Source organism: Kosmotoga sp. DU53 (genome assembly GCF_001639905.1).
Lineage (GTDB): Bacteria > Thermotogota > Thermotogae > Petrotogales > Kosmotogaceae > Kosmotoga > Kosmotoga olearia.
Map to the genome: position 1 here is coordinate 1 of NZ_JGCK01000073.1, position 57,671 is coordinate 57,671.

The 57,671-nt window shown below is 40.0% G+C and carries 51 protein-coding genes and 2 pseudogenes; 28 read left to right on the forward strand and 25 right to left on the reverse strand.

Going from position 1 to position 57,671, the window contains the following annotated elements; genetic code table 11:
• Positions 1-967, forward strand: a 967-nt coding sequence (istA, locus tag DU53_RS10265; RefSeq protein ID WP_082853917.1) for an IS21-like element ISKol1 family transposase, incomplete at its 5' end; no start/stop codon positions are given.
• 7 nt (positions 968-974) lie between these two features.
• Positions 975-1,697, forward strand: coding sequence for an IS21-like element ISKol1 family helper ATPase IstB (gene istB / locus DU53_RS10270; protein ID WP_012744574.1), 723 nt, complete (start codon positions 975-977; stop codon positions 1,695-1,697).
• Positions 1,698-1,734: 37 nt separating this feature from the next.
• On the opposite strand, the gene DU53_RS10275 is transcribed toward istB, so the two are convergent.
• The 5 genes from DU53_RS10275 to DU53_RS10290 form a co-directional block, all read right to left on the reverse strand.
• Positions 1,735-4,659 carry a P-loop NTPase fold protein gene (locus DU53_RS10275; protein ID WP_063728564.1) on the reverse strand — a complete coding sequence of 975 codons (2,925 nt, stop codon included), beginning with the start codon at positions 4,657-4,659 and terminating at the stop codon, positions 1,735-1,737.
• 135 nt (positions 4,660-4,794) lie between these two features.
• A complete protein-coding gene (locus DU53_RS10280) occupies positions 4,795-5,286 on the reverse strand; it encodes a TaqI-like C-terminal specificity domain-containing protein (protein WP_063728566.1) in 492 nt (163 codons plus the stop codon).
• A complete protein-coding gene (locus DU53_RS10285; RefSeq protein ID WP_063728568.1) occupies positions 5,252-8,104 on the reverse strand; it encodes an Eco57I restriction-modification methylase domain-containing protein in 2,853 nt (950 codons plus the stop codon). Before DU53_RS10285 ends, DU53_RS10280 begins: the two co-directional genes overlap by 35 nt.
• 13 nt (positions 8,105-8,117) lie before the next feature.
• Positions 8,118-8,411 (reverse strand): hypothetical protein, encoded by a 294-nt coding sequence (locus DU53_RS12025; protein ID WP_082853918.1) that lies wholly within the window; start codon positions 8,409-8,411, stop codon positions 8,118-8,120.
• Positions 8,392-11,349, reverse strand: coding sequence for a helicase-related protein (locus DU53_RS10290; protein WP_082853919.1), 2,958 nt, complete (start codon positions 11,347-11,349; stop codon positions 8,392-8,394). The genes DU53_RS12025 and DU53_RS10290 overlap by 20 nt, the downstream gene beginning before the upstream one ends.
• Before the next feature lie 544 nt (positions 11,350-11,893).
• Between DU53_RS10290 and DU53_RS13010 the strand changes: the two are divergent.
• From DU53_RS13010 to DU53_RS10325, 7 genes and pseudogenes are all read left to right on the forward strand, one after another.
• A pseudogene (locus DU53_RS13010) lies at positions 11,894-13,098 on the forward strand (ROK family protein).
• A complete protein-coding gene (locus DU53_RS10305; protein WP_015869298.1) occupies positions 13,095-13,976 on the forward strand; it encodes a carbohydrate ABC transporter permease in 882 nt (293 codons plus the stop codon). The pseudogene DU53_RS13010 and the gene DU53_RS10305 overlap by 4 nt, the downstream one beginning before the upstream one ends.
• Positions 13,973-14,788, forward strand: coding sequence for a carbohydrate ABC transporter permease (locus DU53_RS10310; RefSeq protein ID WP_015869299.1), 816 nt, complete (start codon positions 13,973-13,975; stop codon positions 14,786-14,788). Before DU53_RS10305 ends, DU53_RS10310 begins: the two co-directional genes overlap by 4 nt.
• A gap of 20 nt (positions 14,789-14,808) precedes the next feature.
• Positions 14,809-15,066, forward strand: a complete 258-nt coding sequence (locus DU53_RS12030) for an extracellular solute-binding protein (RefSeq protein WP_082853921.1) — start codon at positions 14,809-14,811, stop codon at positions 15,064-15,066.
• A complete protein-coding gene (locus tag DU53_RS10315; protein WP_082853922.1) occupies positions 15,023-16,036 on the forward strand; it encodes a sugar ABC transporter substrate-binding protein in 1,014 nt (337 codons plus the stop codon). Before DU53_RS12030 ends, DU53_RS10315 begins: the two co-directional genes overlap by 44 nt.
• Before the next feature lie 17 nt (positions 16,037-16,053).
• Positions 16,054-18,429: a TIM-barrel domain-containing protein gene (locus DU53_RS10320; protein WP_015869301.1), complete on the forward strand. Its 2,376-nt coding sequence runs from the start codon at positions 16,054-16,056 to the stop codon at positions 18,427-18,429.
• A 4-nt stretch (positions 18,430-18,433) separates the two neighbouring features.
• Positions 18,434-19,474, forward strand: coding sequence for a glycoside hydrolase family 15 protein (locus tag DU53_RS10325; RefSeq protein ID WP_015869302.1), 1,041 nt, complete (start codon positions 18,434-18,436; stop codon positions 19,472-19,474).
• A 726-nt stretch (positions 19,475-20,200) separates the two neighbouring features.
• On the opposite strand, the gene DU53_RS10330 is transcribed toward DU53_RS10325, so the two are convergent.
• Positions 20,201-20,572 carry a hypothetical protein gene (locus DU53_RS10330; RefSeq protein WP_201030069.1) on the reverse strand — a complete coding sequence of 124 codons (372 nt, stop codon included), beginning with the start codon at positions 20,570-20,572 and terminating at the stop codon, positions 20,201-20,203.
• A 508-nt stretch (positions 20,573-21,080) separates the two neighbouring features.
• On the opposite strand from DU53_RS10330, the gene DU53_RS12210 reads away from it, so the two are divergent.
• Positions 21,081-21,374: a hypothetical protein gene (locus DU53_RS12210; RefSeq protein WP_161484792.1), complete on the forward strand. Its 294-nt coding sequence runs from the start codon at positions 21,081-21,083 to the stop codon at positions 21,372-21,374.
• Entirely contained in the window at positions 21,338-21,976 is a 639-nt protein-coding gene (locus tag DU53_RS10340; RefSeq protein ID WP_063728574.1) for a nucleotidyl transferase AbiEii/AbiGii toxin family protein, read from the forward strand. The genes DU53_RS12210 and DU53_RS10340 overlap by 37 nt, the downstream gene beginning before the upstream one ends.
• A gap of 803 nt (positions 21,977-22,779) precedes the next feature.
• Here DU53_RS10340 and DU53_RS13015 read toward each other — a convergent pair.
• The 11 genes and pseudogenes from DU53_RS13015 to DU53_RS10385 all read right to left on the reverse strand — a co-directional run bounded on the left by DU53_RS13015 (position 22,780) and on the right by DU53_RS10385 (position 32,758).
• Positions 22,780-23,325 (reverse strand): ABC transporter ATP-binding protein, encoded by a 546-nt coding sequence (locus DU53_RS13015; protein WP_235599813.1) that lies wholly within the window; start codon positions 23,323-23,325, stop codon positions 22,780-22,782.
• Positions 23,322-23,858, reverse strand: a complete 537-nt coding sequence (locus DU53_RS13020) for an ABC transporter ATP-binding protein (RefSeq protein WP_235599814.1) — start codon at positions 23,856-23,858, stop codon at positions 23,322-23,324. Before DU53_RS13020 ends, DU53_RS13015 begins: the two co-directional genes overlap by 4 nt.
• A 5-nt stretch (positions 23,859-23,863) precedes the next feature.
• On the reverse strand, positions 23,864-26,059 hold the full coding sequence (locus tag DU53_RS10355; RefSeq protein WP_015869307.1) for an iron ABC transporter permease: 2,196 nt from the start codon (positions 26,057-26,059) through the stop codon (positions 23,864-23,866).
• Between the two features lie 98 nt (positions 26,060-26,157).
• Positions 26,158-27,141, reverse strand: a complete 984-nt coding sequence (locus DU53_RS10360; protein WP_063728576.1) for an ABC transporter substrate-binding protein — start codon at positions 27,139-27,141, stop codon at positions 26,158-26,160.
• An 87-nt stretch (positions 27,142-27,228) separates the two neighbouring features.
• Positions 27,229-27,408, reverse strand: a pseudogene (locus DU53_RS13025) (IS256 family transposase); the annotation flags it as partial.
• 192 nt (positions 27,409-27,600) lie between these two features.
• Positions 27,601-28,458 carry a BadF/BadG/BcrA/BcrD ATPase family protein gene (locus tag DU53_RS10365; RefSeq protein ID WP_015869309.1) on the reverse strand — a complete coding sequence of 286 codons (858 nt, stop codon included), beginning with the start codon at positions 28,456-28,458 and terminating at the stop codon, positions 27,601-27,603.
• Positions 28,455-29,183 carry a GntR family transcriptional regulator gene (locus DU53_RS10370; RefSeq protein ID WP_015869310.1) on the reverse strand — a complete coding sequence of 243 codons (729 nt, stop codon included), beginning with the start codon at positions 29,181-29,183 and terminating at the stop codon, positions 28,455-28,457. The genes DU53_RS10365 and DU53_RS10370 overlap by 4 nt, the downstream gene beginning before the upstream one ends.
• On the reverse strand, positions 29,180-30,085 hold the full coding sequence (gene murQ / locus DU53_RS10375; RefSeq protein ID WP_015869311.1) for an N-acetylmuramic acid 6-phosphate etherase: 906 nt from the start codon (positions 30,083-30,085) through the stop codon (positions 29,180-29,182). The genes DU53_RS10370 and murQ overlap by 4 nt, the downstream gene beginning before the upstream one ends.
• A 51-nt stretch (positions 30,086-30,136) precedes the next feature.
• On the reverse strand, positions 30,137-31,321 hold the full coding sequence (locus DU53_RS10380) for a glycoside hydrolase family 3 N-terminal domain-containing protein (RefSeq protein WP_255358910.1): 1,185 nt from the start codon (positions 31,319-31,321) through the stop codon (positions 30,137-30,139).
• Between the two features lie 23 nt (positions 31,322-31,344).
• Positions 31,345-31,650, reverse strand: coding sequence for a glycoside hydrolase family 3 N-terminal domain-containing protein (locus DU53_RS13240; RefSeq protein ID WP_255358911.1), 306 nt, complete (start codon positions 31,648-31,650; stop codon positions 31,345-31,347).
• Positions 31,640-32,758 (reverse strand): DUF1343 domain-containing protein, encoded by a 1,119-nt coding sequence (locus DU53_RS10385; RefSeq protein ID WP_015869313.1) that lies wholly within the window; start codon positions 32,756-32,758, stop codon positions 31,640-31,642. The genes DU53_RS13240 and DU53_RS10385 overlap by 11 nt, the downstream gene beginning before the upstream one ends.
• A 339-nt stretch (positions 32,759-33,097) precedes the next feature.
• Between DU53_RS10385 and DU53_RS10390 the strand changes: the two genes are divergently transcribed.
• The 13 genes from DU53_RS10390 (at position 33,098) to DU53_RS10445 (ending at position 43,897) form a co-directional block, all read left to right on the forward strand.
• Positions 33,098-33,949: a C40 family peptidase gene (locus DU53_RS10390; RefSeq protein WP_015869314.1), complete on the forward strand. Its 852-nt coding sequence runs from the start codon at positions 33,098-33,100 to the stop codon at positions 33,947-33,949.
• 21 nt (positions 33,950-33,970) lie between these two features.
• Positions 33,971-34,918, forward strand: coding sequence for a sugar ABC transporter substrate-binding protein (locus DU53_RS10395; protein ID WP_063728577.1), 948 nt, complete (start codon positions 33,971-33,973; stop codon positions 34,916-34,918).
• Positions 34,919-34,961: 43 nt separating this feature from the next.
• Positions 34,962-35,231, forward strand: coding sequence for a hypothetical protein (locus tag DU53_RS12570; protein WP_063728579.1), 270 nt, complete (start codon positions 34,962-34,964; stop codon positions 35,229-35,231).
• The gene (locus DU53_RS10405) at positions 35,232-36,095 is read left to right on the forward strand and encodes a carbohydrate ABC transporter permease (protein WP_015869316.1); all 864 of its coding nucleotides are present in this window, start codon (positions 35,232-35,234) and stop codon (positions 36,093-36,095) included.
• 24 nt (positions 36,096-36,119) lie between these two features.
• Positions 36,120-36,941, forward strand: a complete 822-nt coding sequence (locus DU53_RS10410) for a carbohydrate ABC transporter permease (RefSeq protein ID WP_015869317.1) — start codon at positions 36,120-36,122, stop codon at positions 36,939-36,941.
• A gap of 22 nt (positions 36,942-36,963) precedes the next feature.
• Positions 36,964-38,019, forward strand: coding sequence for a glycoside hydrolase family 10 protein (locus tag DU53_RS10415; protein WP_369816082.1), 1,056 nt, complete (start codon positions 36,964-36,966; stop codon positions 38,017-38,019).
• A gap of 29 nt (positions 38,020-38,048) precedes the next feature.
• Entirely contained in the window at positions 38,049-38,267 is a 219-nt protein-coding gene (locus DU53_RS12575; protein ID WP_063728581.1) for a hypothetical protein, read from the forward strand.
• The gene (locus DU53_RS10425; RefSeq protein WP_063728583.1) at positions 38,245-38,868 is read left to right on the forward strand and encodes a hypothetical protein; all 624 of its coding nucleotides are present in this window, start codon (positions 38,245-38,247) and stop codon (positions 38,866-38,868) included. Before DU53_RS12575 ends, DU53_RS10425 begins: the two co-directional genes overlap by 23 nt.
• Before the next feature lie 137 nt (positions 38,869-39,005).
• Entirely contained in the window at positions 39,006-40,592 is a 1,587-nt protein-coding gene (locus DU53_RS10430) for an N-acetylmuramoyl-L-alanine amidase (RefSeq protein ID WP_015869320.1), read from the forward strand.
• Positions 40,593-40,694: 102 nt separating this feature from the next.
• Entirely contained in the window at positions 40,695-41,489 is a 795-nt protein-coding gene (locus tag DU53_RS10435) for an electron transfer flavoprotein subunit beta/FixA family protein (protein ID WP_015869321.1), read from the forward strand.
• Positions 41,486-41,941, forward strand: a complete 456-nt coding sequence (locus DU53_RS13030; protein WP_235599815.1) for an electron transfer flavoprotein subunit alpha/FixB family protein — start codon at positions 41,486-41,488, stop codon at positions 41,939-41,941. Before DU53_RS10435 ends, DU53_RS13030 begins: the two co-directional genes overlap by 4 nt.
• Positions 41,942-42,068: 127 nt before the next feature.
• Positions 42,069-42,500 (forward strand): electron transfer flavoprotein subunit alpha/FixB family protein, encoded by a 432-nt coding sequence (locus tag DU53_RS13035; protein WP_235599816.1) that lies wholly within the window; start codon positions 42,069-42,071, stop codon positions 42,498-42,500.
• Complete coding sequence (locus DU53_RS10445; RefSeq protein WP_015869323.1) at positions 42,497-43,897, forward strand: FAD-binding oxidoreductase; 1,401 nt, start codon at positions 42,497-42,499, stop codon at positions 43,895-43,897. The genes DU53_RS13035 and DU53_RS10445 overlap by 4 nt, the downstream gene beginning before the upstream one ends.
• Positions 43,898-43,996: 99 nt before the next feature.
• Here the strand turns inward: DU53_RS10445 and DU53_RS10450 are convergent, their stop codons facing one another.
• The 5 genes from DU53_RS10450 to DU53_RS10470 all read right to left on the reverse strand — a co-directional run bounded on the left by DU53_RS10450 (position 43,997) and on the right by DU53_RS10470 (position 49,798).
• On the reverse strand, positions 43,997-44,815 hold the full coding sequence (locus tag DU53_RS10450) for a carbohydrate ABC transporter permease (RefSeq protein ID WP_015869324.1): 819 nt from the start codon (positions 44,813-44,815) through the stop codon (positions 43,997-43,999).
• The gene (locus DU53_RS10455) at positions 44,812-45,750 is read right to left on the reverse strand and encodes a carbohydrate ABC transporter permease (RefSeq protein ID WP_015869325.1); all 939 of its coding nucleotides are present in this window, start codon (positions 45,748-45,750) and stop codon (positions 44,812-44,814) included. The genes DU53_RS10450 and DU53_RS10455 overlap by 4 nt, the downstream gene beginning before the upstream one ends.
• Positions 45,751-45,798: 48 nt before the next feature.
• Positions 45,799-47,034 (reverse strand): ABC transporter substrate-binding protein, encoded by a 1,236-nt coding sequence (locus DU53_RS10460; protein WP_015869326.1) that lies wholly within the window; start codon positions 47,032-47,034, stop codon positions 45,799-45,801.
• A gap of 55 nt (positions 47,035-47,089) precedes the next feature.
• On the reverse strand, positions 47,090-48,250 hold the full coding sequence (locus DU53_RS10465) for an ROK family transcriptional regulator (RefSeq protein ID WP_015869327.1): 1,161 nt from the start codon (positions 48,248-48,250) through the stop codon (positions 47,090-47,092).
• A gap of 252 nt (positions 48,251-48,502) precedes the next feature.
• The gene (locus DU53_RS10470; RefSeq protein WP_015869328.1) at positions 48,503-49,798 is read right to left on the reverse strand and encodes a S41 family peptidase; all 1,296 of its coding nucleotides are present in this window, start codon (positions 49,796-49,798) and stop codon (positions 48,503-48,505) included.
• 261 nt (positions 49,799-50,059) lie between these two features.
• On the opposite strand from DU53_RS10470, the gene DU53_RS10475 reads away from it, so the two are divergent.
• Positions 50,060-51,373 (forward strand): ATP-binding protein, encoded by a 1,314-nt coding sequence (locus DU53_RS10475; RefSeq protein ID WP_015869329.1) that lies wholly within the window; start codon positions 50,060-50,062, stop codon positions 51,371-51,373.
• Between the two features lie 92 nt (positions 51,374-51,465).
• Here the strand turns inward: DU53_RS10475 and DU53_RS10480 are convergent, their stop codons facing one another.
• A complete protein-coding gene (locus DU53_RS10480; RefSeq protein WP_015869330.1) occupies positions 51,466-53,457 on the reverse strand; it encodes an alpha-amylase family glycosyl hydrolase in 1,992 nt (663 codons plus the stop codon).
• A gap of 249 nt (positions 53,458-53,706) precedes the next feature.
• Between DU53_RS10480 and DU53_RS10485 the strand changes: the two genes are divergently transcribed.
• Positions 53,707-55,080: an ATP-binding protein gene (locus tag DU53_RS10485; RefSeq protein WP_063728585.1), complete on the forward strand. Its 1,374-nt coding sequence runs from the start codon at positions 53,707-53,709 to the stop codon at positions 55,078-55,080.
• A 30-nt stretch (positions 55,081-55,110) separates the two neighbouring features.
• On the opposite strand, the gene DU53_RS13040 is transcribed toward DU53_RS10485, so the two are convergent.
• Positions 55,111-55,224, reverse strand: coding sequence for an aminoglycoside 6-adenylyltransferase (locus tag DU53_RS13040; RefSeq protein WP_235599818.1), 114 nt, complete (start codon positions 55,222-55,224; stop codon positions 55,111-55,113).
• Positions 55,225-55,226: 2 nt separating this feature from the next.
• Positions 55,227-55,430 carry an aminoglycoside 6-adenylyltransferase gene (locus DU53_RS13045; protein ID WP_235599819.1) on the reverse strand — a complete coding sequence of 68 codons (204 nt, stop codon included), beginning with the start codon at positions 55,428-55,430 and terminating at the stop codon, positions 55,227-55,229.
• A 681-nt stretch (positions 55,431-56,111) separates the two neighbouring features.
• Here DU53_RS13045 and DU53_RS12580 point away from each other — a divergent pair.
• The gene (locus DU53_RS12580; protein WP_201030072.1) at positions 56,112-56,474 is read left to right on the forward strand and encodes an ATP-binding protein; all 363 of its coding nucleotides are present in this window, start codon (positions 56,112-56,114) and stop codon (positions 56,472-56,474) included.
• Positions 56,475-56,537: 63 nt separating this feature from the next.
• A complete protein-coding gene (locus DU53_RS10490) occupies positions 56,538-57,479 on the forward strand; it encodes an ATP-binding protein (RefSeq protein WP_201030073.1) in 942 nt (313 codons plus the stop codon).
• Positions 57,480-57,671 lie beyond the last annotated feature (192 nt).

Consider the following 57,671-nt stretch of genomic DNA (forward strand, 5'->3'; position numbering starts at 1 on the left):
TTTTTCCAGGGTCTTTGAAAGAGAAACTGCCCAGGAGGTAATCCAGGCACACATAGACTTTTTCGAGGAGATTGGTGGTGTACCACAGGAGATATTCTACGACAACATGAAGGTGGTGAAAGACAGGAAGAACCTGAACAAGAACTTCGTCAAATTTGCCACCTTCTTTGGATTCACTCCCAGGTTGTGTAATCCTTATTCACCCCAGGAAAAGGGGACAGATGAGGAAAGTGTTGGTTTCGTTAGAAATTGGGTATTCAGTGAAAGGAATGAATTCGATTCCCTGGAAGAAGCGAATGAATATTTAAAAGAAAAACTGGCAGAACTAAATGCTTCTCCTGTATATGGAAGAGAGTTAGTTCCGGTAAAAGCTCTCAATGAAGAAAAACTAAATGCATTACCTACCGCCAGCTACAACAACTATCGTCTTGAAGAAAGGATCATATCCAGATATTCGTTAATAATGCTGGACGGTAATTACTATTCTGTTCCTGAGGATTGCCCCGGGAAGAGAGTGCAGCTGAAGATATATCCAGACCGTATAGAAATATTGAAAGAAGGCAAAGTCGTTGCGGTTCACAAACGCTTAAGAGGTAAAGGTAAATACGCCATACAGATAGCTCACTACCTGAACACCCTAAGAAAAAAGCCTGGAGCCCTTGCAGGATCAAGAGCCTTCCAGGCATTAAACGACACACTAAAAGTCCTGTTCGGCAAATATTATACCACTAAGCCAAGGGAATTCGTACAATTACTGGAATTATTGAACGATTATGACGAAAAAACCTTCTGCGAAAAAATAGAAGAGCTCTTTGAAAACGGGATTATCCCAACAGCAGACATAATGAGAAACCTATTACAACAAAAGCCCATACAATATGAAACCTTTGACTATCCTTTGAAGATACAGATAGACCACGGTGATCCTTCTGAGTTCGACAGATTGGTAGGTGTTCACCGTGGATGAAAAACTAATGAGATTGTGCAAAAGGCTGAAAACACCGGGAATATTCAACAGTTACGAGAGAATCACTAGACAAGCTCAACAAGAAGGCATGAGTTACATTGAATTCCTTCTGGAGATACTGGAATCGGAAGTACAATCCAGAGAAAGCAGAAACATAGTGAAAAAAATAAAACGGGCTGGATTTCCAACACCCAAAAGATTTGAAGAACTCAACGAAGCAGCCCTTCCAGAAGACGCCAGGAAACATCTTAAAGAACTGAAATCGTTGAAATTTTTAAGCGAGAATAGAAACCTAATACTGCTGGGTAACTCCGGTACAGGAAAAACACATCTGGCAACGGCAATAGGAATAAAAGCCTGTGAAGAAGGATATAACGTTCTATTCAAAACAGCGGCAGGCCTGATTAACGAACTGAAAGAAGCAAAAGACGAAAAACAACTTGTGAGATACGCAAAACAATTCAAAAAGCTCGATCTGGTGATAATAGACGAATTGGGATACATTTCCTTTGACATTGAAGGTGCAGAGCTGCTCTTCCAATACCTGGCAATGAGATACGAGACAAAGAGCACGTTAATTACAACGAATCTCGTGTTCTCGGAATGGATAAAGATCTTCCATGATAAAGCCCTAACCATGGCATTATTAGATAGAATCACACACAATGCCGTGATTCTCAATATGTCTGGAAGAAGTTACCGAAGAAGGGATATTTTAGAAGATACCTGAGGTGGGTAGCGGGTCATTTCCTTATGGCCCTCCCGGGTCAAAAACCTATTGACTTTATACAATAAATCTCAGGAATTTTCTCGCTTTTATAAAAATTGTCTAATTCATACGTTTTCATGAAACCGAGGATTGTTTGCCCGTCTGTAAGAGTGATAGCTTGATTATAAATATTGTTAAGGTTTCTTGGTATTCTATTGTCAATCAAGAGAATACCAAAAATTGCGGATGCAATTTTCTTTTTAGTTTCAGGCGGATTAGTTGTTATATTATTCCAAGTATTATTAATTGTTGTAAGTGCGTTCAAAACTTTAGCTCTTATTTCTTCAGAATCGTAGTAACTATAGAGCGTTAGGAGATACTTCACAAATAGGTCCCAGTTGGCGCTTTGATTTATAAATTTGGACGATAGCAATTTTTGAATATCATCTTTTGCATTACTATATTTCTCAAATTCAAGGACAATTCCAAGCCCTTTTAGGAAAAATAAAAATTCTTGATCAATACTATTCTGGTAAGCTGCTAACGCCTTTTCTGTCATATCCTTATCTATGGCCATTGTTCTGCTGATAATATTTTTGATTTTTTCTTTTACTTTGACTTCTTTTCGGCTGAACGTTTCACCAATGAACTGCAAAACCTTACTGACGTGGTTCGCATCATCTTCAGGAACATACAAATGCTCTTTCAAACTTCCAATGTCTAAATCTAAATTTTCATAGTTTCTGATTAGTTCAATTATATGTCTTCCTCTGTACTTTGAAAGTTCCAAGACTGAATCTAACAAGTCTAAACCTGACTCAATCCTGAGGAAAATTATGGATTTTAAAATATTTAATGTCTGATTATCAGCTTCAACCTCAAATAATTTGTCGACGTTGGAAGAAATGAATTTTTCTATTTGCTCATCATCTTCCTCCTTTTTGTTGCTGAAATTTTGTTTTAATATATTGAAAATACCTTCTTTTACCTCTTCAAATGCATCCGGAAGGATTTCTTTTAATTCTTTAAGGTAAATTCCCGATGCAATGATAATGTGTGGCTGTTTTTTATATATCCTTTCAATGACATTGTTGAATGCACTTTTTATCGAACTTATGACGTCCCTACTGGATTCAGGTATATTTGCAATAATTTCTTTGAATCTTTTCGTATAAGTTGGCTGAGATAATATTAATTCGAGCTCATCAGTGTTAAGTTCAAAATACGCCTTCCGATAATCTATGTTGTGATATATTGCAAATATTCTGTACTCTAGGTCATCTGGGATGAAGGTATAAGCACTGTATCCTTTTTCAGAAAGAAAATGCCCAAAAAGTGCACTATTATTATTATTTTTTGCATCTTTTTCGATAAAAATTTCTTTTAGCTCTTCCGAGCTATTTAACATTCCATACGTTTTAAATGCAGCAAAAAGGGCGTAAGAAAAGATAACAGTATCATCAGTTTCGCATGATCGTTCAGCAATACAAGATGGTTGTACAGTAATATAATTATTTATGAACTTTTTGATTTCGCGTGGTGTAGGTGGCAAAAGCTTATTTTCTATATTTCCTTTATTATTATAAGTATCTGTTTCTTTATCTTTCTCTTTCTGAGATTCGTGATTCTCCTCATTCTTTTTATTCTCTAAATTTTCATAATAAAGTTTAAATCCATTTGCGATTTGTATAGCAATACCTAACACATGTATAGACTCATTTATCTCAAGCTTGTTTAATATTTCCTCAAGGTAGGATTGCCATCCCCCATATACAGGTTCAGGAACATAAAATTCTTTTTTAAAAAGTTTATTAAAGTAATCATATCCACCTTTATCTTCGCCTATCTTTATTCCATTAGGATCAAAAGGAACAATATACCACACATTTTTAAAGCTTTCGTTTATTTTATCTGATACCATAAATGGTTTTAATGCCGAAAATATCTCGTCTACTTTTTCTCCAGGAATCCTATCAACATTGTCTATTACAATAATGAGTTTCTCATCATCATTGAAATTTTCTTTAAGTAAGTCACAGAACTCTTTTTCGAAATCAAGTGAGTTGGAAGTGATGGAGGATGTTGTTTCATTATCGGTATAATCACCGATGAGAAGCCCTGAATAAAGAGAAACTACCGACCATACGCTATCAATACGTTTTCTTGAAATTAGCAGCATTAGTATGGGTGTAGCAATATATACTACGGAAATAATAAAAACGGATAAACAAGGTATCTTAGAAATTTTGTTAGTAAACCAGAGAATAGCTATTGCCACCCACGCTAAATATTCCAAAATAAACAAACAATGAAGAAAATTTATCAAAGATGTTTTCTTGCTTTCTTTTTTCTCTTGTTCTTTATTATTCCTTTCTTCCGAGTTTTGTTTCGTTATAAGCTCTTTCAATGTGCTGTAATAGAACAGCTCGGCAATTGTTAAAGGTATGGTATAAAAAGCCAATAGACTGAATATTGTGTGCCATGGCAGTTCTTTCATTAAAAGATCTTTAAATGCACCAATAATCGATGGTATTAATGTCAATGTTATAACAAGAATAAATAGAAATAATACGGCTCCTCTATCTTTTGGTGCAACCTGTCTTTCGATAGTTCTATGTTTTCCGAGAATCTGATTTCGTTTGTCTTCGAAGTTTTCTATTTTTTCTTTTTTCTTTGTTTTTTCATTGTTGATCCAGTCCAAAAATCTCAAAAGGAAAACTTGCCTAAAATCATGGCCGAGTTCTGCCCAAACATCAAAAATAAATACTTCATATTTTCCCTCACCTTTTTGTTTAAGCATTTCTATAACACTCGATTTTCCGCTTCCCCACTTTCCTTTTAGAGCAATCGAAACTCCGTTACTTGTGTTTAAGATAAATTCAGCTATTTTTTCAGCTATTTTATCATGCACAAACCTATCCTCTGTTGTTGGTTCATCAGGAATAAACCTGCTTTTTGTTACTTGTTCATTTGAAATCAGCATCGTAGCTTTCACACTCCTATATTGTTTGTATTTATGCTAACTCAATTTTTCACTGTTTATTAGATAGAATACTTACTCCGTTGTTTGATTGATTTCAGGTCTTTTTTTATTTTTTACCTTGATATTTACCGTGTCCTAGATAATTCCTTCTATTAACTCTATTTCTTGAGGTGTGAGGCCATGGATCTGATAGATAAGTCTATCGATGTGTCTATCGAGCCTATCCGTTTTCTTATTATTTGCAGTCAATGAGTCGTTCTTTAATTTTATGAGCTCTTTCGTCATTTTTTCGATTTCTTTACTTGCTTTTTCATCGGGTCTCACGATTGGTACATTTTCAAGATAGTTCCAGATAAGCTGGTATCCATTTTGAATCTGAGTGCAGTATCTGGTTATAAGGAACCATCCAAGCTTACTGTTTAGAAATGCAAGTAGATAATAATCAGGAAGTCCTATATTCCAAACAGAGTTATTGGGGTAAAAATTGTGAACATCTATTGTAAATGTGGGCTTTACTTGAAAAACCTGATAAACAATCTTCGGCTTTTCGAATTCTTTGTAGTATTCAACAGTATCTTGGATTTCATACCACTCATATTTTCCGGGTTTTCGACCTTCTTTTATCACTTTTCTTTTTCTTCGGTATTAGATCTTCTTTATAATGCATTAAGTGATGTTCAATGGCTGGATATTTTGAAATATCAATCCCTCGACGAGTAAAAATCAAGTACTTTCCATTCCACTCAATTGAGTACCTCTTGATTTCTTTGCCGGTGAGGTAAGGCTTTATAATTTCCGCTGATTTAGGATCTTTCTGGATCAGCTCCTGACGTTTTGCTTCATCGATTATGAACGCTTTGTTGTAGCCAGTAACAATACCTCTGAAAATTTTTCCATTCACGTATTCTCCCAAAGGGATTCCAGCGGCCTGGATTTTTTCAAGAAGTTTCAGAGAAGCCTTATCTTCCAAAACCCAGCGATCGGAATCTTTTCGAATCACAACGTTGATGCTCTTTCTTTCGATTTCTTCTCTAAGACTTTTGTAATTAAGATCTTCGACTTTCAAATAACATAGGTGATTCTCTTCGCCGGGCTTGGCCTTTTTCACAGTCAATATGCACGGGTAGGTTGTGGCGTCAAATACCGGGAGATCTCCGAAATCGATGATTTTCGAGACAGTGTAGTTTTGCTGAAGGAATTTGGTAAGGGCTTTTCCGTATTTTGCTCTAAGAAACTTGTTTGAAGATATGTAAACAAGAATTCCACCCTCTCTGGTGAGTTCAAGACCTCTTTCATAGAAGGCAACGTAGATGTCTGAGGTTCCAGTCATAGTCTTGAAGTTTTTCCTGAGATATTCTTTCAGATCGGAATCAAGTGCTTCCTGCCTTATGTAGGGCGGATTGGCGATTACTATGTCAAAGCCATTCTTTATACCAAACATCCATTCCGGGTCAAACCAATCGGAAGGTTTATCAGCGAATGGATCCCATTGAGAGAGTTCATGACCAAGGCTTTTTATCATCTTGGTGTTTCCCTTTTCAAAGATTTCTTTATCTATTGCTTGGGCAATTTTTTTCTGTAACTTTCTAAATTCGTCCTTCAGTCTCTCTTTTTCATTACCGTAAGAGTTAAAGAAACGTTCCATGATAGCTTTTAGTTTGAGTATGTCTTTGTCGCTGGATGTATCACCAAGTCTCTGTTGTTTATTATCCTTGCTTTCGTGTAATTTTCCGAGAGTATTCGCGCAGACGAATTTGAACTCGAGGTTTGGTAAAGGTTTGACGCCACGGTTCTCATGGATATTGTCGTTGACGTTTGTATCAACAATAAGGGAAAGAAAGACTCTGAGCTTTGATAGCTCGACAGCGATCTCCTGAATATCCACACCGTAGATTGAATGCTCTATTATTCCCAGTTTTCTAATGTAACTTGCGCTTTCATTCCTGAATTTTTCTTCTATAAAGTTTCTGAAAACGGGATTCACGGCCTTAAGCTGGCGTTCTTTCCATTCCGTGGCATCTGGATCTAACTTATCCAGTGTGTACGCGATTTTCTGAAGTAAGCCCATCGGGAATGCGCCTGAACCACAGGCCGGGTCGATTATTTTCAGTTCGCTCAGTGCATCAAGGATCTTTTCTTTTTCATCTTCGTTCAGGTTCAGTTCTTCATCAGCGTACGACAGCAATTTTTCGGCTTGCTTTTCTGTGATCCCAGTGCTGGAAACCAAATAATGTTTTAGACTTTCATCGACCATGAACTCAACGATTGGTCTTGGGGTATAGTAACTTCCTGTTGCTTTTCGGGCACTTTCTCCGGTTTCCGGGTTGATTTCGGCAAGAAGGTTCTCAAAGATTCGCCCCAGCATTTCGGGATCGACCGAGAGCTCAACGTCAACAGGGGTATTTTCGTCTATTGTGAAGTTGTACGTTTCAAGGAGTTCAAGTAATTCTTTTAGCCATTCATTGGGAACTTTTAGGGTATTCAAGTATTTTGAAAACCCGGTGATTTCATCTATTTCATAGTAATCATGGTTGCGAGGAGCAAACAAGCCCCCGTTCAAGAAAGGTATCTGATCGAATTCAGGTTTTCTGAACCGTTCTTTCCTTTCATCGAGTTTTGTATTGAGAACTTCGAAGAAAAGCGGTTCTATCACTTCATGATAATAGTCCTGATTGTTTTCTATTGCTTCTTTAACGCTTTGAGATGAAAGCACTTCTTTAGGTACTAAAGGATTACCACTTTCTGAGTGCTTCTCCTTTAGAAACCAAACGAAGATAATCCTTCCTATAAGCCTTACGGCAAATTCCTGGAGAATTTTGTGATCATTATGGGGATCGGTCGAAGGCAGTGTGAGGATTGGTTCGAACTGTCTATCTTTGTTTCCAATTTTCCTCTTCCCGCCAACCAATTTGGTGAACAGCAGAGCGATCTTCTCGTAGAATTCTTTGTTTACAACCTCTACTGAGAATCTCTTTCTGAGATCTTCAAGGTCTATTACCCTTTTTGATAGGAATTTTTCTGGAGTATGTATCTTTGCGTCTGGACCCAGATAGAAGGAGTATCGTTTCGGATTTGAGTATCTGTTTTTGATCTTTCCATTTTCTTTGGTTAGTTCGATGGACATATAAGAAAATCGATAATTCTCGCTGTTCAATGATTTAAATATTGCCAATGCGTCTCGTATGCCATAGTCAGCCATTATCCTGAAGGCTTCCCTACTCAATGAAACCCTTGGATCTTTTTCGCTATCATGTTCAAATTCGAAGACAGTTATTCCCAACGCAGGGTCTTCACCGAGTTCAAAAGCTTTCTTGATTCTGCCGTTGTTCTTCAATGAAATCTCTTCAATATTTGATACAAAGCTATCAGTAAGAAACTCTCTTCTCAGAAATTCAAGAAATTTGCTTCTGTTATATGGCTCGTTGAATTTCACATATTTTGGCATATGCTTCCCCCTACTATATGAGTTCTTCGGAAATTATAATTGTTTCGGATTGCTCGCTTATTGAGTTTGCTCGTGAAATAATACTCTCCAGATATTCGTATGGAATTTCTTTTTTGAGGAATTCTATGGATTCAGTAATTTTGTTGTCATCGGTGACCAGATTTCTGATTAGTTTTTCGTAGGCTTCGGGCAATGCACGGTAATCGACTATCACTTTTCTCACGTCTTTAAGGTAATCTCTATGCGCTGGACACTTTTCTTCAAGATAATCGATGACTTTAACCGCTTCACGTTCGCCTTTGTTCATTGGGACTTTGCTTTTTCTCAAGAACAAGCTTTCTTTTATGCTCTGATAGACACTCTACGAAAATCTCTGAAACAAGCTGAGGTTCTTCAAATGGCTGCGCTTTAAACAACTCCAGCGCCTCTTCTCCGCTTAGCACAACTGAGTTTTCAGGTGAATCTGCAAATTTGAAGATATGGTTATTGCCTTTCTTTCCAAAGACTATTACGCCTTTTTTGCCTTTTGAAACTGTACGGCGTATTCTGGCGCGTTTGGGTATCTCTCTGGCTTTTTCAAGTAGCTCAGGTCTGGTAGCTTTAATTCTTTCAAGAAGGTCACGGTATTCGGTATCCCAGGATTTTTCTTCGCTTTCTTTGAAAGCCTCTATGTATTTTTCAACAAAATAGGATTTGAGTTTTTCATCTGAGGTTAGGATCTTGGTATCTTCTCCCAGGACAGCGTTTATCATAGCAAATTTCAGGGTAGAGATCCGCTTTATCCCTGTTTCAGCTTCCCCGGTTTCTGTGGGGAAGAAGTTATAGATATAAAGTTCGTCGAATACCTTCTTGTTTATGCGGTTGATTCGCCCAACTCTTTGAATGACTCTTGTGGGGTTGTATGGTATGTCGTAGTTGAATATAGTTCCAGCCCTGTTGAGGTTAAACCCTTCGGAGATGGCATCGGTGGCTATGAGGATATCGTAGTTGTTTGTTTGCTTTTTTGAGGAAGCGTCGAATTCTTCGCGTATGATCCTCTTATTTTCTTTCGTGGCGTCAGCCGCGGAATACTTGAAGACCCTAAGGCGATCTTTAAGTTCTTCGTAGAGATAGTTTGCAGTGTCAGCAAATTCAGAGAAGACAACGATTTTTCTTTTCGGATCTTTTTCCAATAGTTCTCTTACGATCTCCTCAAAATGCTTTAATTTTGGATCCTCGGGGAACCCATTTCCGAACCATTTGTCCTTAATCTCATTCAGTAGTTCTATGTCTTTTATGAGATCTTTTCTGAAGTGAATGCTGATTTCTTTTGCAGGGATAAAGACGTAGCCTTTTTGTCTGAGCTCCTCAAGTCGGGCTTCGTTGTATTCTCTAACTTCATCAGAGAGCAAGGAACCATTTTCCAGTATCTGATCAACGTCTGGAATGTTTCCTTTCTTAAAAATCGGGACCAATCCGGCATTATCGAACCATCCAAGTATTATTTTAGATGATTTAATCATAGTGTCAAGAGATATTTGAAAGGCTTTAATAGAGCTTTCGAAACGCCTAACGAGATGTCTGCGCATGAAACTGGCCATGTTTAACTGCGATTGTCTGAAGAGTCTTTCCTCACCAAATTGTTCCGTGATGAATTTCTTGTATTTGTCAATGTTTTTGAGATAGGCAACGGGTTTGTATCTGGCACCTATGAATCCCTTTTTCTCGTCTTCAGGTGCAATTTTGTTGAGAGTCCATTCATAGAGTTCAGTAAGGTCATCGAGTTCGTATTCAAGGAGCTCGGGATCTTTGACTTCCGGAAAGACTATTCCCTGTGCTTCGAGATCTTTCCTGTATGCTTCTATGCTCTGGAGATCAATTCGCGATCTTCTAATCATGAAGGGGGATATCAAATTTCTGATTTTGGTTGCAACGGCTTTGATTTCCCGATCTAAGGTTTCCTGATCTTTTTCGCCTTTCTTTCGACCTTTTTCGATCTCTTTATATTCTTTGATCAGCTCTTCAAATCTCAAAGAAAGGTTATCAACAGTCTGGAGCGTTGATCTTGTAGGAATCTGGAAGAGTTTTATGAGAGCAAATACATCTTGGGGCTTGTTGTTGTAGGGTGTTGCCGTTAGGAGTATGACTTTGTTTCCCTGACATAGTTTGTGTAAATTCGCATAATCTTGAGTTAGTTCGTTGCGGTATCTGTGGGCTTCATCGATTATAATTAATTTTTCTTCAGAACCAGAATGATTTTCCAGGGCGTCAGCGATCTTACCGGAGCTGTATACTCTGGCATTGAAATCGAATTCTAATCTATAATCTTCCCATTGATCTATAAGATGTGGTGGCGCTATAATCACCGTTTTCAATCTCAAAGCATGCGCAACCGAGGAAGCAACAATACTTTTTCCAAGACCGACAACATCCGATATGATTACACCGTTGTGTCTTTCGATTATTGATAGAGCCTGTGAGATTGCATCGATCTGGTATTTTAGGTTGTAGTACCTGTTGTTTGTTATTTCCGCTGGAAAGAAATAGCCATCCTGTCTTTGAACCGAGAAATACTCATCCAATACCCTCAGGTAAATAAGATAGGGCGAAGGAAGCTTGTCAAGCCAGATTTTTTGAACGACCTTTTTCTCAAAAAGATCCTTGCTTTCAATAGAAGCTATGTCAATTGATTTATCCCAGAGTTCATCAAATATGGCTTTTGCCTTTTCGTAGTTGGCATCGTCTCTCAGAATAACATCGAATTCATGGCGTCCTTTAAGGCCAGAGAATGTGAGGTTACTGGAGCCGGTTATGAGGGTCCCGGGAAAGGTGCCAGCCTGGTCATCTCTATGTTCGAAAAGATAAACTTTTGCGTGATTTGGCTTTTCAGTTTTTCTTATTTGAAGGGTTCCGTTTCTTATCTTTTCAAGGTAAATCCTGAAGGCTTCTTGTTTACGGGCGGTATCGAAGTAATCTGTTTCATTGAAGAATTCAACGAGGGTTTTGTAATAATTCTCGCGTTTTGTTTCTCTGGAACCTTCAATATCGGTTAGGAGTTCATACTCTTTAATTCTGTTCATGAAATCTCTTTCAATGTCCATTCCGACCAGTATCTTGATGTTCTTTTCTTTTATACCTTCAAAGATCTCCTCAAAGCCTGAAAAGAAGAAATACCCTACCAAGAAATAAACATTGTCACAGTAGGGAAGAACTGAATCCATAACCTCGGAAAGCAATTTTTCTTTGTTGGTTATCAGCGTTGCCAACTGTTGCCCCCCAATCCCAAAGAAATCTCACTGGTTCATTCAACAGTCTATTGTTCAATCTAATACTAACATATTCACAATTGCGCAGCAAAATTTTCAAATTAGTTTCTTTTTGTGTAAAATAAAGACAGACATGTGTGTCCAGAAGAGGCAAGCGCATTCAGTGGGAGACAACCCCACCAAGGCAAAAGCCAGAACCTTGTAGCTTGGTCAGCAAGGGGGGAGGAAAACTACTATCACGCTCTTGGGGTTGAAACAAACGATTATCTATCGAGACGAGGCGTGAGCCGGACTGTTATCTTTATTTAATCTCCAAAAGCACACTGCAGCAACTGGATGCTTAACTCCATAAAAGAAATTTCCCTTTCAATGAAAAACCTGAATTTTCTAGATAAAAGAAGAACAACGAAAAAGCAAGAAGACTAATCATAACCGTTCATATCTAGTCTTAACTGACAATATTTCCAATCCAGTGAGTTTTGGTATATGCAATTTGAGTTTTATAATGTAGATAGTTTATTCAGTGAAGAAAGAAAGTGATGGCGTGAAGAGAAGAGGTTCGAAGCATTTAATTAAGGAAATTAACGAAAAATTGATACTGAAGACTATTTATGAAAACAAAAAGATTGATAGAGCCTCCATAGCAAAATTTACCGGGCTCAGTCCCGCAGCAGTAACCAAGATAACAGCAGAACTAATAAACAGAGGTATGGTACTTGAAGCAGGTTCTGCAGAATCTTCCGGTGGGAGAAAACCTATATTGCTTTCTCTTAATCCCAAATTTGGCCAGTTTCTTGGTGTGAAAATCGGGGTCGGATATGTTGAATTGGTCATAACCGACTTTACTTGCACGATTGTTGAAAGCGCCAGATGTGACACAGAGAGTTCAGATCCTGGGACAATAGTTAACGTAATTAAAAATTGCTGGGAAAAGTGCAGACAAGAAAAACAGTCAATATTACTTGGCATAGGTATCGCTGTGTCCGGTGTTGTTGATTCAAAAGAAGGAATAGTACGGGATTCATTTTTGTTAGGCTGGAGAGATGTACCGATTGCTTCTTTATTGAAGGAAGTATTTAAATGTGAAGTTCTTGTGATGAACGATGTGGATTCATTCGCGATGAGTCATTTGTGGTTGGGAAAAGCGAAAGACCACTCTAACACCGTTGTGATTACGCTTGGTGTTGGAATCGGTGGTGCCTGATTATAGACGGGAAAATTCACAATGCAAAGGGCGGTGTCGGGGAGATTGGCCATATGACTGTCGTCAAAGACGGTGCAAAATGTACGTGCGGAAGCAATGGCTGCCTTGAAGCTGAGGCTTCGTTCGGGGCATTGGCAAAAAAAATAAGCTCCATTACCGAAAGCAAAAAACTTAAAGAGCTATACAAGTCAGTTAAACAGTCAGAAAGCTCCGAGATAGAGTATTTAAGGGAGGCGTTGAAAAGGGATAGAAAGGCGTTTAACCATGTTTTTGAAGAATATGCTGTGCTTGTTGGTATAGCCCTGAAGAACATTATAAATATGTTGGCTCCAGATTATCTGCTTATTGGTGGCGAAGCCCTCGAATTTCAGGAAAAATTTCTCAACAAAGCTATCCAATATGCCCAAAAAAATGCATTTGGGAAATTGGGGGAAAAGGTTATGTTTAATGTTGACGACCTGGGAGAAGTAGCATGGAACCTTGGGGTAATTTTTGTACTTATGGATAATCTTTTTCTCACTACTTCTCACAATGAAAGTCGGTGAACTCAGTGAAAAGAAAAGGAGATTTAAAATACCTTATCTTCTTTTTAACTCCAAGCTTGATATTCCTATTTCTTTTCCAGATTCTTCCTATAACCTATTCATTAATGCTGAGCTTTATGCGATGGAACATAAGAACTCCTGCCGTGTGGATAGGGCTGGGTAACTATACAAATCTGTTTCATGACAAAGAGTTTTGGTTATCTGTGTGGCATACATTCCAGTATATTTTGATGTATGTTCCATTAGTTATCATCGGCGGAATGATTTTAGCTTTGTTGGTTAATAAAAAGATTAAGTTTCAAAATTTCTTTAAAGTATCTTTCTTCATTCCGGTTATTTCTTCCTGGGTCGCAGTATCACTCATTTGGAAAGGCTTACTAAATCCGAAGTACGGTTTTATAAATCAAATTCTCTCATGGTTTGGTATTAAGGGCCCTGCATGGCTCTTTGATCCTGGATGGGCTATGACCGCCATTGTTTTTGCCAGTGTGTGGAAAGATGTTGGATTTATCATGGTAATCCTTCTTGGGGGTCTTAGCAACATACCAAAGCATTTATACGAAGCCTCAGTAATAGATGGAGCTACACCCTGGAAACAGTTCTGGAGAATCACTTTACCATTGCTTACCCCAACATTATTTTTTGCTTTGATGATCACGCTTATCAATTCGTTCCAGATTTTTGATCAGGTATGGATAATGACAAATGGAGGACCTGCGGGGGCTACTTCCGTTATTGTTGAGCGAATCTATAGAAATGCTTTCAGTTACTCAAAAATGGGATATGCTGCGGCGATGTCCTGGTTTCTTTTTGCGTTAATCTTTGGCATATCTTTTCTACAAAACAGATATCAAAAGAAATGGGTGTTTTATTCATGAAAGCAAAAAAGATTGTTCTGTATGTTTTGCTATTTGCTTTTGCGATAACCACATTACTCCCTTTAGTATGGACAATATCTACATCACTAAAGACCAGATATGCTACGCTTAAATATCCTCCCGAATTTCTACCAGATGAGGTATCTTTTTCAAACTACACAACGATTTTTAACAAATATCCCTTTGGGAGATTTCTGTTTAACAGTTTTCTCGTTACCCTTTCAACTGTATTTCTTCAGGTTGTTGTTGCGGCCATGGCAGCCTATGCTTTTGCGAGATTTGACTTTAAATATAAAGAATTACTGTTTATGTTCTATATAGCCACGTTGATGTTTCCTTTTCAGGTTAAAGCTATTCCCTTATACCTTATAGTTAGAAGTTTTGGTTGGATCAATACATATCAAGGTTTAATTCTTCCCAAGGTTTTTAGTGCTTTTGGAGTTTTTCTGCTTCGACAATCTATTTTATCCACTCCAAAAGATTATGATGAATCAGCAGCGATGGATGGCGCAAATCGCATCACGATTTTTTTGAAAATTATTCTTCCACTTAATAAAGGGGCATTAGCGACATTGACTATTTTTGCATTTATGGATTCCTGGAATGATTATCTCTGGCCACTGATTGTGACTACTACTCAAGAAATGATGACAATCCCACTTGGGTTAGCGAGCTTGCAAGGAAGATGGACAACACAATGGAATTTAGTCAGTGCCGGTACTGTTGTAAGCATTATTCCTATTTTGATTGTTTATATCGTTGCTCAGAAGTGGTTTATTGAGGGCATTTCAGCAACAGGATTAAAGGGTTAATCAAACAGGAGGTGTGAGGTATGAGAAAAGTTCTTCTTTTGGCGCTTGTAATGTCATTATTGGTTGTAGCTCTTGGGGCAATAAAGATTAGTTACATGACATTCTCAGCTGTCCCAAATCATGAAGAAACTTTGAGAGAAATCGCCAAGGCTTTCGAGGCTCAGAATCAAGGGATACGGGTGAATCTGATATTTGTACCATGGAGCGACTATTTTTTGAAGTTGTCCACGATGTTTGCAGGAGGAACCCCCCCTGATCGCGTTCGAGATCAACTATGAGAATTTTGTAGAATATGCAGCAGATGGACTTTTATTGCCCCTGGACGGACTAAACGAAAGCAACCAGTTCAAAGCAGTCGAAGTGTTTTCCGAAAAGGCTTATAACGCTTTTTCTTATCGAGGTAGACAGTACGGATTCCCTGAAAGTTTTTCCACAGTGGTTCTTTTCTACAACAAGGAACTCTTCGACAAAAAGGGTGTTGAGTATCCTTCACCTGATTGGAGTTGGATTGATGAATTCAATGCTGCTGTGAAATTAACGGACAAAGAAAAGGGAATATGGGGAGTCTATCAGCCAATACAATTCTGGGAATATTACAAAGTTATCGCTCAGAATGGAGGAGCAATATTCAACAGCGAAAATGAGGTCACAGTAAATAACATCGCTGGAGTAAACGCACTGAAATGGCTTATAGACAAACCAAAATACGGAATCATGCCGTCGGAAGAAGAAGCTGCCGGCCTGAGCTCAGAGGATCTTTTTGTCATGGGAAAGCTCGCAATGGTCCATACGGGAATATGGATGTTCAACAAATTTAGAGAAGAGACACGATTTGAATGGGATATAGAAGTTGAACCCGGAATGTCCACAAAGGCGACTCATTATTTCGCGAATGCAGTTGTTGCTTCTGCGAGTACTCCACACAAAGAAGCAGTGTGGAAATGGTTGAAATTCCTTACCACTGATGAATACAGCGTAAAAACAAGAATTGAAAAAGGCTGGGAATTGCCGGCAGTCAAGGATCCTGATCTCATAAGTGAGTTCCTTAAGAGTGATGTCGCACCGAGAAACAAAAAAGCCATTTTTGATTCTCTTGAATGGGCTATCGTACCACCTGTCGTTAAAGGTTGGAGTGCCCTCGCAGATGTTGTGAATAAAGAAATCGATGCAGCAAAATTCGGGATGAAGAGTCCTGAAGAAGCTTTAAATGACTTAGTAGTGTTGTTAAAGAACAAGATATCCGAATAAAGGGAGTTGAAGTTTTCATGCGGAAGATCCAGCACTTACCATTTGGAATAGATGATCCATATATAAATGCAGCATACACTGCCCAAAGGATTCCCAACGACCCTACTGATGGAGAAGATGTAATTATAAACTTCAAGACCATGCCTATGGAAGCTGGTCAGCGAGCTTGGCTTGAAGTTGTACGAAATGGCATGACTCATAGAATCAGGGCACAATATCAGTACAATGAGGGTAAATGGGCTTTGTGGAAAGCACGATTAATGCCATCATGTGCAGCATTCGAGAAAATTAAGTACAGAATCGCTTTTGGTCAGGGAAACGATTCAATGATCTTCTCCGAATGGTATTCGTTCACTGTAAAAAAATGGGTAGAAGATACATGCCTTGGATTTGATGGAAGGAACCTGTTTATCAGCCGCGAGAATGATCAAACCGAGATACCCAGGCTCATAATGTCAAGGTTTCTAACCGATGGTGAAAACATCTATGACATTGAACTTATTTTTGAAAGAAAAGAGGGCGAGAACTTGTATGGGCTTGGGGAACATTATGACTCATTGGGTCTTAGTGCTGGATCTCCGTATTATATTCATGTATTTGACCAATATAAAGTGCAGCAAAAAAGAGGATACGCGCCTATTCCATTTGTTTTCTCAAACATGGGATTTGGTTTGTTCTTAAATACCGGTTTCAGAACGAAGGTTCTCTTGAATAAAGGTGCAATAAACGTCGTTACAGAAACTCTTGGGACACCAATAAGTCCTGACAATTTCAGCGCTAAGTTATGGATTGATACAAAGCCTCTTGAGATTATTTCCGACATCTATAAAATAACATCCCCTCAGCTGCCACCAATTTGGGCGTTTGGTCCATGGGCTTCTGCAAACGAGTGGAACTCTCAAAATAAGGTAGAACAAACTCTCGAGAAGTTGAAAAAGTTCAACCTGCCAACAAGCGTGATTGTCATTGAAGCGTGGTCAGATGAACAGACATTTTATATTTTTAATGGAGCGAAATATAATCCGAAAAAAGGTAGCGATTCCTTTAGTTTTGAAGATTTTGTTTTTAAATTCCCATGGCCAGATCCAAAGGGAATGATTGATAAATTACATATGCAAGGAATTAAGTTAGTACTCTGGCAAATACCGGTTCTTAAAGATATTCCTAATCCTATTGCGCAATACAGGAATGATATCAAGTTTGCTGTCGATAATGGGTATGTCGTTTCAAAGAATGATCAACCATATAGAATTCCTGAGGGAAGATGGTTTGAAAATAGCTTTGTTGTTGATTTCTTCAATAAGGAAGCCAGAGACTGGTGGAAAAAGAAGAGAGAATACTTAGTTAATGAGCTTGGAATAGACGGATTTAAAACTGACGGCGGTGAACATCTTTGGGGGAGAAATACCTACGTATATCCAAATAAGTCCGCTGCAGAAGCCAGGAATATATATCCAGAGAAATACTTCGAATCCGCAAAGGAGATAGTGGGAGAGGATGGAGTTCTTTTCAGTCGTTCCGGGTATATAGATTCCCCGAAATTCACTCTATTCTGGGTAGGGGATGAAGATTCAGATTTTGAAGCGATGAAATCTAATCTAATTGCGGGACTTAATGTGTCTCTGTCAGGAAATCCTTTTTGGGGATGGGATATAGCAGGATTTAGTGGAGAACTCCCAGAACCGGAACTTTATAGAAGAGCGGTACAGTTGGCTACGTTTACGCCAATTTTTCAATTTCACTCAGAGGCACCTGGAGATCCTATACCAAGTGCTGAAAGATCTCCTTGGAATGTTTCCGAATATTGGGGAGCTCTAGAAATACTCAATGAGTATAGAGAACTTGTTTCTCTCAGGATGTGCCTTGTTCCATACATCTATATGGAAGCTAAGAATTCAGTGCTTAAAGGAGTTCCTTTGACGACACCGATTCAATTTAAATTCCTGGATTTAGAAATTTCTGAAGAGTCTCTTGCTTTCATGTTTGGGCAGGCATTTCTTGTAATCCCTGTGCTCGAAGCAGGGGTTAAAAACATGAAGGTTTTTTTACCAAAAGGCAGATGGGTAGATTTCTGGACAGGCAGGTGGTACGAAGGGAATACCACAATCGATATTGATGTTTCTGCTAATCGCATACCTGCCTTTGTAAAAGAAAATGCAATAATACCTTTGAGCCTTCCTGAATCTAAAAATATACTGGAACCGCATTGGGATTTCAACGTTAACGCTGTTTTGTGCATAACTGATGACATTCTCAAAGTAAGGAACAAGATTCTGAAGTTTTTGCATGAATTTTATGAAGTAAAGTGGTTTGGAATACCTGAAAGAGAGGATTCAAAAAACAAGAAGATCTTAAGTATAAAATGGCTGGATATTGAAGAAGTGCAGGGTTGAGATAATGAATAAGCTTAGCAGATCAATCAAGATTATTGAGAAGCATCAGTCTCCACAAGGAGCTTACATCGCATCACCCAATTTTTCCCAATATGGATATTGCTGGTTCCGTGATGGGTCTTTCGTTGCTGCCACAATGGCTAGAGCGGGGAAAGTAGAGTCGGCGGAAAAATTTTTTCGATGGGGATTTCAGGTAATCGCAGACCAAAAGCCGAGAATTGAAAAGCTCCTCACTACCCCAGGCGAACTAATTACCCACAAGGACTTACTACCAACTCGCTACAACCTCAACGGAACCTTGACCCAGGACGATTGGCCCAATGGACAAAGCGATGGATATGGCACATTTCTCTGGGCGCTTGGAAAATACGCGCCAAGTGAATTCATTAAAGAAAATCTAGAATTGATAGAGTTAGTCGTACGGTATCTCGAAAAGGTTTGGAAGATTCCCTGCTATGATGTCTGGGAAGAAAATCCCGATGGAATTCATACCTCCACTCTCCTTTCGATAGCAGCTGGCTTAAAGGCAGCTGAAAGGATTCTTCATAAGGAAACAGGATGGGTAGAAATCGTGAACTTCATTGAAAGAAAGCTCGTAAAGGATGGAAGGCTAAGAAAATCAACGCTCAGTGATGATGTTGACGCAAGCCTTATATGGGGTGCTGTTCCCTTCGAACTGTTTTCAATTGATGATCAGCTTGTAGTCAATACAGTAAAAGCAATTGATGAAAAGCTTTATATAAATGGTGGAGTTAAACGCTATTCTGCCGATACATATTTTGGTGGAGGCAGCTGGATTCTACTCGCGTCAAATCTTGGGCAATATTATGCTAAGACGGGTGAAAGGGAAAAAGCGGAATTTATAAAAGAGTGGGTGGAATTTCACTTCGATGCTGAAGGATTACCAGAGCAAGTGCCAGAGTTTCTCATAGACGAAAGGAAATACTCTGAATGGGTGAATCAGTGGGGAGAAATCGCTAAACCATTGTTGTGGTCGCATGCTAACTATATGGAATTGTTGCTTGACCTGAAGGGCAAAGCATGAAGAGCAGACAAGTTTTCAGCTTGATGTTTGTCGTATTACTCTCCTATTTCATACTATTTATTGAAGGGAACACATCCCTTGGGTGAAAATAGGGACATGGGTGAAAATAGGGACAGACTCTTTTTTTAACGCTCTTTTGAAAGAACGAGTAAATGACGTAGATTTGAGTAGTGGTCATATTTGAGATTTCAGGAAGTGAAAAAATATTGAGAGAGGGGTAAAAAGGGACATAATGGAGCAATAATGGGGACAACGGGGCATTAGTTGGTGTTTAATACGGAGATTAACAGAATGTAGGGGTTGGACTATGCCAAGAAAAGATAGGTGCATTCATTAATTCGAGAGCCGGTTACCGAGATTCGTAAAACCGCTTCGCGGGCGAGGCTCACGGGATTGTCAGCTGATGGAGAAATGAAATAAAACACGATACGAACCATTGCATGGTTGTTGCGAACTCTTTCAGAGTTGTCTCGAACTCCTTCTGAGTTGGAGCGAATTGCTTCGCAGTTGGCACGCGCTTTCGGTGGATAAAACTCGGAAATCGAGATCCGATGTAGGAGTAAGATAAAGGAGGCATAATGGGGACAAATGTTAGTTTATGCTGCGTTGATATGCATGCAGTTTTGTCAAAGGAAAAACGGATGCTAAAAATCATAGGTAAAACCTAGGTAATCGCACTTTAGTTGCACATCTATTGCACAGACGAATAATAGAAACAAACATGTTTCAATACATCATCCCGATCAAATACAGTGGAATAACCTGTGAATAACCACTTTCTACGCCGTCTTTCAATACAAAAGCATTCTCCTCATTTTTTATTTGCTGAAGCGTTTTTCCGGGACCACCTATTTCGAATACAATCCGTTTTCCATTAAACCTTATGGAAAAATCGCCAATGTCCGGCACAGCAATTGAATAGGAAGAAAACTGGCTGACAAAAAATGCTTCCCGTATTGTGCCAACGTTTGTTTCAAGACTCCAGATTGGCCTGCAATAAATATTTGGATTACTCAAGAACACTTTTGCTCCGCTTCTCAGGAATTTGTGCCCTATTTTCTCCGGTGGAACACGGGTGATGAGCCGAACACGCTCCATCAAATCGAGGTAGTTGTACAGAGTAGGTTTTGTTATACCTACTAAACTCCGTTGAAACCGCTTCTAACAAACGATCCTGAATCTCAAAATACACATCCAAGGAAATCATTCGATCAACTCCTAAAGTATAATACGTTTTACTACATTCCCGTTTATGGTATGCCAGACTTTACTATAATTTTGGTTATAGTATGTCATACTTTACTACTGTTATTATGATGTCTATAAAAAACAGTGAGAAACACCCTTTTTAAGTGCGAGATTTGTAGACCGTTTTGCGTATGAACCTTACGACGTTGTCAGCTGATGGAGCGATGCATGCGTGGCTGAATAAGCCCAAAAAGGTGGCGCGACCTGCTACGTTAGTGGGGAGCCAACAAAGCCGGCAAAAAATGTGGATCTTACCGATTTTATACTACACCCTTTGATTTCCGAACATCTGATTATTGGCTTTTTAGAGAGCGTATAAACCGCCTTCGTTTTCCAATTTTATGATATAATATGCTTGGTGATAAAAATGAAGAAAAATCTATCAAAAAGATGTTTTTGGGACGTTGATATCGAGAGTCTTGATATTAGAAAAAACAAAAGTTTTATTATATCAAGAATTCTGGAACATGGAACGATGGAGGATATTATTGCCCTGAAATCCATGTTTCCTATCGAAGAAATATCCGAAGTTGTTAAAAACTCGAGAAATATCTCGAGAAGTACAGCTATTTTCTGGGCAAATATTTTAGATATACCTCTCAAGGAGGTACGAGTTTGCTCAAAACTTCCACACTATCGCCGGATACCCTGAACCTTCTGAAAAGCCTCTCAAACGAGTTAGATAGTTTCTATTTAGCGGGTGATACAGCTCTTGCTATGTACTATCAGCATAGAACCAGTGTCGACCTTGATTTTTTCTCAGAAGACTACTTTGATAATTTTCAGCTTTCACACCAATTAAAAACAAAAGGATTCCTATTAGAAAATATCAGACTTTTTCGGGGTACTCTCGAATGCCAGATAAACAATGTCAAGGTGAGTTTTTTTGAGTATCCATATAAGATCATTACCAACTTCAGTTACTTTAACTCTTTGAAGATTGCCTCTGTGCTTGATATAGCTGCAATGAAACTTTCTGCTATAGCAGGAAGAGCAGAAAAAAAAGACTACTACGATATTGTTGAAATATTGAAAAGGAACGACTTTATTGTGATTATCGATGCTTTCCAGAAAAAATACGGAAAAGAGGTAGATCTCTACCACGTAATCAAGGCACTTTGCTATTTTGAAGATGTTGAAAATTCACCTGAACCGCTTAACGCAAAACTGACGTGGAACCAGGTAAAAGCTTATTTAATTAAAAACTGTAAAACCTTTTTCAAACTTCTCGAAGATTATTTCAAAGGCGAGTAAAGAGTCGTTGTTGCTGGGAGTTGCTTATTGCCAACATGAAAGGTACAGATTCGTGAGTCCAGAAAGGGTAGTGGGTAAGCTTGGCTTCACCAAAGGTAAGCCCAACTACGCTGGAGGTAGGTCTGACTATGTCAGGGGTGAGCACTACTTCGGGTAGTGAAGCGACTAGAACCGCTGCGCGGTTGTTACGAACTCCTGGTAAGAATCGAGAGTCCGAGAACCGAGAGGGCCGCTGTGCGGCTGGTGAGCACACTGCGCGTGGGTAAGCCCTGCTACGCTTTAGGTACGAATCCCTTCGGGATTGTAACGAACTCCTTCGGAGTTGTTCGGAACCACTACGTGGTTGCCTCGAACTGCTTTGCAGTTGAAAAAACTGTCATTCTGGAAATCTCTTATCCAGAATCTTTTTTGAAGAATGAGATCCTGAATCAAGTTCAGGATGACAGTCAAGCTCAGGATCAGGGACCCCGAGAATGCGAGAGCCGGTAGTTATGTTGTACGGTACGAAATAAAAGGAATTGACAGCTTTTTTCGAAAGTCCTGATGATCTTTTTTTACTTCAACAGTATTTTTATACTACATCGTTAACCTGTTGAACAACGTCCTCATATTTTGGAGAAAACCGACCAAACAGCAGTTCTCTCCAGTCCCAAGCAGCATATGAATACTTTTATGGATCCTTGTCGCCCGGGCTTTTGCAACTCCCGGATGATTTGAATTCTATCTTTGTAACGACTTGCAACAAGCATTTTAGATCATCTTTTTCAGAATTACCATTGATTGTACAATTAGTTGGCGTTCCATCAATCATCCGGAATGAGTTTCGCGAGTTCCTCTTTTATGACTACTGATACTGCTGCTCCCTCTTCAAAACCTCCGGAAGTTCCTGCCTCCGTTTTAACCATTATCTCGCCAAACTCCGTTTCTACATAAGATTCTACATAATTACCCAGATACACATTTGTAAGCACTCTTCCTTCGATATGTCCTTTTTTTGGAGCTGTTAGATAAAGGCCTTCGGGGCGGCATCCCAAAACGTATTTTACGTTCTCAGATATCTTTATTCCCTTTTTCAAGATCAGTTCTTTTCCTTTTATTGTTACCTTTATACTCCCCGGTTCAACAGCATTGATTTCCACAGGGAAAAACGCTATTTTTCCCATGAAACTGGCAACAAATTTGGAATTTGGTTTTTCATACACTTCATTAGGGGAACCAATCTGCATTATCTTGCCGTTATTCATAACAATAATCCGGTCAGAAAGAGTCATGGCTTCTGTTCTATCGTGAGTAACATATAAGGTGGTTATTCCAACCTTCTTCTGGATTCTTCTAATTTCGACTCTCATTTGTTCCCTAAGCAACACATCAAGATTGGAGAGAGGCTCATCGAAGAGAAGCACTGAGGCTCTACTACAAGCGCCCTTGCCAGAGCCACCCTTTGTTGTTGACCGCCGGAAAGGCTTGAGGGTGGTCTGTGTTCAAAGCCTTTTAATCCTACCAATTCAAGAATAGAGCTAACCTGTTCCTTTATCTTATTTTTATCCACTTTTCTCATTTTCAGACCGTAAGCGACATTGTTTCCAACGCTCATGTGAGGGAAAAGCCCGTAACTTTGAAAAACCATGGCTATGTCACGTTTCCATGGTGGAATAAAAGTGACGTCTTTTTCACCAATTAGTATTTTCCCCTTAGTGGGGGTCTCAAATCCGGCAATCATTCTTAAAGTAGTGGTTTTTCCACAGCCCGAAGGCCCTAAAAGGGTAACAAACTCGCCAGGGTTAACATTAAAGGATACATCGTCCACAGCCCTTATATCGTTCCCTTCAAAACCTTTAAAAACCTTTGAAATATTCTTTAACGTAACCGAAACCGACTTCATTCATATCACCCCGAAATTATGGTTTTTTCCATGTAAGAACTCTTTTTGACCAGCAATCTCATCAATCCAAACACCGCAAGGATAATTATGATAAGAGTCGTTGCAAGCACACTTGCAAGACCAAATCGCAAATTCTCTGAGAAGTTGTATATGAGAATGGTGATGTGATACCATTTTGCAGAAATAAGGAAAATCACAGCGCTCACGGCGGTCATGGATCTGACAAAAGTATATGAAAGGCTTGAGATAAATGCAGGTCTTATCAAAGGTAGCACAATTGTCCTGAAAACCGTTGGCGAATCCGCGCCCAGACTTTGAGCAGCTTCTTCGATAGCCGGATCGATCTGTTTCAAGGTTGCCACTCCGCTTTCCACCCCCACTGGCAGCTCCCTTATAACGTAATTTATTACTATTATCGCTCCGGTTCCGACCAGCAGCAGTGGTGGCCTGTTAAAAGCAATGATATAACTGATACCCACCAGTGTTCCCGGAATAGCAAAGGGCATCAAAACAAACATTTGTAAAAGCTTTTTCCCAGGGAATTTTTTCCTGACAATTATCATTGCTACTATCATGGCTAGAATTCCAGCAATAGGTGTGGCAATTGCTGCCAGCGTGGTGGTATCTATAAGGGCATCTCTGGCCCTGGACAAGGCTTCTGTGATATTCTCCAGGGTGAAGGAATAATCTATTCCCCAGTTTTTGACAAAGCATCCCGCCACTATTGTGGAGTACAGACCAATTAGAAAAGCTGAGATAAGACCCATCATGGTTGTCAGGAAGATCTTCACCGGCCTGTTGACTATTTCAATAATCCTGGCACTCGGCTTACCGGTGACTGTTACATAGGTCTTTCTGTTTACCCAGTACCTCTGAATCAAAAAGGCTGTAAGAGTTGGTATGAGCAGAAGAATGGAAAGGGCGGCACCATTTTGTAATCTGTGCATACCCGTAACTTCAAGATATGCCTCAACGGATAACACTTTGTACTTTCCAGAAAGGATTAAAGGATTTGCAAAATCCGCCATGGAGTTTGAAAAAACCAGCAACCAGGAACTGGCAATTCCCGGGATAGAAAGGGGTAAAGTTACAGTGGTAAATACCTTCCACCGATTCGCCCTCATGTTCATCGCTGCCTCTTCAAGCGTGGAGTCAATGGCTTCCAAAACTCCACTTAAAACAAGAAAAGCTATCGGAAACATACCCATTGTTTGAACAATCACTAGACCATCGAGTCCGTATATGTCAAAGGATGTCAACCCCAGCAGTCTCCGCGTGATTAGGCCGTTGTTTCCGAAAAGCAAAATGATAGACAACGTAAGCGAGAAAGGTGGGGAGATCACTGGAAGAGTGGCCATGGTTGCGAAGAATTTCTTTCCCTTTAACTTCATTCTCGTGAGGGAGAAGGCAAAGAGAAAGCCTACCAACGTTGATGTTGTGGCGGTAAGCATCCCCAACTTTATGCTTCCCCAGAGTGCCCGGGAATAATTCCTTGTGGTTAGAACTTTTTTCCAGACGTCTAGACTGAATTCTCCGTTTTGGAAAATCGTCAGCTTAAAGGCTTCATAGAGCGGATAAGCTATGAAGGTTCCTACAATAATGAATACAATGAGTATGGTAAAACCCAGCGTGGGGTCTCTCATGAAGCTTGTGATGAAAGATACCGCAAAGACGACTCCTATCAAGAGCAAGGCAAAACCCCAAATAGTTCGTATTGTGCCAAGGATTTTCGAAGCGTTGTGTAACAGAACCAACGAACCTGTCACCATGCCATATTCCGGCTCGAGAACCGGAACAAAAGTAACAAAATACTGATTGTTACCGAGTTTAAGTATGTTTTCATGGAAATAAATTTCCTCGTAAACGGTACTTTCTATGCCATAATCAAAAAAATCCATCGTTTTCAATTTTGCGAACAAATCAGCGCTTTCAGGATTCTGGTAAAAATATTCGGGTATTTCACCATATTCTTCAAGCCCTTTAATATAAATCGCTTGTATATCGGGATAATTAGCGTCTATTTCTTCCAGCCAACTCTGTATATCGTCTTCTGGAATCGAAGAGGAAATGAGGTTGGATATTTCTAGAATTCTTTCCTTTGCTGCATCAACAAACTCTCTTTCTATGCTATTGAATACCCAAAAAATCAAAACCGCAAAAAGCCCAACTGTGACTATCAGTTTTAGAATTTTGGCCTTCATAACTGATTACACCTCCGGAGATTGGCCGGTAAGTAAGCTAATAATACAAATCCCTGCACCGCTTTGCGGTGCAGGGGAGGTTTATAACCTAAAGGAAATCATCTACCTATTTCGGTGTTCCACCTATCAGTTAGCCTTTCTCTGTTTGCAGCGTCCCATACAAAGTCCTGATCAACGGTTCTAATTGCTTCAATAGGTACTTCCACTTTGTCTTTGGGAGCTTCAGGTGAAAGAGGTATTACATACCACTTTGCAATAATTTCCTGAGCTTCTTTTCCCAAAATCCAGTTGTAAAGCTTCTTTGCTTCCACGGGTTCCTTACCACCCTTAATGAGAGACATGGAAGCAATTTCAAATCCTGTTCCTTCCTCAGGAATGGTAATTGTTATAGGTGCGCCGTTCTTCTGAAGTCTTATTAAGTCGTGGAGATAACCAATAGCGATTGGAGTTTCACCAATTGCACAGTCTTTACCACCAGCAGACCCCGATTTAGTGTACATATTGACGTTCTTGTCCAAATGTTTGAGGTACATAAAAGTCAAATCTTCATTATCACCGAAAAGATGGTATATAGTGGTGATTACGTTGTACGCAGTACCTGAAGTATTAGGATTGGCCACCCTTATCATATTTCTGTACTGAGAGTCAATGATATCAAACCAACCCTTTGGTGGCTCTATTCCAAGTTCTTTAGCTCTGTTATTGTTGGTCGCAAAGGCTAGAGGGCCGATATAAAGACCAACCCAATAAAATTCAGGATCACGGTAACCGTCAGGAATTTTGAGCGCAAACGGCGATTTATAAGGAGTTGTAAGGCCTTTCAATTTTGCTTCAATATGTCCCAGACCCACTCCACCGACCCAAATGGACGCCTGCGGATTTTCCCTTTCTGCTTCAAGCCTAGCAACCCTTTCACCTGTTGAAAGTCTTACCCATTCGACCTTTATACCGGTCCGTGCTTCAAAAAGATCGAAGAGTTCCTTTGCTAAAGGTTCCTCAAGAGTTGTGTAGGCTTTGACAACATTTCCCGACAGAGCAAGAACTGAGATCACGAGTACGAGAATTAGAGCAATCTTTCTCACAAAAATCCCCCCTTATTATTGAAGTGGAAACTCATTTGGAAAGCATGTAAATAATCTATATTATATACTTAAATATGGGCAAATTTAAAGGAAATCGAAGAGTTTGTCTTCAACATCGGTAGTCTTTGCGTCAAGTCTTATATTAACTGTTCCAGGTGAAAGCTCTTCTGCTATCAGAGTAGGCTTTTATCCTGGAAAAGAAACACCCTGGAGATATGATTCGATAATAGCGTTCTTCAACGATTTCTCTACTCTTGAATATTTTTCGGTATTCAAGTTTCTTTTTCTACATAGTCGCTTTTGTTGTTCTTCCATACCGTTAGCTTGTTTATAAAACTTCGGAATTACGTGGATTCACGCTCCTCAAATTTCCGGAATTTTGTGGAGTACAACCCCTTATGTAGTTTCACAATGCAGATGTTTTAATCCAGAACCAAGTTGGCTGGAAATAGAAAGGAGTCACTGTTGTTCAAACTGTTTTTTTGCACGATACGCCATGGCAGTATCTATGTTTTCGACTTTATTTATCTCGATATTTTCAGGGAGATGTTTTTTGAACTGCTCAAGATACTGCGGCACATTGAACATTCCTCCATGCACAAATAAGCGATTTGAACCAACTGTTTTTAATACCAGGGTACATCTTTTTCCAAGAATGCTAACGCCCTCTTCTATTATGCTGCTGACAAGTGGGGAAGGAGTATTGAAAATTTCACGCGTGAAAGCAGAGATGTGTTCTTTGAAATCCGATCTGCTTTGAAGGTTTGTTAGATCCTCGAACCTCTGCACTTCATAAAAGTTCAGAATCCTGCTGAAGATAGGGTCATAATCCCTCAGGTTGTCATTGTATTTGAAGAACTCTTGCAAAATTCTCAAGGAAATCCAGAAAGCACTTCCTTCATCATCAAAAAGGTGGCCCCAGCCTCCGGAACGTTTTGTGTTCCCCTTTGCGTCTATTCCCAGAACCACAGAACCAGTACCAGCGATTACTACAACTGTGGGTTCCCCGTTATAACAGGTTAGAAGTGTCGCTTTTATATCAGTTAGAATTTCCAGGTTTTCGCAGCGGTACACTTCTTCCACAACAGATTTGAGAATGAAACGCCTTTCTTGCGTTTCTGCACCGGAGAACGAGAGTATCATCCCGTTCACTGGTCCGGTAAGTTTAAAAAGTTGTGAAAAGACATTCTTTATTTGTTCTTTTGGTTTGCTGGTTAGGTTCACGCCTTCTTTTATTAGAAATTTCTTTTCGGTATGGTTTTCAAGAAGAGTTGCTCGCAAATGCGTTCCACCACCGTCAACACCAAGAAATTTCACGTTCGGCGTACCACCTTGAATTTGTATTTGTCTCCTCTGTATATTGACAGAACATACTCGATACATTTACCGTCTGAGGTGTAGGTGTATCTTCTTCGTAATATAGCGCATTCTCCATCATCCTGGTTTAGATATCTTGCGTTTTCTCCATCGATTTTGATAAGTTCCATGATTTCTTCAGCATGCGAAAGGGAGATACCAAATTCATCTTTCAGAATTCCATACAGGGATTCTTTTTCCATGTTGTGTTCCAGAATGTTTAGCACCCTGATATCCGCATTTGGATTGAGGTAAGCCCATTCAATAGCATATGGTTCGTTATCTAGAAATCTGATTCTTTTTAACAGAACCACCATTCCTTCGCCCGGCATATCGAATACTTCTTTTGCTTCAAGAGGGATTCGAGTTAGTTTATTCGTGATTACTTTGGAGTGAGCTTTCATCCCCATTAGCTTTGCTTCTTCTGAAAAACCGGTAAGATTGCTAAGCTGTTCTTCCTTTTTGTCGAGAGTTATAAACGTTCCTTTGCCTTTGATCCTCTCGATAATTCCTTCCCTCTTGAGTTCCTCAAGCGCGCGTCTAACGGTTGTTCGACTTACATTGAACATTTCACAGATTTCTTTCTCTGTGGGGAGTTGATCCCCTCTTTTGTAGATACCGTTTTCGATGTTCTCTCTCAATTTAAGGTAAATTTGATAATGAAGAGGTACAGGTGCTTCCCTCATTTTTTATCACTCCTCAACAATTCCAGAGCTTCACTTAGAGTTTCTCTTTTTGAAAGTGCGTTCATACATTCTTCTTTGCTTTTGTTAGAAAGGATCATAAGAGCGGCCAATTTGGGACTGTTATCAGCCAATTTAAGATATTTCAGGCTCTCGTCCCGATCTATTCCCGTGATTTCCGAGATCATTCTTGCAGCTCTTGCCTTGAGCTTTTCGTTGAGTATTTTTACGTCAATCATATAGTTTTTATAGGTTTTTCCGAGTTTGATCATGGTTACTGTACTGATCATATTGAGGACCATCTTTTGTGCTGTTCCAGCTTTCATTCTGGTGCTTCCAGCGATTATTTCTGGACCGGTTCGAATGGTTACAGAGATGTCTGCTATATTCTCTAGTGCGGGATTGGCAACATTAGAAATCAACACGGTGTGACAGCCAATTCTTTTCGCTTCAAGAAGCATTCCCTTCACATAGGGGGTTCTACCACTTGCAGTTAAGCCAATCACCAGATCTTTTGAATATACGTCGTGCTTTTTGAGATCAATTTCACCTTGTTTTTCACTATCTTCAATAGCTTCGAGAGATCTGAGAAAGGCTTCTTCCCCACCAGCCATAATGGGTAAAAACAATCCTTCTGGAACACCAAAAGTGGGAACGGTTTCAACAGCATCTATTATAGCGATTCGGCCACTGGTTCCCGCGCCTCCATAGATTATTCGACCACCATTTTTAATAGCTTTAACGCACATTTCAATAACTACGGCAATCTTTTCGAGATTCTCAGCAATCGTCAGGGGAACAGTTGCATCTTCCTGATTTATGATCCTTAAAATCTCAACAATTGACATATTGTCGAAGTTTGAGGTTTTTGGGTTTGGTAATTCTGTTTCAACTTTTTCAAGCATTCGGTGCTCCTCCTCCACGAAAGCTTTTATATTTTACATGTATAAGGTTATTTACCGATTCACAACAGGTAATTTCCCTTTTGCTTTGATCTTACCGGTCAGAACTTTGAAAAGACTTTTTTGGAGCTCAGGAGTATAACCATATGAAGCTATCGCGTTTTCAACTCCTTCTATAAAGCAATCGTATGGATTTCGTAAAGCAACAATGAGTGTTTTCCCCACTTTCGATATCTCTTCTGCCAGGGCTCTCTGCCCTGGAAAGAGATGAGCGTTTTCAGTGAATATAACGTTTACCTTTCCTACGGCTTTTTTGATGTACTTGTTGATTTGATCAGGTTTTATTTTTAAGTCAAAGGTATAAAATTCTGCGTTTGTGTATTTAGCTATTTCCTGTGATATCCAGGGAATTCCCTCTTTTTCATCTTCAACTTGCACTAAACGTGAAAGAACGACCGTAAAAACATTGTCAACGTGCTGAAGAGGAATAAGATTGTCCTTGTTTTTTAAGAGCGTTATCGCTTCATCGCTTATGTGTTGCATCTCATTAATGTGCTCATCGCTACCAACCAGTTTAATTTCAATTTTTGGGGCTTTGTTGATTAGTTTTTTCATCGCTTCAATTTTGCTCAACGACTCTTCAAGGCGTTTTTGGAGTTTAGGCTCTTTTTCGATCTGCTTGACCAGGTAGTTTTTAACGGCTATTTGTATGTCATCGTTATGACATACAGTAAGTATATCCATGCCAGCGGCAAAGGCTTTCAAAGTAGCTTCTTCGACGGGAAAATAATTTGTTATTCCACCCATGAGCAGATCATCGGCAATCAAAACTCCTTTGTAATGCAGTTTTTTTCTCACAAGCTCCGTTAAGATCTCTTCGGAAAGGGTTGCGGGTATTTTCGTATGCTGCAAAGCAGGAATATATATGTGGCTCGGCATCCAGCTAAGTGCTTCAATTTTTTTAAAAGGAATAAGTTCGAATTTTTTTAGTTCATCATAAGACACATCTAAAACCGGCATATCTATATGGGCATCAACGGAAACGCGCCCTTTACCCGGAAAATGTTTCAGACATGCTATTATCCCATTTTCTTGAAGCCCTTTGGTGAATTTTCTGCCGAATTCAACAACAGTATTTACATCGCTTGAAAAACTTCGTACTCCTATGCCCGGATTGTTAGGATTGTTGTTTATATCTACTACAGGAGCAAGATCCCAATCAATTCCTACCGCGCGCATTTCTTTTGCAAGTATGCTTGCTGCTATAAAGCATTCTCAGAATTACCCGTTGCTGCTATCGCCATGGCACCCGGTGATATGGCGAACCCCTTTGTGAGGCGTGTAACTATTCCGCCTTCCTGATCTATCGCTATCAGAGGTTTGTATCCTAAAACTCGTTTACATTCATCGATGAAGTCTTTAACCTGTGAAGGGTTTTCAATGTTGCGGGAAAAAAGGATAATCGAGCCTGGGTTCACTCTTTCGAGTATTTTCACCGTTTCAGCGTCCATACTTTTACCCGGGAGTCCAATCATAAATAGTTTGCCTACTTTTTCTTCAAGAGTCATAATATAAATTCCCTCCGTATATCAATAGATCGGAAACGGTATCTATAAACTCTTCAGCTGATTTACGCCAGACGTTGACATCAGTTTTTCCCGTAGCTATTTCTAATGCCAATTCGTCTCCCATTAATCGTGAGATATGCTTATCGATTTTCATTTCAGGGTATTTTGAGAGGTAGTGTAAAAGTGAAATCGAAACTTCAAAGAAATTATCTTCAAATTTTGGGAAAAACTCAACGCCAAAACACAATTGTTGGGCGTACTTACCAAATCTCGGGATGAACTCACGCTTTCTTAGGATAAGATTCGGGAACATATCCTTGAGAAATTCATACAGTTCGTCGTTATCAACCCAGGGGGCTCCGATATACTGAAAAGGTTTTGGTGTTCCTCGCCCTTCGCTAACGTTTGTTGCTTCAAGAAAGCAAATTCCGGCATAACATAAGGTAGCCTCGTATGTTGGAAGGGCAGGAGATGGTACATTCCATAATAAATCGGTTTGATTAAACCCTTCACCGCCCCAACCTTCAAGAGGTATTACTTTTAATTCAAGATCGAGTTTTTTCAGCCTTAAAAAGTATTGTGCAAGTTCTCCTGGAGTTAAACCATACCTCGTTGGGAGTAAATAATCACCGACGAAACTGGAAAGTTTGTCGGGGATTCTTGGACCATAGACTTTTCTCCCCAGTGGATTTATCCTGTCAAGAACAAGATAATCAATACCATTTTCGCTTGCTGCTTCCAGCGTATATGCTAGGGTATAGATAAACGTATAATATCTGAGTCCAACATCCTGTATGTCATAAACAAGTATATCGATGTCTTCCAGATCATTGGACTCAGGTTTTTTCTTCTTTCCATAAAGACTTATAACCGGGATTTTGTATTTAGGATGAAGTGTATCATTGAACGTTTCACCGTCAGGAAGCCCATATAATCCATGTTCCGGCGTGAATATCTTAACCACATTTATGTTATTTTGGATTAAAACATCCAGTCCCTGACGCATATCTTTGGTAACAAAGGAATAATTAGTGATCAGTCCAACCTTCCTTCTTCTTAAAGGCCTAAATTCGTTCTTCTCTAATACATCAATACCCTGAAGGATCATGAGCAATTCTCCTTTTAGTTTTTATCGTTCTTTATCTAGCTATACTTATTTTGCCATAATGTAATTACAATATAACCAATATAGTTTTGATTTTATTCCTGAATATCCCACGTAATATCCAAATATTAGGTGATTACTCCAGTGTATTAACTTACTTTAGTATGTTCTTCTTTTTTCGGCATAATGTTGTATTTGTTATTACAACATACAAACTTGTATAATGTTATGGGCTAGCAAATAGTGAGATTATTGAAGTTCCAGAATTGAATTTTACTTAAGGTTAGCTTTGCTGAACGTGTTTTTCCTGACAGGGTGATATTTGGAGGTGAAAATATAAATATGAAAAAATACATTATGTTACTTCTGATGCTCGCAATGTTCACGCTTTCCTTTCCTATGGCACTACCGGAGATCCCCATGACAGAACTTGAAAGAGACATTATAAATACAGCGTTGAGTATGCTTGGTGGAACCTATGGATGGGGAGAAATGGATCCGGAGAAAAGAACGTTTGATTGCTGGAATTTCGTAACATGGGTTTTCCATGAAGTGCTCGATAAAAAAGAAGGCGGCGTGAAACACATGCTTATTGGTCATCCGGATCCTTTGTGGGTGTATTTTGACGATATTAATGATTTACGTACAGCCGATGTGCTTATGAATGGTGGGGGTCACACTGTCGGTTTTCATTCGGGAATTTACTATGGCAGAGGATTTACTATAGAGGCCCGTGGGGGACAGTATGGTATTGGGATCTTCAGGTTGGAAGGATTTAATAAGCACGCACCATTTGGTGAAACCGGGTACAGGTTTTGTTATTATTCTTTGCTCGCCAGGTTGTGGTTGAATCCTCATCCGAGTTTTCCATATGTATATATGGATAGTCCGGATTCATTCGTGTATTACGAAGATGGAGCAAATCTAAAGATACATTATTTAGCTTTTCCTTTTAACGCAGGTTCCAGAATAAAAGTTTCTGTTGTGGACTATATTACCCATGAAACGTTGAAGGAAGTTTATATTGATGATATTGCTATTTTTTCATACAAGGAACAGGTTATAGATGTTCACGTTGACTTGGAAGGCATAACAAGCAGTTACGTTTATTTCAAAGTTACTTTGCTCTCACCGTCCGGTGAGCCGGTTTTCAAGTACGATACATTTATTTTGTATCCAACAGAAATTGTCTGATATCTTTGGGAGGTGTTCGTTATGAGAAGAACTCTTGTGAAGGGGTTTTTGTTGGTACTTTTATTTATTACTAGCGTTTCAATAGCAGGCGGTATAACCGTATATGTATGGGATTTTCCAGCCTGGAGTGTAGATGGTGATAATTATGCCTGGATAAAATCGATGATGAGAGAATATTCTGCGAATCATCCCGGGGTTTCGTTTAAACTTACGGAGATACCGTGGGCAGGTGGAGACAAGAAATTGGATCTTGCAGTAGCTTCGAGAAATTGGCCTGACATAACAAGAGGTCCGTTGAAGGCTCACTACGTTGTTCAGGGTGTACTGGTATCGACCGATGAGTACATAAATAAGGACGATTATTATGAACCCGCCCTAAAAGGTGCCACTTTTAATGGAAGAATCTATGGTTTTCCTTTTTATATGACTACCAAAGTTGTGATGATAAATAGAGAGATATTTGAAGAGCGCGGTGTTCGCATCCCAACTTTTGAAGATCCCTGGACTTTCGAAGAATTCGCTCAGGCTCTGGAAAAATTGACTTATGATAAAGATGGTGATGGAAGAATAGATGTTTACGGTTTTGCTGCAAGCGCTATGCCTCCCGACAACTCACATCTTTGGCCCTTCCTTCTTGCCAACGGCGGTAAGATCATAGAAGAAGAAAAGGGAAATCTTCGCTGCGTTATCAACACTCCTGAAAACGCCGAAATACTTGGATACCTTGCAGGTATTTTCAAAAAATATGCGCCCCCCTATATGGCTGCATACGGTGATGCTGACGCATATAACTTATTCAAAAGCGGCAGAGCGGCAGTTTATATGTCAGGTACATGGGCGATTCCACCGATTAGAAGAGCTGGTATAGATATAGATGTTGTTCCTTTCCCTGTTAAGAAGAAAGGTGATTCGTTTTTGGAGCTTTGGAGATGTATCAAGTTATCAGATATTCATACAAAAAGATCCTAAAAAGCTCTCGATTCTCATAGATTTTGCTAAAACGATTACTTCAGTGGAACAACAGAAGAAACTTGTTGAGTATGGTCAATTCCCCACCCTTAAATCTGTTGGGAACATCTATGAGGGTGATGATGCTATGACAAAGGCCGCTATTATATCCCAGTACAATTTTATTTTCCCGCCACATCCCGCTAAAGATAAAGCCATCGAAAAGATATCCCAACAGATACAATTAGCATTACTCGAGAGAATTTCACCGGAGGATGCGTTGAAGAATGCTGAAAAAGCGGCAAATAGAATACTGTTAAGAGGAGGCAAATAGGTGAAAAAACGGCAGCTTTACGGATACCTTTTCATATTACCTGCCATGTCATTATTTGTTGTTTTTCTGTTTATACCGGTTGTAATGGCCCTTGTAATGGCCTTTCAAGAAGTTGGCGTATGGGGGTCAGAATGGGTTGGTTTTGAGAATTTCAAAGAGATTATCCATTGGGAAGATTTTTGGGTAGCATTGAGAAATACTGCATTATACACTTCGATAGTAGTTTTCAAAAACATATCTGTTGCCCTCGTAATCGCTAGTTTGTTGCTATCGTTGAAAAACAAATGGCAGAGTTTTTTTAGGGCGGCGTATTATCTTCCAACCGTTACTTCTGCCGTCGTTATATCCCTGATTTGGGGCTGGCTTTTGAATGCATCATTTGGGCCGATAAATATGTTTTTACAAAAGCTCGGGCTTCAACCTGTTCCCTGGCTGGTGGATCCGGATATTGCAATGTGGTCGATTATCTTAACAGATATGGTGATTGCGCCGGGTTCAGGGATCATTCTCTTTCTTGCAGCGATGAATAATATCCCGAAGACGTACTATGAAGCTGCCGATATCGATGGGGCTAACTGGTTTGTTAAATGGTGGAGGATCACAGTACCGCTTGTGAAACCAACCATGTTGTATCTGACCATCAGCTACACTATCGTTGCGATGAGTGTGTTCGATAAAATATACATTCTGACACATGGTGGCCCCGGGAACGCAACCATTACTTTTGTGTATTTGATATATAACACGGCCTTTAGAGATTTCAATTATGGTCTCGCTTCGGCACTTTCTGTTATATTCTTTGGAATTGCTGTGGTTATATCGTTCTTCCAATTCCGTATGATGTCACAATCATACGAATTTTAATGAGATTCGGGGAGTTGGTAGCTGGTGAACAAGAAAGCGTTGTGGATCTTTGTTATGGTTTTCCTCTTTCTATGGGCATTCATGACCTTGTTTCCAATGTATTGGATGTTTCAGACATCTTTGACACCAGAAGATGACATAAGTACTTTTCCGCCCCGACTGTTTCCAAGCCGTTTGACGTTGGAAAACTTCAAGCAATTGTTTATGGAATCCAACATCTGGACATGGACCAAGAACAGTCTGATCATCACTGTGAGTATAACCCTGTTATCACTTTTTGTTTGTTCATTAGCAGCGTATGCCTTCGCAAAAATTCCTTTCAAGGGAAGGAGTCCTATATTCACAATGGTGGTTGCCACCATCATGGTTCCAGCGCAGGTGACGCTCCTTCCAACATTTATACTTGTCAACAAGTTCGGAATAGTGGATACACTCTGGGCTGTAATCCTGACATCGATTGCAAGTCCTTACACGATCTTCATGATGAGGCAGTACATGATATCGATACCAATCGATTATATCGATGCAGCTAGAATAGATGGTGCCTCAGAATTCAAGATATATTCGAGCATAATTCTCCCGATGAGCAAACCAGTATTGGGGGCCAGCGCAATATTCACTTTTATCAGCACATGGAATGGATTTTTATGGCCTTTGATTGTTTTGAACTCTCCAGAGAAATATCCTCTTACCGTTGGGTTGGCAACGCTTCAAAATCAGAACCTGAACCAATATGGTTTACAGATGGCTGGAGCTGCTATATCTGCTATACCAATGATTGTGGTGTTTTTCGCTTTCCAGAGGTATTTTATGAAGGGACTGATGACCGGTGGTACGAAGGGTTAGCGTTGTCATTATCCTAATTTTTGTGACTGTATTGATAGCTTACCCTGTCGGGATTTGGGTGGTTAGAGATCAAATTGTTTCACCTGAGAAGATAGAGAATGTTATTAAAATAGCCAAAGAGGTTGGAGCAACAAGACTGTATGTACAGGTAGTTTGGCGAGCAGATGCTTATTATGAATCCGATATTCTTCCACGAGCAGAAGCGCTTGAAGGTCAACCAAAGGACTTCGATCCTCTTGCTTATGTATTGAAATTAGCCAGGTCTGAAAACTTAAAAATATCCGCATGGATAAACGCATGTTATGCATGGAATTTTGTCACGAGGCCAAAATCTCCAGAACATGTTATTAATAAACATCCTGAATGGGTAACCTACGATCAAAACGGTGTTTCAATGCTTAATTATACCGGTTCAGAGTCGTTAGATGTCCCTGGCATTTTTCTTGAGCCGGGTCTTCCGGAAGTTAGAGATTTCATCGCGAGCATTGCTGAAGAAATTGCAAGCAAATACGATGTTGACGAGATTCATCTGGATTATATAAGGTATCCATTTAGAACCTTCGGTTACCATCCAGAGGTTCAGAAAGCTTACAGAAAATGGCTTATACGTGCATTAAAAGAAAAGAGAGTAAAAAATCTTGCCAGTGCTTTTGATGACTACCGTCGAGAGCAAGTTTCTTTGCTGGTGAAAGAGATTTATGACAGGGTAACCAGCCATGGGAAACGCCTTTCTGCTGCCGTGCTTGCGTATTATGAGCAAGATGCTTATGAACAACGATTTCAGGCTTGGCTTGAATGGTTAAAAGGTGGTTATCTCGATTATGCTGTGATGATGGCATATGATCCGTATCCGGAAACAGTTAAGCATTATGTACTCTATGCCCTCGATAGACTGGGAAATCTTGAAAATGTACGAATCGGTCTTGGTGCGTACAAAGTTGTGGAAGAACCGCAAAAATTAAGGGATTTGGTGGATAGTGTTTTATATCTGAATCCAGATGAAATTGTTATTTTTTCGATCGCAAGTCTTATGGAAAGTAAGGAGATGCAAAAAATTGTGCGGGGTATCTCCCGTTAAAATTTGGGTTCAAAAAGGAGGGGTACATCATGAGAAAGCTGCTTGTTAGTGTTGTTATGGTCATGTTGCTTGTAGTGAGCGTTGTGGCTTTTGCCGATGACGCAAAGGTTGAAAGAACAGTGGTTGGGGTTGTTATGAGCGATTATTCTGCACGCTGGTTTGCTGAACTGGGCTTTTCAGGGGATCACTGGGATTATCTAGCGTTGATGAAGAATATATTCGATTTTGTTAAATGGTCTCGGTTATAAAGCTGTTCCGATATTTGATAGAGATCTCGAACTTTACGCCAATCCAGAAAGTGATCCCGTCGTCAAATTCACAAGAACATATAATCTTGACCAGGTAAAACTTCTCATACTGTGTGATACCAGAAGACTCTCACCACTTGAAGTTGAGGCGGTTAAAAAGTTCATCTCTGAGGGTGGAAAGGTCCTTGCGCTTAGTCAGGTATCTTTCAGAGATCATAACAATAGTAAGTTTGATAATCCAGATGTATTCGGGCTTTCTAATGAGCTAAAGATATCCTATAGCTCCTTTGCCTGGAAACCGCCAGCGCACGGTTACATTAAAAAAGCAGCTGACCATCCAATCTGGGAAGGTTTGGACGAATTTATACCAACAACAAGACATTGGGTTATGGTTGTTAAGACACTCGAAGGCGGAAAAGTTCTTGGTGAATGGTTCAACGATGATAAGATTCTGCCAAGCCATATGCCGGATCTCAATGGTGCGATTATCGAAGCGCATAATACAATTTACATTGGTGAAGATCTCTTCCTTCCTATCAATTTTAAAGAACCGATGGTTCAGATGCTTCTCGCAAATATCATTTTATACCTGATGCAGTAATAAGCATACCGGGCGCCCGTTACAGGGCGTCCTTTATCTATCCCTTGGTCATCTTTGACAGTTCGATTTGGAGTTATTGCTGACTCAATCGAGTTGTGAAAGATGTCCTTAGGGGAATTTCCTTGGGAGGTGTGTTTATGAAGAAACTCAGTGTTTTAGTTTTTTTGCTGGTTTCAGTTATGTATTTGTCCGGAGTTCTTGATGATAAGATCATTGTAATTGATCCGGGGCATGGCGGTACCGAGAGAGGGGCCATAGCGACTCATATAGATGAAGCTACCATAAATCTAAAGGTTGGCTTGATGCTTCGAGAAATGTTGGAAGAAGAAGGAGCAATTGTTGTTATGACACGTACAAGAGATACTACCGTTTCTTTGAAGAGAAGGGCTGAAATTGCAAACATTGTTCAGGGGGATCTTTTTGTAAGCATTCATCACAACTACATGGAAACTTCTCCGGAGGCTGACTTTTCTATAGTTTATTACTCTACCCTTTCCGGTGATTATGCAAGAAATCTTGCAGATTATTTGATAGATAGCTTTGAAAAATACGTTGGCACAAAAGGCAATCCGGGACCGGGTGATGTTTACCTTATGAGAACAGTGAAAATTCCTGCAGTCCTTGGAGAACCGTGTCTAATGTCTAATGCGGAACGGGAAAAATGGTTGATGAATGAAGAAAATCTTCGAAAAGAGGCGCTGGCGTACAGAGATGCGATAATAAAGCTCTTCAGTCAAAAGATCCCGAAACTAACAATCGATACAGCAGAAGAAATCAGCAATGAATTTGCTGTTGCCTCTGATATACCACTTACTGAAATATCAGGTTTTTTGAATTCTACACCCCTTGAAAGAGTTATTGACGAAAATGGATTATCGGTGAAGTTTATAGTTCCAGAAAACATTGCGCCAGGTAGATACGAACTTGTCGTTTATGCTGTTTCAAAGGAAGGTATCAGGAGTAAAATGTATCGAAAATCCATAATTTATTCCCCAAGGGCTTCAGAAATATGGGTTCGCGTCCTTCCAACTGTTGCACCAGCAGTAGTGGGAAGCTATTTTCGTGTAGAGTATGCTGTTTACGCGGGGAAACACAGATTAGAAAGCATTCCAAAAATTATTTCCAGCAATGATTTTATCTCGGTGAGGAACGGTTATATTTTCGTTCCTTACATGGGAAAAGATAAAGTAACGTTGACACTCAGCAGTGGTTCAATCACGAAGGAACTAACTGTGACTTTTTCAGGAAAACAAAATGTCGAGGTTATTCAGGTATATTCTGAAGATGGGAAACTTCTTGATTTAATCCAGAGTTCGGGGAAAGTGATCATAGAAAAACCTGGATATGAACCGCTCGAATACATTCCACAACTAAAAGATCCTGTAAATTTTGCTACGGTTACGCTGAAAAGAACAAAGTATGGAGTGCTAAATGATCAATATGTGGGAATCGCTTATTCCGAGGAGTTTGAACAGGTTGCAAAAGATTTTGCCCAAAAAGTAGAAATGCTTGGAGGCAAACCAATTGTTTATCGTGCTTCGACAATGGGAGAAGAATTCAAAGCTGCTCGAGATTTCAATAAACACAACTGCATTGTTGTCGCGGTTTTCACCTTTAATACCAGCAGTAGGATTTCTATGCTATCGAGGGCACCGGTCGTAATTACCTCTGAAAAAGAAATTGATAAAGTGCTTGATATTTTGATTCAGCGAATCAGTAATTGAAATCGTGATATGTGTAAACGTATCGTTTGAAAATGTACTACAGCGATTTCATAAGAATATCTTGATAAAGCAATCTGATTAAATTCCAAGGAGGAGAAACAGGTGAATATAGCCGTACTCATAAAACAGGTACCCGATACAGATGAAGTGAAACTCGATCCTGAGACGGGAACCATGATAAGAGAAGGGTTGGAAAATATCATAAATCCCCTGGATTTGCACGCATTAGAAGCAGCTCTCAGAATAAAGGAAACTAACGGTGCTAAAGTAACGGTGGTCACAATGGGACCTCCGGTGGCTGAGGAAGCTTTAAGGGAAGCCATAGCGATGGGAGCAGATACCGCTGTGCTTGTTAGCGATAGGCGTTTTGCCGGAGCGGATACATATGCTACTGCCAGAACCCTGGTGGCCACCCTATGGAAACTCGGTAATTTCGATTTAATACTCGCGGGAGAAAAATCTATCGATGGAGAAACCGGACAGGTTGGTCCTGAAGTGGGAGCTCTCATGGGGATACCTGTATTATCCTATGTGTCTGATATATGTGACGTTTCTGAGTCTGGTATTGTGGCAGAACGAGAGGTGGAAGAAGGAAAAGAAAAGTGGAAGGTCAGTTTTCCCTGTTTGCTTACAGTTACAAAGGATGTAAACGAACCGAGATTGCCGACACTTTCAGGGAAGAAAAAGGCCAAAAAAGCGAAGATAGAGGTGCTCAATTGCGACATGACAGGGATAGATCCCGCTATGGTAGGGTTGAAAGGTTCGCCGACCAGAGTGGTGAAGATCAGCACGCCGAAGATTTCAAGAACGGTTGAGATGTACGAGGGGAAGAATTTGAATAAAGGTATAGACAAAGTGATAGAACTGCTCAAGCCGTTTTTGGAGGTAGAAAAATGAGTAAGGATATATGGGTTATAGCGGAGAGAAGAAACGACGAAATTCATTCCAGTACCTACGAATTACTGGGCAAAGCGAGGGAAATTGCTAAAAAAGCTGGAGACTTCATGGTTTGGGTGATCGTATTAAGTGAAAGAACGATGACTGAAACCGAGAAAGGGTTGTTGTACCGTTACGGTGCCGATGGGATTATAGCGGCTGTCCATGAAGTTTTTCAGAGGTTTAATTTTTTGGCTTACCTTGAAACCCTTGAGAAGCTTGCCAAAGAAGCTGAGCCAGAGATAATCCTGGCACCAGCCACCACTACCGGGAGAACGATTATGCCAGCGCTTGCAGGTGTTCTTGGTACAGGGTTGACGGCAGATTGTACCGGTCTGGATATCGAAGTTGAAACAGGAAACCTCCTTCAAACTAGGCCGGCGATCGGTGGAAATATCATGGCTATGAATTAAAACACCAGCCCATAGGCCACAGATGGCTACCGTAAGACCAAAAACCTTTTCGGTACTGGAAGAAAAATATGATGGGCCGCGCGAATATCGCGAGATCCATCCCATTTTTTTCTCGAAGATCGATCGGATGGAACTGGTTGAATTTAAGGGCACCCCTTCAGAGATGAAAAGCATACAGGATTCAGAAATAGTCATATCCGGCGGTAGAGGGCTGCGAAAGCCCGAGAACCTGGAGCTGTTGAAAAGAATAGCGAAGCTTGTCAACGGTTCAGTGGGTGCTTCTAGACCTATCGTTGATTCTAAATGGATAGGGCACGAATGTCAGGTTGGACTCAGCGGGCATACCGTGAAACCAAGGGTTTATCTCGCTGCCGGAATATCCGGGGCTGTACAGCACATAGCTGGAATGCAGACATCAGATGTGATAGTGGCGATAAACAAAGACAGAAACGCACCGATATTCGATTTCTCTGATATTGGTCTTGTGGGTGATGCGTCTGAAATCCTTGAGACCATTCTAAAGCGGTTGGAAGCACTGAAAGGAGAGAAAGTAAGATGATTGAGATACAAGAAGAGTTGCTTAACAGTCTAAAAGAGATCTTTGGAGATAGAATGAAACTCGAAAGAGATTTCCTCGAGAAATACTCCCGGGATGAAACGGCTGAACTCGAAGGTTCGATGCCCGGGATAGTTCTGTTTCCCCTGACTCCAGAAGAAATTTCCAGTGTCATGAAACTGGCGAATCAATACAAAGTACCCGTAACGCCAAGAGGGGCAGGAACGGGGCTTTCGGGAGGAGCTATCCCGCCAAGTGGCGGAATTGTACTCTCGCTGGAAAAGATGAACAGGATAATCGAGTTCGATGAAGAAAACATGATGATAACCGTTGAACCGGGTGTTATAACCAATGAAATTCAGAAACTCGCTGACAGGCACGGCCTTATTTATGGGGGAGATCCATGCAGTAGCGATAGTTCCACAATAGGTGGGAATGTGGCTGAAAATGCCGGAGGAAACAAGGTCCTAAAATATGGCCCGACCGGTTATCATGTGTACGCCCTTGAGGTTGTACTTCCTACCGGTGAGATAGTCCAGTTTGGCGGAAAAAGGATAAAAGATGTTACCGGGTTCGATATGATTCATCTATTGATAGGTTCTGAGGGAACGTTGGGTATAGTTACAAAGATCACTCTCAGACTGCTTCCAAAACCAAAATATTCTGTTGCCCTGTTGGCACCCTTCGAATCTGTTGAGAAAGCCATAGACGCTGTTCCGAAACTCATGGTTAAATCCGGTACTATGCCTTCTTCACTGGAATTCATGGATCGATCTTCGATACAGTCTACATGTAAGTTTTTGAATATAGAATTTCCGTACAGTGATGCGGGAGCACACCTCATAATAGAAGTGGAGGGCAACAACAAAACAGCTGTTTCTGACGATTACGAAAGGATAGGAGATATCTGCCTGGAAGAGGGAGCGCTGGAGGTATTTGTAGCGGATAACAGAAACACTCGCGAAAAGCTCTGGAAGGTGAGAAAGTCGATAGCAGAAGCCCTTTCGGTGTACAGTCCGGTTCATTGTATGGAAGATGTTTCTGTTCCCATGGCAAGAATTCCGGAACTCATAAAAGGTGCGGAAAAGATTGCTGAGAAACACGGCCTTGAGATGTTGAGTTTCGGTCATGCCGGCGACGGGAATGTTCACGTGACATTTGTCAAAGGTGATAGAACGGAAGAGTACTGGAAAGCACATCTGGAACCTGCACTGATTGAATTATATGAGCTCGCCAGAGATCTGGGGGGATGTATCAGCGGTGAACACGGTATTGGTCTGAAGAGAAAGAAATACCTTCCTATAATCCTTGACGAGTCCCAGATCAGGTTGATAAAAGGAATAAAACGGATATTTGACCCGAACAACATACTCAATCCTGGTAAGATCGTGGATCTTTAATCGAAACACAACAACCCTATTTCACCATTGGTGAAACAAAAAAACATCCTTTGAATCGGTGATAATCCGCTTTTGGATGAAGTTTTTTATGATTTCTCCTTACCCTTTTACAGAACCGGCAAGGAGACCCCTAAGGAAATATTTACCTAATAAGGTGTACACCAAAAGAGTTGGGAGTGCTGCTAAAAGTGCCCCTGACATTTGAACATTCCATTCCACGACTTTACTTCCTGCGAGATTTACCAGGGCAACTGTAATTGGTTGTTTAGTGGGATCGCTGGTAACCGTAACCGCAAATAAGAATTCGTTCCAGATGTTGGTGAATTGCCAGATAATTACCACAACGAATCCGGGTATAGAAATCGGGAAAAGGACTTTCCAGTATGCTTTGAAAATTCCCGCACCATCTATGTGAGCAGCTTCTATGAGTTCTGAAGGAACTTCAGCATAATAATTTCTGAAAATCAACGTTGTTATTGGAAGACCATATATGATGTGTACCAGGACCAATCCCCAGATGGAACCATAGAGATTTATCCTTTGAAGGAATCTGATTAGGGGAAATAGAACACTTTGATATGGAATAAACATTCCAAAGAGTATCAAAGTAAATAACAGGTCAGATCCTTTGAATTTAATTTTTGACAGTACGTATCCATTTATTGATCCCACCATAGCCGAAATTATCGTTGCGGGTATCACGAGAATAAAACTGTTCTTTAGATTAGGAGAAAGCTTCTGAAAAGCCTTTATAAAACCGTAAAGAGAAGGTTTGGTAGGAAGGAACCACAGTCTTTCCAGACTCACTTCTGTCAGTGACTTAAAACTGGTTGAGAATAGAACATATATTGGCATTAAGAAAAAAGCTGCGAAGATGAGTAAAAGAATATATGTTAAGGTCGCATTTATTTTTTTCATCTGCTCACTTCCCTTTTCATGGATGAAATAAGGTACGGTACTATCACTACTGCTACCATTACAAGCATTATAATGGCGATGGCAGAGCCGGTAGCATATCTATTTGCCCGGAATGTAGTTTCAAACATATAAATTGCAGGTACATCAGTAACATTATTTGGGCCACTTCCGGTCATAGCATAAACAAGATCAAAGATCTTCAAGGAAATATGGCCGAGGATTATCATTGCGCTTAGGGTTATTGGACGCAAAATCGGAAATTTAATTTTCCAGAAAATTTGCTTGTCAGAAGCACCGTCAACTTTGGCTGCTTCAATCAGTGATTGTGGGATTCCTCTCAATCCTGCCAGATACATAGCCATTGTATAACCTGATAATTGCCAGATGGCGGCTATTATTACTGGAATTAGGGCAACGTTAAAATGTAGAAATGAGGTGGTGCTGGTGTACCATTTCCACTGCAAAGCTTCAAGTCCGAGCATTTTGAAAAGCAGGTTTATCCCCTGCGGGTATTTAGGCGGAATTCCCGGCGCAAAAATCCAGCTCCAAACAGTACCGGTAACAACAAAGGAAATGGCCATTGGAAATAAGAAGATGTTTTGAAATACCCTTGAACCTTTTAACCCTTTGTCCACAAGAACAGCGAGGATTATTCCCAACGATAGACAACCGATTATGAAAAAGAGAGTAAAGTAGAGCGTATTCCATAAGTCTGTCTGAAAACGTGGGTCTTCAAAAAGCCTCAGATAATTTCTTAAGCCGACGAATCTATATTCACCCCTTAGGAGTCTGGAAAAGCTGTTCCAATTCGAGAAAGAAACTCTTACAGTCCAGCCTATAAATATGTATACAAAAATGGTCAGTGACACAATCGTTGGCAGCAGAATCAGAAATCCTGTTAACTTCCGTCGAGTTGATCCTTTGATAGGCTTCACCCCCTAATGTGAAGTGAACAAAGAGGCCCCAGAGGGGCCTCCTTATTTTTATTCTAGATAGTCTTCAGCGGCGTAAATAATCTCTTTAAGCGCTTTTTTAACGTCTTTTCTGGTTATAAACATGTTGATAGTATCGTTGAGGGCAGTGACGAAGGCTTCAGGAGCGGCGGAACCATGAATGATCGACGGACAGAGGGCATTTGTTGCGAAATCGTCCATGGACCAGATCAAATAGTCATCGTAAAGGCTTCTGTCAGCATCGATTCTAGCAGGAATCGATCCTTTGATTGGGTTGAAAGTATCCTGACCTTCGACGGAAGATATAATCTTTAGCCATTTGATGGCATTCTCTCTGTGAGGAGCATTTTTCGGGAGCCCAAAGGTGTCTGTAACGACCATGAAAGAACCCTTCGTTCCGGGAACTACCATCCAGCCGAATTCTTTACCCGGTGTCCAACCCAATGTCTTCAGATATCCTTCAGCCCAGTCTCCCATCACATTAAAAGCAGCTTTGCCCTCAAACACGAGCAATGTGGCATCCTGCCATGTGAGAGAAGCATGGTTGGGGTTCACGTAATTCATAAGTTCCTTGAATATTTCCAGAGCTTCCTTTACTCCTTGATGCTCAAAGGAGGTTCTTCCATTCCAGAGACCGTTGTAGTTGTACGGGCCAAGAGTTGAAAGAAGTATGTCTTCGAATAAATGTGTTGCAGTCCATTTGTTCTTGTCACCTAATGCCAGAGGGATATAACCTGCTTTTTTAATTTTTTTCAGGACTTCTATAAATTCCGGCCACGTAGAAGGAACTTTTTCAATACCTACCTCTTCGAGAATCGCTTTGTTGTAGAAAACAACGTTTCCTCTGTGAACATTGACAGGGATAGAGTAAACTTCACCTTTGTAACTACAGATTTTGAGAATATCTTCCGGGAACTTATCGATTATTCCCCATTCTTCAAGTAAATCAGTTATCGGTTCCATCATTCCTGTAACCACATAGGTATCGATAAGTTCCATACCACCGTGGACCTGGAAAGAATCAGGTGGGTTCCCACCGAGCATTCTTGTTTTCAATACGGCTTTAGCGTTTGTACCAGCACCCCCGGCGACTGTAGCATTGATGATTTCTACATCGGGATAGTATTTGTGAAAGACATCAAAGAGCGCCAGCAAGCCTTCTTCTTCTCCACCGCCTGTCCACCAGCTAAATATTTCTAGTTGATTTGCTGAGAATGCGACAAAGGCCATTGAAAGAATCATCAAAAGAACAAAGAACTTTCTCATAACACTACCTCCCCTTTAAGATTTCCCCTTATGGGGTATTAAAAAAAGATTGTCCCTAATGATGTACATGTTCGATACTTTTGGCCTCTAACCATTTTGCAGTAGCGTAAATTCCGGCTCCGATTGCCACGGCATTGTCTGAAATTTCCGAAAGTTTCACGTCGGTTTCCTGATCGCCAAATAAATATTGAGAGACTATTTCTTTTACCGGTTGGATTAGATAATTACCCAATGCTGCCATTGTCCCACCAATAAAGACGGCCTGAGGATTTAATAAATGTATGACATTAAGAACGACAATAGAAAGCCACTTGGCACTATCGCGTACAATGGAATATACAATTTTGTTGTCAGCTTTGAGAAGATTCGCGACATCTTCAATACTGTGTGCATTCAATCCACATGACTTTATTTGGCTTGTCAATACATCTACTCCGTACAGATCTTCGAGATATTTAAATTGCCCATGAACATAAAATAAGCTGTGGCCTATTTCTCCAACATAGTCATGGGTTCCCTGATAAAGTTCATCATTAATTACAACTCCGGCTCCAATTCCTTCATTCACAAGTATGTATACGAAATTCTTTAGATACTTTGCGCCACCGTGCCACTTTTCCGCAAGTGCAGCTACATTCGCATCATTTTCTATCCAAACAGGCAGTTTGTATTTTTTTTGTATGATCTCTCCAAGCGGAATATTTATCCATCCCTCAAATTTCGGTGGACACTTTATAACACCAGTTTCGGGATCAAGAGGACCAGGGATTCCAATTCCTATAACTCCAACCTTAATCCCATGCTTTTCTGCTTTCTCCATAATATGATTAATATCCAGATAGAGCTTTTCAAGAACACTGTCTGGATCATTTTTTTTATAAGATAATCCATTGCTTTCCATCAGTACTTTCATACTGGCATCCATTAATACCGTTTTTATGTTGTGTCTTCCAAGATGGACTCCCAATGTGTACACAGCGTTCTTTTTGATATGCAAAGAGATAGGTGTTTTACCGACATTTCCGTTTGGCTTTGTCGGGGATTCTTCAACTATTCCAGCGGCTAAAAATTCCTTTATGATAGATGATACAGTCGTCTTAGTTAACCCTGTAATCCTCGAAAGCTCAACTCTGGAAATGCCGTCCTGTTTCAATAAAATATGAAGTAAAGTAATAGCGTTTTTAATTCGTGTATCTTTGGGTTTCAGTATAAGCATAGACTCCTCCAATGAATCAGTTTCAAGTTAACGAATAAATTAGTAAACTGGACTAACTAATTGGATTATATCAACAAAACACGGGGTCCTTTTAACACCTGGACCCCTTTGAATAGCATATAATACTTAACTACAATCAAATATATGGATTTATATCCGAATTCTGTAATTTTCTATAATTTACCATTTGTTTTTTCTTTTCATTGAAAACCGGATGTCTTATTTTTTGAGGATATACGTAGCCATTCAGGATTATTCGGAAGTAGAATAACCCCCTTTCTGCGCCTCTTTGACAATCTGAAGGGCTTTATCAAGCATGGGATCAGCTTTACCAATTAGCCAGGATATTTTTTCCTCAAGGTTCAGGTTTATGGGAATATCCGGCTCTATATGCTCTCCTTCTTCAAGAAGAAAAATCCTTTCTTTTGATAACTTCACTCTACATTTTGTGTTTGGTAGTAAGTATCCATGCTGTTTAAATCCGAAGTTTGCGGTTTCACTGGACCTTTCTCCGAGAATTGTCCCTATGCCTTTTCTGACTAGAAAACCAAGGAACATGAGACAACCGGAAAACACATCTTCATCTGTCAAAATCCACAGCTTTCCAGAAAACCGTTTTTTCGCAGGATACACATTCACACCATAATCTAAAATAGCGTATTTAACTCCTTCCTTGGTATAAGATTTCACCCCGATACCTATGGCCAGTTTAGTTGGTTTATCTACAAAATATCTCAACAAACTTAGCGCGGACCACCCTCCTGTATTGCCTCGAACGTCTATGATCAGATCAGTAATGGGGCTATCCAGAGCTTCTTCCATCCTGTCTATTATTTCTTGTTGAAACTCTCCATTAAAACTTGGAACTTTCAAGACACCAATAGAACCGTACAGTTCAAATGATGGACTTCTCTTTCTTACCGGTTGAGAGGTCCGTTTATAATCTTTTGGGGAGATAGATTCAATCTTCAGCGTCTTTTCTTCATTTTCATAAAGATAGGTGATTTCGAACTCCTCTGTTCCCCACCACTTAGGTAAAGATTGGAAGAAGTAATTAACCAACCAGTTCAATCTACTCTCTCCGGTTTCAGAAATACCATAAATCTCCAGCTCTTCAACAACATTCTCAACCGGAATACCGTTGATCTTTGTAACAATGGCTCCAACTGGCAAATCACAGATTGAATCAACCACCACGGCATACCCGTTTACCCGGCGCAATCTGAAGGGGAAAACTTTAATCTCGACATCCGACGGAGGATATAACATGGAGTGCTGGTCGTGAAGAATGGCTATTAATGGAGCAGCTATCATGTAGAATTCCGACCGTGTCATATCATGGTCTAATTGAGCTTTTTTCTCTTCGACAAGATTCCAGAATACATCTTTATCTACCTTGAGCCAGGGGTTGTAATACTCTTCAACAATTTTGGAGACAAGAAAATCTAAGTCCTCTCTCAACTGCTCGGGAGTAAAAAGCTTTTCGGCTAATGTGAAAGTGGAAATGAGCAAAAGGATTCCTATGAGTATATAGCGAGTTTTATTCACCACAATCCCTCCAAAGTTACTAAACAAATAATTTGAATCGCGTTAAACATTATTACCGCGTCAATATTAACATACTTCAAATTCAATTAACAAATTCATTTTCATAGGATCGCAATTTAATCTAACAGCATTGGAGGAGCTGGCTGACAGGATTTTTTAGGGATGTTCGATGAGAGACACCTGAACGCTTAATCGAACAGTATACTATTCAATTTATGATATAATCTGAACAGTATACTATTCAACTTAGGGGTGTCGCATATGACAGATCAAGAGTTGTTTTCTGTTTTAATTCGCTGGAACTACTGGGATAAAGGCGAAATACCGGATCTGATTAGAAGGAGAGAAGTTGAGTTTCTTCATAGATACTTTTCAGGAAACCTGGTTCAAATAATAAAGGGACCAAGACGTGCTGGTAAATCTTCGATATTAAAAGTGTTCTACAATGACCTCAGAGGATCAAGAGATCCCCTTTCGTTTCTTTTTATAAATCTGGAAGATGTATCACTTGCGCAAGAAGAGAGTTCACCACAATTGTTAGAGAGATTGTATAGGCTTTATAGGCAACGGGTAAATCCTTCTGGAAAGGCTATTGTATTCATTGACGAAGCTCAGAGAATATCAGGATGGGAAAGATGGGTTGAAACCTACAGAGAAATAGGTGAAGCTAAGTTCTTCATAACTGGTTCATCCTCAAAACTATCTTCTAAAGAATTGGGCACTTTGCTTACAGGAAGACATATAGATCTTACTCTTTATCCTTTTTCATTCAGAGATTTTGTTGCTTCTCGGGGATTTGGTTTTGATGAGTTATCACTTTATGCGAAGAAGGATCAAATAAAGAATCTGCTCTTTTCGTACTTTGAAACAGGGGGATTTCCGGAAGTTTTGCTTAATTATGGACCAGATGAAGGGATGGAGATTCTTGAGACCTATTTCGATGACATGATTTACAGGGATATCGTTGAACGTTGGGGAGTTAGAGATGTGCAACTGCTGAAAAGAATAGCGCTGTACGCGTTGAAAAATAGTGGTAATCTTATGACCTATCGCCAGCTTCAGAGACTTATTGAACAGGTTTCTGGTAAGACCTCTACTAACACGATATCAGAGCACATGTCCCATTTAATAGAGGCTTATATTGTTTTCGAACTAACCCTTTATAGTAACTCCATAAAGAAATCTATTCAACGTCCAAGAAAGCTGTACTCAGTGGATACGGGGCTCCGAAAAGCTGTTGTAAAACCGTTCACAGATGATTTTGGTCGTGATGCCGAAAATGTTGTCTTTATCGAATTGCTTAGAAGGAGATACAAAGTTAACTACTGGAGGAATAATGAAACAGAGGTGGATTTCATAGCTCTAGGAAGGAAAAGAAACGTTGCTATAAATGTGACCATGTCTAACATCGAAAGAAAAGACCTGAGAGACAGAGAACTGAAAGGACTTGTAGACTTTCCAGGCAAGGAATTTGAAAGAATTCTCATAACGGACGACCTTGAGGATGAGTTAAAAATAGAAGGAAAGAAGATAACTTTGCTTCCTCTATGGAAGTGGCTTTTGCTAGAGCAATAAAAATTTTCAACCGATCTGAATCACTCGATCGCAGAATTGCTCCAGGTCATCCTTATATGATATGTCAGGCACGAAATTCTTTTTAGAAAATATCAGCGTATCCGCTTGAAAATGAGAAAACTTTTAGCTGGAACTTCTAAGTTTTTGATCTCCATCTGGGTATTGGTAAATAGTTCATGGTAAAGACCTGGTAGTGATCCGGAAAAGGTTGCCTTTTCGTTTCCAGGATTAGCAAAAATGATGATTTCCTCATCTTCTAACGTTCTTTTATAAGCCATCAAAGTTCCATCAGTGGCGATGATCTCGAAGGAACCTTTCCTCAGAGCAGGATATTCCTTTCTGAAGCTAATGAGTTTTTTATAGTATTCGAGGATATCCTTATTCCAGAGTTCTTCTTTCCACGGCATAGGTCTTCGATTATCAGGATCTTTTCCTCCTGTCATGCCTATTTCGTCTCCATAGTAGATCACCGGGGAACCTATAAAAGTCATCTGCAAGCCTACGGCTATTTTGAAAAGCTCTATGTCACCATAAAGTGTTGTAAGCATTCTTTCAGTATCGTGACTATCCAGCATATTCCATAGAGAATGCAGAACCTGGGGTGGATATCTTTTGAGATAAAACCCAGTCATGTTGGCGAATTTTTTCGCGGAATGCATCGGTCTTGCAACATACTCGATAACTGCATCCCTGAACTGGTAATTCATAACAGAGTCAAACATGTTTCCTTGCAGATACACCTTTGAGTCTCCCCAGATTTCCCCAACGATTATAGATTCTTTGTTCATACTTTTGACAGTGGGGCGGAAAAAGTTCTTCCAGAATTCTGGAGCGACTTCTCCAGCAACATCAAGTCTCCAGCCTGAAATGCCTGCTTTGGCGTATTTTTCAGCTACCTTGCCGATGTATTCCTGTACCTCTGGATTTAGAACGTTCAATTTCGGCATATCGGCGTAGCCGCCCCAGGCGATGTAGTTCATGGCGTGTCCCTTGTACCTTCTCGGTTTATTTCCTTTTATAAAATACCAATCCCAGTAGGGGGAATCTTTGCCGTTTTTCTTAACATCCTGGAATGCCCTGAATTCGTCGCCAGTGTGGTTGAATACTCCGTCCAGGATTACCCTTATCCCGGATGAAGATAGATCATTCACCATTTTCTTGAAGAGTTCGTAATCCCCAAAATTGTCATCGATTTTCATATAATCCGCGGTATCGTACTTGTGACTCGAGACACTCTCAAAAATAGGGTTAAAGTAGATGGCATCTATCCCAAGGTCTTTCAGGTGATCCATGTGATCGATAACACCCTGAAGATCTCCGCCAAAGAAACCATCGGAACCAAGGTTGGCGCTTTTGGGATCTGCGTACCAATTTTGTGAACCCTCGGGATCATTCGAAGGGTCACCGTTTGCGAACCTTTCAGGGAAAATCTGGTAATACACTGCTCCTTTCGACCATTCTGGTGTGTCGAAATAATTTACAGGAAGATTGTCTGGGGTGAATCTGAAAGGAATAACGGATTGTTCTGAAACGCCGTTGGCGCCCAAAAATAGCTTTTTATCGTTGCCGAGCAGTTCAAAATAGTATTCGAGGTTCTGCAAATCAGTTAGATGGATTCTGAAATAGTCCTGATTTCCGGAGTTTTTCAAAAACGGCATTTCTAATTTTGCGCCATTTATGTGGATGAACGCTTTAGTGAAAGCTTCTTCTTTTCCTGAGACGCTCAAGTAAAATTCTCCCGGCTTCACGGGATTAAAATATTCTCTATCCCATATTTTGTGGGTTGCGGGTTCAAGATCTTCAACCCTGAAAATGTTGAAGGTTTTACCCTCAATGTTTGTTGTCTCTTTGAAAGGATCAATAAGGCGGTTACCAGATTCATCAGTGAAATAGTAATTATAGGTCCCGTTGTCCAAGCTCACTGACAGATACCACCAACTGCCTGCAGCCTTTTCCAGAGGAACCGGTTCCCACTCGGTGAAATCACCTATTAAAAACACCTGCTGGTCTGACTCGATAAAGAAATCCGCTGCGAAACCTAAACAAGCCAACATGATAAACAACAAAAGTAAAGCTTTCCTCATCCAAACATCTCCCTACTTTTTAAGCTTAGCTGTCTATTAGTATCATAACAGTTTCTGGGGACTCAGCAAAACAAATCTTTCCTTTTGTATTTTAGTTATGAGTTGGTACGGTTGAGGACAATGTTTTGCTTATTTCGCAGTGAAAAATTACGAATCCGAGTAATCCCAGAAAATATACTTTGAAGTATTATGTTTCACAGTATTATGTTTTGAAACATAATATGATAGAATCTGAGTGGGAGGGATTGTATGTTTGTAGATAGAAAAGAAGAGTTCTCAGTTCTTGAAAGAGAATACAGGAAATCTTCTTCATTCGTTGTTTTATACGGAAGGAGACGAACCGGCAAGACCACTCTTATAGAAAGATTCATTGAAAACAAACCAGCTTTGTATTTCCTTGCAACGGAGGAACCTGAGGTTGTCCAGCGGAGAAGATTCCAGAGACTGCTCTTTGATTATACTGGTGATAGGGTACTTTCTAATTTTGACCAGCCACTGGACTGGGAGAGTCTGTTTTTGATGTTTTCAAGGCAAAAAGGAAAGAAAATACTTGTGATAGATGAGTTTCAGTATCTGGCTACTGTGAACCCAGCATTCCCGTCAGTTTTTCAAATGGTTTGGGATAGCTATTTGAAGGAATCCAATACTATGGTTATTCTCTGCGGTTCTCTTATAACCATGATGCTCAGTCAGGTTCTCAATTATTCAAGCCCGCTGTACGGTCGGCGCACCGCACAGATATTGCTCAAACCAATGAACTTTGAGATCTGTAGTGAATTCTTCGATTTCAGAGATAAGGAAAAGCTCCTTGAGTTTTATTCGATCACTGGAGGTATTCCCAAATACATAGAAGAGGCAAGAAGGTTTGAGGATCCTATCAAGTTCATCGTAGAGGCTGTTCTGAATAAGGACAGTTATCTGTACAGGGAGCCCTTTTTCCTTCTTGAAAAAGAAACGGACGCGGTAGGAACTTATATGTCAATAATAGCGCAGATAGCGGATGGAAAAAACAGGATAGGGGAAATAGCATCGGCGTTCAACAGTAATCCAAGCCATCTTACCAGATATCTTAAGGTGCTGAGAGATCTGGACTTCGTCGAACGGATGGTTCCGGTTACCGAGAAAAACCCTGAAAGGTCAAAGAAAGGTATTTATTTGATCAAGGACAGGTTCTTAAATTTCTGGTTCCACTATGTTTTTCCCTTTCTAGACTATCTGGAAATTCGAAAGATCGACCCAGCGTTAAAGAGTATCGAAAACACGTTCCGTTCCGTTCTGGTGCCACTTGTGTACGAAGACCTATGTAGGGAAGCCACCTATACGATGGCAGCCAGGGGAGAGTTGCCCTTTGTTCCAGAAAAAATCGGAAAATGGTGGGATAGGAAGAATGATGTGGACATAGTGGGTATTTCAGAGGATAGAATAATCACCGGTGAATGCAAATTCACCTCGAATCCCATGGACACAAGGTCGCTCTATCTTCTTGAAAAACGTACCGATATGATCTCCCAGGGGAAGGAACCATTTTATATATTGTTTTCTAAAAGCGGGTTTACGTCAGAGCTTCAAGAGATAGCAAGAAAGAGGAATGACATCAAGCTCATAACTTTTCTACCAGACTGACAATGTAACGGTGAATCTGTCAAAAATCGGTTAAGAGAGGTCGTCTGCGTCTTTGTCTAAATTCTTGACTTTCTTCAGATAATCCATTACGTTTTTATCGAGGTCATAGAGATAAGTGTATTTAAGTTTTTCTCCAACAGTCATGGCTATTTTTCTGAATAAATCAGTGATTTTGAAAAGAGCTTCCCAGTTTTCATCAATATTGCTTCCGGGTTTGTGGGGGAACTGGTTAGAATCATTGCCCGGATTTCTTCTTGATTTTCTGCCCAGTGCAGTAATTCAGCGGTTATTTCTTTTTCTTTTCTCACATATATTCGCCTCTTTCTATCCAATTTTTTAATTCTTTTCAAATTCAACAGAATTGATTTTCAATGACCAATTGTAGAAGTTTGGATAGAAAAACCGAGAGCAGAGAGTCGAGAACCGAAAATAAAAGATTGTTGTCGGTTGTACGTAACGACCGAGAATCCGGGAGCCCGAGAAAGCTGCTTTGCAGCGGGTAAGCCTGACTTCGTCAGGGGTAAGCACTCCTTCGAAGTGGGTGAAAACTGCTTTGCAGTTTAAAAAACAGGTCGCTTGCAGAGGCTGACATTCTTTAGAAGTCAACGGGTAACTGTCATTCTGGATTAAAGATTTCCAGAATGACAGTGGGGCATTAAGATTTAGGATAGAACATCTCCAGAATGACGAACAGGGAGATCTCGCCTCGCTAGCCCGACACTTGTTCCCTAACCTGTTATCCTGAACTTGATTCATGTTCTGCAAGGGTCTCTCTATACCCCATACGCTCTTGGATTCTCGATTCTTACGTACAACCTACAACGTGTAACCCGCAACGTGTTATATTCTCGGATTCTCGGGTCTCGGACTCTCGGATTTTATACAGTATGCTGTGCCTTATAAATAGCCGATAACAATAATGTGCATGCCCTTCCCTTATATTTTGGAGAAAACCGGTTGATGCGATAAAGTATGAATGCAAATTTAGTAAATATACATTTAGTAAAATTCGACAAAGAGTGGTGACGGTTGTGATCAATAGAAAAACCGAAAAAGCTTTTATTCAGAAGAAGATGAATTCAAAAAAGGCAGAACTTTTGGTTTTATATGGTAGAAGGCGGGTTGGGAAGACCTACCTTCTTGAGAATTCTTTCGATTCCCCTCTTTTCTTCACAGCAGATCTTTCCAGCCCCAGGCAGCTTATGAATAATTTTATGGATCCTTTAAGGGAAATCCTCAATCTCCCGGATAGTTTGAGAATTTCCAACTGGGATGAGTTTTTTCAGTTTCTTGCTAATGCAGTAAGAACCTTGAAAACCAAACAAGCAATCATCTTTGACGAGTTTCAATATATCTCCCAGAAAGACGATTCCTTTCTCTCTATATTTCAATGATGGTGGGATAAAGAATTTTCAAAACTACCGGTAGTTATTGTTCTATGTGGTTCATATGTTGGAATGATTGAAAAGATAGCCCTCTCTGTAAATAGTCCAATCTATGGGAGAAGAACAGGACAGTACTTGGTGTCTCCCATGAATTTCTTTGATGCTTCTTTGTTTCTCGAAAAGATGGATATTGAAAGCAGGATCAAAACGTATTCAGTCTCAGGTGGAATTCCTCTTTATTTAAATGAGTTTAGTGATTATTCTAATTTCTCCAAGGCGTTAAAAGAAAAGGTTCTTAGCGCTGGTGAATTTTTGTTGGAAGAGGGAAGGTTCTTAACTCTCGAAGAATTTTCAAGGGACCCAGCTACATATTTCGATATTCTCAAGGCAGTTGCAAACGGACGAACTAAGCCAAAAGAGATTTCTGATTTAACTGAAATACCTTACAAAGGACTAGGTACTTACCTCGCAAAATTGTTGGATTTGAAGTTGTTAAGGAAAGAATTTCCATTTTCTTTGAAAAAACCCCGAAGGACACCACTTTATTTTATCGATGATGGATACCTAAGATTTTATTTCAAATTTCTGTATCCTCACAAAGAACTTATTTACCGGGGAAGAAGCGACTACTTAATGAAAATAATATTGAAAGCGCTTCCACAGTTTGTTTCCTTCACCTTTGAAAAAATCGCAAAGCAGTATCTGGAAAAAATAGTTAAACCTGAAAAGATAGGAAGATGGTGGCGAAAAGATGAAGAAATAGATATCGTAGCCACCTGTGGGAATACTTTAGTAGTCTGCGAGGTTAAATGGACTAACAAGCCTGTTGGAAGCAGTGTATTGTACAACCTTCAAAGAAAAGCGGGATTACTTCAGGAAGACATAGGGAAGAATTTTGAAAAGGTGATCTATTATCTTTTCTCGAAATCTGGATTCGTTGGCATAAAATCACGGGATAATTTGGTTCTGGTAGATCTTGGGGGTATTGATTCGAGACCAGAGAAACAAGACTAAAGACTCGAGAGGGCTCTTTACAGTTGATACGCGCCTTTGGCGGAATAGAATCCGAGAACGGAGATTCGAGAGGCTATGATTTATAGATCCTGAATCAAGTTCAGGATGATAAACCAGGTATGCGAAGCGGTCAGCTTTCGAAGCGCAAGGAGCATGCTCTGACGTTGGGAGCGACTGCGTCACTGATATAAA

Coding starts and splice junctions, on each gene's coding strand:
- DU53_RS10275 (WP_063728564.1), bottom strand. CDS start 4,659: ATGCTGATTTCAAATGAACAAGTAACAAAAAGCAGGTTTATTCCTGAT.
- DU53_RS10320 (WP_015869301.1), top strand. CDS start 16,054: ATGCGGAAGATCCAGCACTTACCATTTGGAATAGATGATCCATATATA.
- DU53_RS10310 (WP_015869299.1), top strand. CDS start 13,973: ATGAAAGCAAAAAAGATTGTTCTGTATGTTTTGCTATTTGCTTTTGCG.
- DU53_RS10390 (WP_015869314.1), top strand. CDS start 33,098: ATGAAAAAATACATTATGTTACTTCTGATGCTCGCAATGTTCACGCTT.
- DU53_RS10460 (WP_015869326.1), bottom strand. CDS start 47,034: ATGAGAAAGTTCTTTGTTCTTTTGATGATTCTTTCAATGGCCTTTGTC.
- DU53_RS10485 (WP_063728585.1), top strand. CDS start 53,707: ATGTTTGTAGATAGAAAAGAAGAGTTCTCAGTTCTTGAAAGAGAATAC.
- DU53_RS10480 (WP_015869330.1), bottom strand. CDS start 53,457: ATGAGGAAAGCTTTACTTTTGTTGTTTATCATGTTGGCTTGTTTAGGT.
- DU53_RS10285 (WP_063728568.1), bottom strand. CDS start 8,104: ATGCCAAAATATGTGAAATTCAACGAGCCATATAACAGAAGCAAATTT.
- DU53_RS10325 (WP_015869302.1), top strand. CDS start 18,434: ATGAATAAGCTTAGCAGATCAATCAAGATTATTGAGAAGCATCAGTCT.
- DU53_RS12025 (WP_082853918.1), bottom strand. CDS start 8,411: ATGAACAAAGGCGAACGTGAAGCGGTTAAAGTCATCGATTATCTTGAA.
- DU53_RS10380 (WP_255358910.1), bottom strand. CDS start 31,321: ATGCGCGCGGTAGGAATTGATTGGGATCTTGCTCCTGTAGTAGATATA.
- DU53_RS10465 (WP_015869327.1), bottom strand. CDS start 48,250: ATGCTTATACTGAAACCCAAAGATACACGAATTAAAAACGCTATTACT.
- DU53_RS10330 (WP_201030069.1), bottom strand. CDS start 20,572: ATGGAGCGTGTTCGGCTCATCACCCGTGTTCCACCGGAGAAAATAGGG.
- DU53_RS13020 (WP_235599814.1), bottom strand. CDS start 23,858: ATGAAGTCGGTTTCGGTTACGTTAAAGAATATTTCAAAGGTTTTTAAA.
- istB (WP_012744574.1), top strand. CDS start 975: ATGAGATTGTGCAAAAGGCTGAAAACACCGGGAATATTCAACAGTTAC.
- DU53_RS10355 (WP_015869307.1), bottom strand. CDS start 26,059: ATGAAGGCCAAAATTCTAAAACTGATAGTCACAGTTGGGCTTTTTGCG.
- DU53_RS13040 (WP_235599818.1), bottom strand. CDS start 55,224: ATGACTGTTGGAGAAAAACTTAAATACACTTATCTCTATGACCTCGAT.
- DU53_RS13035 (WP_235599816.1), top strand. CDS start 42,069: ATGGAACTGGTTGAATTTAAGGGCACCCCTTCAGAGATGAAAAGCATA.
- DU53_RS10430 (WP_015869320.1), top strand. CDS start 39,006: ATGAAGAAACTCAGTGTTTTAGTTTTTTTGCTGGTTTCAGTTATGTAT.
- DU53_RS10445 (WP_015869323.1), top strand. CDS start 42,497: ATGATTGAGATACAAGAAGAGTTGCTTAACAGTCTAAAAGAGATCTTT.
- DU53_RS10395 (WP_063728577.1), top strand. CDS start 33,971: ATGAGAAGAACTCTTGTGAAGGGGTTTTTGTTGGTACTTTTATTTATT.
- DU53_RS13015 (WP_235599813.1), bottom strand. CDS start 23,325: ATGAGAGTCGAAATTAGAAGAATCCAGAAGAAGGTTGGAATAACCACC.
- DU53_RS10385 (WP_015869313.1), bottom strand. CDS start 32,758: ATGATCCTTCAGGGTATTGATGTATTAGAGAAGAACGAATTTAGGCCT.
- DU53_RS10370 (WP_015869310.1), bottom strand. CDS start 29,183: ATGAGGGAAGCACCTGTACCTCTTCATTATCAAATTTACCTTAAATTG.
- DU53_RS10450 (WP_015869324.1), bottom strand. CDS start 44,815: ATGAAAAAAATAAATGCGACCTTAACATATATTCTTTTACTCATCTTC.
- DU53_RS12575 (WP_063728581.1), top strand. CDS start 38,049: ATGAGAAAGCTGCTTGTTAGTGTTGTTATGGTCATGTTGCTTGTAGTG.
- DU53_RS13030 (WP_235599815.1), top strand. CDS start 41,486: ATGAGTAAGGATATATGGGTTATAGCGGAGAGAAGAAACGACGAAATT.
- DU53_RS10475 (WP_015869329.1), top strand. CDS start 50,060: ATGACAGATCAAGAGTTGTTTTCTGTTTTAATTCGCTGGAACTACTGG.
- DU53_RS10490 (WP_201030073.1), top strand. CDS start 56,538: ATGATTGAAAAGATAGCCCTCTCTGTAAATAGTCCAATCTATGGGAGA.
- murQ (WP_015869311.1), bottom strand. CDS start 30,085: ATGCTTGAAAAAGTTGAAACAGAATTACCAAACCCAAAAACCTCAAAC.
- DU53_RS12030 (WP_082853921.1), top strand. CDS start 14,809: ATGAGAAAAGTTCTTCTTTTGGCGCTTGTAATGTCATTATTGGTTGTA.
- DU53_RS13240 (WP_255358911.1), bottom strand. CDS start 31,650: ATGACTCTTGAAGAAAAAGTAGGCAAACTATTTATGATTGGACTCCCG.